Annotated in this window: 33 protein-coding genes (1 of these 33 only partly in view); 20 read left to right on the top strand and 13 right to left on the bottom strand. The window is 73.9% G+C overall.

What is annotated here, in order from left to right:
* Positions 1-361: 361 nt before the first annotated feature.
* Positions 362-868: a C40 family peptidase gene (locus tag ACWFQ8_RS21835; protein ID WP_453787919.1), complete on the bottom strand. Its 507-nt coding sequence runs from the start codon at positions 866-868 to the stop codon at positions 362-364.
* Positions 869-1434: 566 nt separating this feature from the next.
* Between ACWFQ8_RS21835 and ACWFQ8_RS21830 the strand changes: the two genes are divergently transcribed.
* The 3 genes from ACWFQ8_RS21830 (at position 1435) to ACWFQ8_RS21820 (ending at position 4667) form a co-directional block, all read left to right on the top strand.
* Entirely contained in the window at positions 1435-2130 is a 696-nt protein-coding gene (locus tag ACWFQ8_RS21830; RefSeq protein WP_453787918.1) for a DUF4142 domain-containing protein, read from the top strand.
* Between the two features lie 68 nt (positions 2131-2198).
* A complete protein-coding gene (locus ACWFQ8_RS21825) occupies positions 2199-3635 on the top strand; it encodes a DUF1996 domain-containing protein (protein ID WP_453787917.1) in 1437 nt (478 codons plus the stop codon).
* 150 nt (positions 3636-3785) lie between these two features.
* Complete coding sequence (locus ACWFQ8_RS21820; protein ID WP_453787916.1) at positions 3786-4667, top strand: RNA polymerase sigma factor; 882 nt, start codon at positions 3786-3788, stop codon at positions 4665-4667.
* A gap of 88 nt (positions 4668-4755) precedes the next feature.
* On the opposite strand, the gene ACWFQ8_RS21815 is transcribed toward ACWFQ8_RS21820, so the two are convergent.
* Positions 4756-6177, bottom strand: coding sequence for a PucR family transcriptional regulator (locus tag ACWFQ8_RS21815; RefSeq protein ID WP_453787915.1), 1422 nt, complete (start codon positions 6175-6177; stop codon positions 4756-4758).
* Positions 6178-6629: 452 nt separating this feature from the next.
* Between ACWFQ8_RS21815 and ACWFQ8_RS21810 the strand changes: the two genes are divergently transcribed.
* The 4 genes from ACWFQ8_RS21810 (at position 6630) to ACWFQ8_RS21795 (ending at position 11112) form a co-directional block, all read left to right on the top strand.
* Entirely contained in the window at positions 6630-7754 is a 1125-nt protein-coding gene (locus ACWFQ8_RS21810) for a hypothetical protein (protein ID WP_453787914.1), read from the top strand.
* The gene (locus tag ACWFQ8_RS21805; RefSeq protein ID WP_453787913.1) at positions 7751-9199 is read left to right on the top strand and encodes an NADH-ubiquinone oxidoreductase-F iron-sulfur binding region domain-containing protein; all 1449 of its coding nucleotides are present in this window, start codon (positions 7751-7753) and stop codon (positions 9197-9199) included. Before ACWFQ8_RS21810 ends, ACWFQ8_RS21805 begins: the two co-directional genes overlap by 4 nt.
* 163 nt (positions 9200-9362) lie before the next feature.
* Complete coding sequence (locus tag ACWFQ8_RS21800; protein ID WP_453787912.1) at positions 9363-10415, top strand: SCO0930 family lipoprotein; 1053 nt, start codon at positions 9363-9365, stop codon at positions 10413-10415.
* Positions 10416-10662: 247 nt separating this feature from the next.
* Positions 10663-11112 carry a hypothetical protein gene (locus ACWFQ8_RS21795; protein WP_453787911.1) on the top strand — a complete coding sequence of 150 codons (450 nt, stop codon included), beginning with the start codon at positions 10663-10665 and terminating at the stop codon, positions 11110-11112.
* 95 nt (positions 11113-11207) lie between these two features.
* Here ACWFQ8_RS21795 and ACWFQ8_RS21790 read toward each other — a convergent pair whose 3' ends face one another.
* Positions 11208-12062, bottom strand: coding sequence for a polysaccharide deacetylase family protein (locus ACWFQ8_RS21790; RefSeq protein ID WP_453787910.1), 855 nt, complete (start codon positions 12060-12062; stop codon positions 11208-11210).
* 547 nt (positions 12063-12609) lie between these two features.
* On the opposite strand from ACWFQ8_RS21790, the gene ACWFQ8_RS21785 reads away from it, so the two are divergent.
* Together ACWFQ8_RS21785 and ACWFQ8_RS21780 are read left to right on the top strand one after the other, a co-directional pair.
* Complete coding sequence (locus ACWFQ8_RS21785; protein ID WP_453787909.1) at positions 12610-12876, top strand: hypothetical protein; 267 nt, start codon at positions 12610-12612, stop codon at positions 12874-12876.
* Between the two features lie 120 nt (positions 12877-12996).
* Complete coding sequence (locus ACWFQ8_RS21780; RefSeq protein ID WP_453787908.1) at positions 12997-13203, top strand: hypothetical protein; 207 nt, start codon at positions 12997-12999, stop codon at positions 13201-13203.
* Between the two features lie 7 nt (positions 13204-13210).
* On the opposite strand, the gene ACWFQ8_RS21775 is transcribed toward ACWFQ8_RS21780, so the two are convergent.
* Positions 13211-14026, bottom strand: a complete 816-nt coding sequence (locus tag ACWFQ8_RS21775; protein WP_453787907.1) for a peptidoglycan recognition protein family protein — start codon at positions 14024-14026, stop codon at positions 13211-13213.
* A gap of 262 nt (positions 14027-14288) precedes the next feature.
* Here ACWFQ8_RS21775 and ACWFQ8_RS21770 point away from each other — a divergent pair, with 262 nt between their 5' ends.
* A complete protein-coding gene (locus tag ACWFQ8_RS21770; RefSeq protein WP_453787906.1) occupies positions 14289-14576 on the top strand; it encodes a hypothetical protein in 288 nt (95 codons plus the stop codon).
* Between the two features lie 327 nt (positions 14577-14903).
* Here ACWFQ8_RS21770 and ACWFQ8_RS21765 read toward each other — a convergent pair whose 3' ends face one another.
* Positions 14904-15173, bottom strand: coding sequence for a hypothetical protein (locus ACWFQ8_RS21765; protein WP_453787905.1), 270 nt, complete (start codon positions 15171-15173; stop codon positions 14904-14906).
* Positions 15174-15507: 334 nt separating this feature from the next.
* The gene (locus tag ACWFQ8_RS21760; RefSeq protein WP_453787904.1) at positions 15508-17244 is read right to left on the bottom strand and encodes an acyl-CoA dehydrogenase family protein; all 1737 of its coding nucleotides are present in this window, start codon (positions 17242-17244) and stop codon (positions 15508-15510) included.
* A gap of 461 nt (positions 17245-17705) precedes the next feature.
* On the opposite strand from ACWFQ8_RS21760, the gene ACWFQ8_RS21755 reads away from it, so the two are divergent.
* The 3 genes from ACWFQ8_RS21755 (at position 17706) to ACWFQ8_RS21745 (ending at position 20774) form a co-directional block, all read left to right on the top strand.
* Positions 17706-18389, top strand: a complete 684-nt coding sequence (locus ACWFQ8_RS21755) for a ScbR family autoregulator-binding transcription factor (protein WP_453787903.1) — start codon at positions 17706-17708, stop codon at positions 18387-18389.
* 180 nt (positions 18390-18569) lie between these two features.
* Positions 18570-19799 (top strand): cytochrome P450 family protein, encoded by a 1230-nt coding sequence (locus tag ACWFQ8_RS21750; protein ID WP_453787902.1) that lies wholly within the window; start codon positions 18570-18572, stop codon positions 19797-19799.
* 360 nt (positions 19800-20159) lie between these two features.
* Entirely contained in the window at positions 20160-20774 is a 615-nt protein-coding gene (locus tag ACWFQ8_RS21745) for a ScbR family autoregulator-binding transcription factor (RefSeq protein WP_453787901.1), read from the top strand.
* Positions 20775-20896: 122 nt separating this feature from the next.
* On the opposite strand, the gene ACWFQ8_RS21740 is transcribed toward ACWFQ8_RS21745, so the two are convergent.
* Both ACWFQ8_RS21740 and ACWFQ8_RS21735 read right to left on the bottom strand, forming a co-directional pair.
* Positions 20897-22621: an AfsR/SARP family transcriptional regulator gene (locus tag ACWFQ8_RS21740; protein WP_453787900.1), complete on the bottom strand. Its 1725-nt coding sequence runs from the start codon at positions 22619-22621 to the stop codon at positions 20897-20899.
* Between the two features lie 514 nt (positions 22622-23135).
* Positions 23136-24731 (bottom strand): MFS transporter, encoded by a 1596-nt coding sequence (locus tag ACWFQ8_RS21735; RefSeq protein ID WP_453787899.1) that lies wholly within the window; start codon positions 24729-24731, stop codon positions 23136-23138.
* A gap of 301 nt (positions 24732-25032) precedes the next feature.
* On the opposite strand from ACWFQ8_RS21735, the gene ACWFQ8_RS21730 reads away from it, so the two are divergent.
* Together ACWFQ8_RS21730 and ACWFQ8_RS21725 are read left to right on the top strand one after the other, a co-directional pair.
* Positions 25033-38823 carry a type I polyketide synthase gene (locus ACWFQ8_RS21730; protein WP_453787898.1) on the top strand — a complete coding sequence of 4597 codons (13791 nt, stop codon included), beginning with the start codon at positions 25033-25035 and terminating at the stop codon, positions 38821-38823.
* A gap of 158 nt (positions 38824-38981) precedes the next feature.
* Entirely contained in the window at positions 38982-39764 is a 783-nt protein-coding gene (locus ACWFQ8_RS21725) for a thioesterase II family protein (RefSeq protein WP_453787897.1), read from the top strand.
* 71 nt (positions 39765-39835) lie between these two features.
* Here ACWFQ8_RS21725 and ACWFQ8_RS21720 read toward each other — a convergent pair whose 3' ends face one another.
* Positions 39836-40456 carry an L-threonylcarbamoyladenylate synthase gene (locus ACWFQ8_RS21720; protein ID WP_453787896.1) on the bottom strand — a complete coding sequence of 207 codons (621 nt, stop codon included), beginning with the start codon at positions 40454-40456 and terminating at the stop codon, positions 39836-39838.
* 259 nt (positions 40457-40715) lie between these two features.
* Here ACWFQ8_RS21720 and ACWFQ8_RS21715 point away from each other — a divergent pair, with 259 nt between their 5' ends.
* On the top strand, positions 40716-42122 hold the full coding sequence (locus ACWFQ8_RS21715) for an Ig-like domain-containing protein (protein WP_453787895.1): 1407 nt from the start codon (positions 40716-40718) through the stop codon (positions 42120-42122).
* Between the two features lie 542 nt (positions 42123-42664).
* Complete coding sequence (gene fusA, locus ACWFQ8_RS21710; RefSeq protein ID WP_453787926.1) at positions 42665-44719, top strand: elongation factor G; 2055 nt, start codon at positions 42665-42667, stop codon at positions 44717-44719.
* 65 nt (positions 44720-44784) lie between these two features.
* On the opposite strand, the gene ACWFQ8_RS21705 is transcribed toward fusA, so the two are convergent.
* From ACWFQ8_RS21705 to ACWFQ8_RS21695, 3 genes are read right to left on the bottom strand one after another with little or no spacing between them, the layout of a single operon-like run.
* The gene (locus ACWFQ8_RS21705; RefSeq protein WP_453787894.1) at positions 44785-45531 is read right to left on the bottom strand and encodes a metallophosphoesterase family protein; all 747 of its coding nucleotides are present in this window, start codon (positions 45529-45531) and stop codon (positions 44785-44787) included.
* Positions 45528-45782 (bottom strand): hypothetical protein, encoded by a 255-nt coding sequence (locus ACWFQ8_RS21700; protein WP_453787893.1) that lies wholly within the window; start codon positions 45780-45782, stop codon positions 45528-45530. The genes ACWFQ8_RS21705 and ACWFQ8_RS21700 overlap by 4 nt, the downstream gene beginning before the upstream one ends.
* Positions 45779-46441 carry a nucleotidyltransferase family protein gene (locus ACWFQ8_RS21695; protein WP_453787892.1) on the bottom strand — a complete coding sequence of 221 codons (663 nt, stop codon included), beginning with the start codon at positions 46439-46441 and terminating at the stop codon, positions 45779-45781. Before ACWFQ8_RS21695 ends, ACWFQ8_RS21700 begins: the two co-directional genes overlap by 4 nt.
* Before the next feature lie 457 nt (positions 46442-46898).
* On the opposite strand from ACWFQ8_RS21695, the gene ACWFQ8_RS21690 reads away from it, so the two are divergent.
* Together ACWFQ8_RS21690 and ACWFQ8_RS21685 are read left to right on the top strand one after the other, a co-directional pair.
* Positions 46899-49343: a SpoIIE family protein phosphatase gene (locus ACWFQ8_RS21690; RefSeq protein ID WP_453787891.1), complete on the top strand. Its 2445-nt coding sequence runs from the start codon at positions 46899-46901 to the stop codon at positions 49341-49343.
* 133 nt (positions 49344-49476) lie between these two features.
* The gene (locus tag ACWFQ8_RS21685) at positions 49477-49824 is read left to right on the top strand and encodes an SH3 domain-containing protein (protein ID WP_453787890.1); all 348 of its coding nucleotides are present in this window, start codon (positions 49477-49479) and stop codon (positions 49822-49824) included.
* Positions 49825-49897: 73 nt separating this feature from the next.
* Here the strand turns inward: ACWFQ8_RS21685 and ACWFQ8_RS21680 are convergent, their stop codons facing one another.
* Entirely contained in the window at positions 49898-50473 is a 576-nt protein-coding gene (locus tag ACWFQ8_RS21680) for a hypothetical protein (protein WP_453787889.1), read from the bottom strand.
* Between the two features lie 194 nt (positions 50474-50667).
* On the opposite strand from ACWFQ8_RS21680, the gene ACWFQ8_RS21675 reads away from it, so the two are divergent.
* Positions 50668-51335, top strand: partial view of a SpoIIE family protein phosphatase gene (locus ACWFQ8_RS21675; protein ID WP_453787888.1) — the beginning only. 1396 nt of this gene lie beyond the right edge of the window; the window shows 668 of its 2064 coding nt (coding positions 1-668); it begins with the start codon at positions 50668-50670; the stop codon falls past the right edge of the window.

Raw genomic sequence — 51335 nt, 5'->3', positions numbered from 1 at the left:
GAGCCGACGTCCTCTTCGCCATGCTCCGAGACGGCACCTTCTACGAACCCCAACCCGCCCCATCAGCTTGACCAAACCCATAGGGGCACCCCCCCGCCTCCCAGCTACCGGCCGCCGCCGGTCCGCGCCGGCATCACGGCGCAGGACGCGCGCCCGGGTCCGTACGGTCCCCGGCGATCCACCTACGGATGCGCACGCGGACTCCGGCCGCCGTGACCCCGCCGGCCGGCCGGCCGGCGGGGTTCACATCGTGGACCCGGCTGAGACGCACCCCTGTTCGCCCCGCCGGCGCCCGACCCCGGGCCCCGGGGGGCCGGGACGGGGCGTCGGGCCGCGCCCGCGCCGCGGGCGCGGCGGGTGGTCAGCCGGCGCGGCCGTAGCGGACGTCACCGCTCCAAATGCGTTCCAGTCGGACGCGGGTGCCCGGCCGAGGGGCATGCCAGATCTTGTCGTGGCCGGCGTAGATCCCCACATGTCCCATCGTCGAGCCCTTGGGGAAGAACACCAGATCGCCCAATGCGCGTTCCTTCCTGGAAACGTGAGAGGTGTGCTCGTATTGCTGCTCCGCGGTACGCGGCAGCTTTCTTCCGGCCTTCCGGAAGGAATAGAGGGTCAGGCCGGAGCAGTCGAAACGTCTGGGTCCCGTCGCGCCCGGGGCGTAGGGCGCGCCTTCCTTGGACGCGGCCACGGCCACTGCCTTGATGCCGTACGGCGTGGCCGCGTAGGCGGGGGAGGCCGGGCCGGTCAGGGCGCCGGCGGCCAGGAGACAGAGGAACAGGCAGGCGCGCGGGGGGCGGTGCCCGGTGGCGCGGTGAGCAAGTCGGTCGGTCTGGTGCGCGAGACCGGCGTCGGTCCTGGAGACGGACATCTTGGTACCTCCGCGTGGGGATGGAATTGCGGTCGATCGGATACCTGAAGCTCTTGCTTTCGATGACGTGCTTCCCGAGGGGTGACGGCCGTCCAGTTTTCTCCGAAGGCGCCTGCAATTCCCGCCCGGACATGGGTCGATATGTATCGGTTCTGCAACAAATTCGCGAACATATGGATATTTGCCTGGTGTCGGGCTCATCTGAGCAGCCCGAGACGCGTGGCCGGCGGCCGGGTCGGCGTGCGGTGGGTGCGAGGCGCTCCGACGCGGGCGCGCGTGTCGAACTCACCGCGCGGCACGCATCCGTGGGGCCCGCGGGCGGGCACCGGTCGCGTCGAACGCGGCAAGGTACCAGCCTTTCGGGAGCCCACCCGAATGTTTATCCAATGGTGATGGTCCCCGGTCGCTGGCGGCACGGCGGGCACTAGCGTCCCGTCACACCCCGGGAATGCGGGTGTGCACCGCACGGCTCGTGCGGATCTTCCGAACTCCGCCACCCCTCCCGGCCCACTGAGCGAGGAGGCACTGTGCTGTCATTCCGGCGACGATCGGGCACCGGCTTGTCGGTGGCCACGAGACACACGCTCGCAAGCGGCGCCGTCATCGCCGCCCTTGCCCTCACCCTGATCGCGCTGCTGATCCCCGTGGACGGATTCGGCGACCGCGCCACCGCGGTGGGAGCCAAGGCGACGGGCGAGGACGACGGCGGCGGGACCATGAGCACCGCGTACGGGCCCCTGACCCCGGCCGACCGGGACTTCGTACGGAAGGTGCGGCTCGCCGGGCTGTGGGAACTGCCCGCCGGGCGCCAGGCCATGCAGCGCGGGACGCGGCCCTCGGTGCGCACCGCCGGCGAGCACCTGGTGGAGGGCCACGCCGAACTGGACCGGCAGGTCATCCAGGTCGGGCAGGCCCTCGGCGTCGACCTGCCCAACCAGCCCTCCGAGCAGCAGCGCATCTGGCTCGACCAGATGACCCGGGCCCAGGGGGACGAGTACGAGCGGCTGTTCGTCCAGCTGCTGCGCAGAGCGCACGGAAAGGTGTTCGCGCTGCTGGCCGGGATCCGGGCGCAGACCCGGAACTCGATGGTGCGGGCCCTGGCCACGTCCGCCAACGCCACCGTGCTGGATCACATCACGGTCCTGGAGGACAGCGGGCTGGTCGACTTCGACGCGCTCGCCGACCCGGTCGCGCCGACCGCGCCGGCCGCCCCCTCCGCACCCGCGGGCGGGTCTCCCATCCCGGCCGTGAGCCTGTCCTGATCCTGATCCGCCTGATCCTGATCTTGATGTCCTGATGTCCGCTCGACGAAGTGAAGTGAAGTGATCGCATGAGTCAACAGGGCCATAAACGCAACAGGTCGTCGACGAAGCTCCTGGCCGTGGTCGCCGCCCTGGTACTGGGCGGCGGCGGCGTCGCCGTCGTCGCGGGCAACGCGTCCGCGGGCGAGGAGGACGACCGTACGGGCCGCCTGACCGCCACCATCGACTGCCCGGACGTCGGAGAGCGCCTTACGGAAGTCCCCGAACAGGCCAAGGCAGAGGTCGACGAGGGCCTCGCGCAACTCGACGACCAAGTGGCCGAGGCCTACCGGCGCCTCGCCGCCGGCGAGGCCGAGGGCGACGCGAAGAACACCGGAAACGAGGGAGGGAAAGACGGCGGGGGGCAAGGTGACGCCCTGCTCGGAGAGCTCCGGGAACAACGGACGCAGACCCTGGCGAAGATGACCGAGGCCATCGGCCGCGCCGCGCAACCCCCGCAGGAAATCCAGAAGTTGGACAGTTGCGAGCTGAAGGAAGCCCCCGCGGCGGCGGCGGCCGACGTCGCCTCGGACGCCGGATCCGTCTCCGCGCAAGGCGGCGCCCAGCGCGGCGTCGGGGGCAAGGGCGGCCCGGCGCGCAGCGACTTCGTCTCCATCACCAAGGTCCGGCCCAACGTCCGCACCCCCAAACCCGCGGCCAACGCCTCCAAGGGGTCCTTCAGCTCCCAGTGCGGCCGCAACGAGAACGGCCACTTCAACCCCGACAACGTCATCGTCGCCCCCGGCGTCTCCAACGGCGCCCACCACATGCACGACTACGTCGGCAACGAGTCGACCGACGCCTTCTCCACCAACGACAGCCTCGCCGCTGCGGGAACCACCTGCGGCAACGGCGACCAGTCCAGCTACTACTGGCCCGTGCTCCGGCTGCGCGACGGCAAGGCCGAACGGGACGCGCAGGCGCCCGGCGGAGGCCAGGACGGGAACGTAGGCACCATCCTGCGGCCCAAGCAGGTCACCATCACCTTCAAGGGGAGCCCCGTCGGCCGGGTCACGGCCATGCCCCGCTTCCTGCGCATCATCACCGGTGACGCCAAGGCCTTCACCAACGGCACGGCCAACGCCAACGCCTCGTGGAGCTGCACCGGCTTCGAGGACCGCCAGCTGAAGGACAAGTACCCGATCTGCCCGAAGGGCAGCGACGTGGTCCGCACCTTCACGTTCCAGAGCTGCTGGGACGGCCGCAACACCGACAGCGCCAACCACCGTACCCACGTGGCCTTCCCGGACCGCAACGGCCGCTGCGCCAAGGGCTTCACCGCCATCCCGCAGCTGGTCCAGCGGATCACCTACGGCATCGCACCGGGTGCCAGGTTCGCCGTGGACAGCTTCCCCGAGCAACTGCACAAACCGGGGACCGACCACGACGACTTCATCAACGTCATGTCGAACGGCCTGATGTCCAAGGCCGTGGGCTGCATCAACGACGGGCGCACCTGCCGCTGACCCCGCCGGGACGTACCCCTCGGCCCCCGGGTCGGGCGCACCCCTCCCCCCCCGCCGCGCCCGCCCCGGGCCAGGTGTTGGCCCGGAGCCGACTTCGGGCCAACACCGCACAGGTGCGTCCGGCCGGATTCCGACCGAGCGAGGAGTGCCATGACCCACTCTCGTGATACCGGCTCCCGTGATACCGGCTCCCGTGCGGCCGACTCCCGTGCCACCGGCGCCCGCGGACCCGAACCCGGACGTGACACGGGCTCCGGTGGCGGAGCCCCGGCCTCCGACGGGGAACTCACCCGTCGGCTGAGGAGCGGATACGGCGCCGGTTCCGTGGACCCCGCCCTGTACGACGTCCTCTACCGGCGGCACCGGCGGGCCGCGCTCGCGTACGCGCGCACCTGCTGCCGTACCCCGCAGGACGCCGAGGACCTCGTGTCGGAGGCCTTCGTCCGCACCTTCCAGGCCGTGCGCTCCGGCGCCGGGCCGCGCGGCCCCTGGCGCGCGTACCTGCTGGCCGTCGTCCGGCACACCGCGATGCAGTGGCGGGACGGCGACCGCAGGACCCTGCTGACGGCCGACTTCGCGTCCTGGTGCCGGCAGGCGCCCGCCGGCAGCGACCCGCAGCGCCAGTTGGTGGCGTGCGAGGACCGCCGGCTGGTCGCCCGGTCCTTCCACACCCTGCCCGCACGCTGGCAGGCGGTCCTGTGGCACACGCTCGTCGAGGAGGGCTCGCCGCACCAGGTCGCCGCGCTGCTGGGCATCACCCCGAGTGCGGTGACCTCACTGGCCTTCCGGGCGCGGGAAGGACTGCGCGAGGCGTACCTCCGCGCCCACCTGGACGTCGTGTCCGGCGCCCGCTGCCGCCACTACACCGGCATGCTCGGCTCCGCCGTCCGCCGGGGCGGTACGCGGCTCTCCCGCGACCTCGCGCGCCATCTGGCGCAGTGCGCGTCCTGCGCGCGGGCCTACGCGGAGCTGCTGGACCTCAACGCGACCCTGCTGGGAGCCGCTCCCACCGCACGCGCGGTGCCCGCCTGAGCCGGCCGGCGACACGGCCCCCGGCCCGGCGACGCGCCCCCGACCCGGCCCCCGTACGTACCGGGGGCCGGGCCGGGGGCGTGTGGTGTCACAGGCCGTTGACCCGAGCGATCCTGCCGACGACGACCGGAGTGAAGTCCGGCGTGACGACGCGTGCCGCCCGGCGCCCCAGCCGCGAGTGCTGGCGGCGTACCTGCGCCATCAGGCGCCGGCTGCGCAGGGCCATCTCCAGCTCGAAACGGGTACGGGGATCCCGCAGCCCGGGCCCGAAGAGCTTCTCCAGCTGCCGCATGCGGTACCGCACGGTCTGCGGATGCACGCTCAGGGCCTTCGCCGCCTCCGGGGCGCCGCCGCCTTCCAGCCAGGCCAGCAGGGTGACCTCCAGCCGCTCGCTCTGGCGCGGGGTCAGGTCCGCCAGCGGGCGCAGCCACCGGGCGGCGAGCGCGTGGGCCAGGGGTTCGTCCTGGAGCAGCAGCAGGGTCGAGAGGTGGTCGTCCACGAACACGGGCCGGGCGTCCGGCCCGCCGCGGGCCGGCGTGAGGCCGAGCAACCGCAGGGCCCAGCGCAGTGAGGAGGCGGTGTCCGGGAGGGGGACGGCGTGGCCGACGGCGGCGAACCGCCCGCGCAGCGGCAGGTCCAGCGGGGCCCGGGTGTCCGGATCGGGACTCGGGACCAGCAGGCACGGGCGGCCGGCGAACGTGCCGATCAGTGCGTCGTCCAGGACGGCCGCCAACTGCTGCGCGTCCCCCGGCGCGGCCGGCGCGATGGCCCGGATCGCCGGGGGGAGGGGCCAGCCGGCCGCCTCTGCGAGCTCGGAGAGGGAGTCGCGGCATGCGGCGCGGTCGTCGGTGAGGGCGGTGAAGAGCTGCTGACGCGCACGGTCGGCCTCCCGCCGTACGGCGGGCACGTCGCTCTGCCGCAGCGAGTGCCGGGCGGGGTGGACGGCCGGGTGAAGGGCGGCGTGCCCGGCCGGGGGAACCTCCGAGTGTCGGGACGGGTGAACGGCGGGGTGCCCGCCCGGATGGACCGCGGCGTGCCCACCCGGCCGCCCGCCCGTTTCTCCCGCCGTGCCCGCGGCCGTGTGCCCGCCCGTGTGCTGAGGCGCTTGCCCGGCCCCGCGCCCGGCCGCTGCCGGGCCGACCTCGTGCAGGACCGCCGGCGGGCGGACCTCGTACCCGATGCCCCGCCCGAGACCGGTGCCGATCCCGTGCCCCGCGCCGCCGCCGTCGTCCCTGCCGTCGTGCCGGTCCTCCTCCGATCCGGGCCTTTCGCCCGTATCGCATTCGTCCGGATCGCGATATCCGAGAGCGGTGAGCAGAGCATCCTCCACCCGCTGTCTGAGTGTTTCGTCGTCGAAGGCATCGTTGTCATCGACAAGTGCGGAAAATTCCGGAATTCCATGCAGAAGCTCCTCCACTATCTCGGCGGCCAGCGCGGGAAGTTCTCTGCGCAGGACGCGGGTCCACTCGCCTCGGGGGCGGGACCAGATGCGGTTCAGAAGTTCGCACATCGTTTCCTCGTTCGTGCCGGGGTGAGGCCTGTCCGGTGGAAGAGCGACAAGCCCGCCGAGGTTGCCTCTCTTGTCAACAACCTTGTTGCTCAAGAGAGTTGCGGCCCTCGTACTCCCTCCTGGAGAGATCCGGCCACGTACGGTCCCGGGGTTTTGCCTTGATTTTGCCGCCGGGGACGCGTAGGTGGCGGGCGACGCGGTGGCCTGTCGCAACCCCCGCTGGAGGGGAATCTTCCGGGGTCGTTCGATGTGCCGTAGACGCGGTGCGAGAAATTATCACGTTTCGATAAATCCTGCGGAGGTGCCTGGCGTCTCCACGATGCTTCTGCACTCCGGCCCCAAGTTCCCTCGGCCGGCGCGGAGTTCCACAGCGCTGCCGGGCTGACGAAATCGACCCCCGGGTGCCGAGCACCAGGTGGAGTGCTCGGAACCCAGGCGCACAGGAGAACTGGATGCCCCTGCCCCAGCCGCACATGCCCCGCTCGCACAGAGCGCGCCGCAAGAGCCGTCACGCCGCGGCGGCAACCGCCGCCGGACGCCGGGCCGTCCGCCGGCCTTCGCTCCTGCCCGTTGCCGGAAGGCTGCGGCCCGGCGTGCTCTGCGCCGCGGCCGCGGTCCTCCTCTCGGCCCTCGTCGCGGCACGCGCGGGAGCCCTGAACCACGTATGGGACTTCCTCGACCACGGGTCGGGAGTCCTCTCGCTCGTCTCGCTCACCGCCACCGTCCTGTGGGGGCTGGTGGCCACCGACCGCGCGCTGCTCGGCTCCGGACACCGGCTGCTCGCCCAGGGCGCGCACCGGGGCCTCGCGGTGGCGGGGCTCGGATTCCTGGCCCTGCACATCTGGGTCAAGATCGCCCGGCAGCGGACCACCGCGAGCGCCGCGGTGCTGCCGTTCACGGACGTCGACCAACCGCTGCTCATCGGACTCGGCACGCTCGCCGGCTATCTGTTCGTGGCCGTCGCGGTGTCCGGGGCGGTGCGCAGCGTGTTCGCGACCAAGAGCCGCTCGCTGTGGTGGCGGGCCCTGCACTTCGGGGCCTACCCGGCCTGGGGTGCCTCGCTGGTGCACGGCCTGAAGGCCGGGCGTCCGGCGGGCACGGCGGTGACGGCGGCCTACGCGCTCTGCCTGGCCGGCGTCGCCGTCGTGCTGGCGCTCCGGCTCAGGGCCCTGCGCAGCGGTGCGGCGCCGAGGCCCGCCGCCCGCTGGCCCTTCGTACCCGGGCCCGCGGCGCGGGAGCCCGTCGTACCGAAGGTGCCGCGGCCGCGCACGGACCCGGACCCGGCGCCGGGCCCGCGTCCGGACACGCGGCCGGGCCTCGACCCGGGCTCGGGCCTCGACCCGGGCTCGGGCCTCGACCCGGGCTTGAGCCCCGGCCCGGAACCCGATCCGTACCCGGCCTCGTTCCGGGATCCGTACCCGGGTGCGCGCACGGTCGTGCCCGTCCCGCTCCCACCGCCCCGACCGGGGTACCCCCCGTACGCCGCCGCGTACCTGCCGGGCCCGGCCGGTGCCGGTGCGGCACGTACGGCCGAACGCTCCGAGGAGCGCTTCGTCACCCCGGAGCGGTGGACGTGACCGGCGCGCCGAGCCCCGGTCTCGGCTGCGTGGGCGCTCCCCGGCTGCTGGCCGGCCTCGACCGGATGCCGCGGCTCGACCGCTCCGCGCACCTGGGCGTCCACGGCCAGCTGCCCCGGCCCGGCCCCGACGACCTGGTCGCCCTGGCCGAGGACATCGAGCTACGGGGCCGGGGCGGAGCGGGCTTCCCCTTCGCCCGCAAACTGCGCGCCGTCGGCCGGTCGGCCCGCGGGCGCGACGGCTCGACGGCCGTCGTGGTCAACGGCAGCGAAGGGGAACCGAGCTGCCTCAAGGACACCGCGCTGCTTCTGCACGCCCCGCACCTGGTACTCGACGGAGCCCTGCTGTCCGCCGCCGCACTCGGGGCCGAGGACGTCGTGGTCGCCGTGACCCGGACCGATGTGGAGCAGTCGGTACGGGAGGCCGTCGCCGAACGAGGCCCGGCCGGCCGCAGGGTCCGCGTCGTACGGCTCCCCGAGCGCTTCGTGACCGGTGAGGGAACGGCCCTCGTCAGCGGTCTCAACGGCGGCGCGGCCCTGCCGTCCGGGCAGAAGGTGCGGACCAGTGAGCGGGGGCTGGGCGGCGTCCCCACCCTGCTGTCCAACACCGAGACCTTCGCCCAACTCGCCGTCGCCGCGCGGATGGGCGCCGCCGAATACCGTACGGCCGGGCTGGCGTCCGAGCCCGGCACCGTGCTGCTGACCGTGGCCGGCTCCACGGTGGTCGAGACGCCGACCGGGACTTCACTGGCGTACGTCCTCGACCTGTGCGGTACCGAACCGGGCCAGGGCGTACTGGTCGGCGGATACCACGGCAGATGGCTGGATCCGGCGTCGGCCCGCGCGTCGGAAATCTCCCGGAAGTCCCTCGCCGCGTTCGACGCGGTGCTGGGCGCGGGCGCCGTCCTGCCCCTGCCGCACGACACCTGCCCGGCCGGCGAGGTGGCACGGGTGACCCGCTGGATGGCGAAGGAGTCGGCGGGCCAGTGCGGGCCGTGCGTACGGGGGCTGCCTGCCCTCGCCGACGTACTGGAGGACGCCGTACGGGGCGGGGGCGCCGCGGCGCTGGACGCGGTGCGGACACGGCTCGCGGTCGTCCGGGGTCGGGGCGCGTGCAGCCACCCCGACGGCACCTCGTCCTTCGTGGCCTCGGCCCTCGCCGCGTTCCCCGAGGAGTTCCGCGACCACGCCCTGGGCAGCGGGTGCGGGCGCCGAATCCTGGGGGCGCTGCCGCTGCCCGAGGACGAGAACCCGGAACGGCTGGTCGTGGACTGGACCCTGTGCAAGGGGCACGGGCTGTGCGTGGACATCCTCCCCGACGTCGTACGGCTCGACGCGGACGGCTATCCGGCCGAGGCGTCCATGCCCGTGCCCGGACGGCTGCGACCGAAGGCGCTCCGCGCGGTACGGCGCTGCCCCGCCCTGGCGCTGCGCATCCGGGACTGATCGGACGGTGCGCCCGGTGAACGTCCGCGGACTGCCCCCGAGTTCAATCTTGGCGCGATATGACAAATTCCCGTTGAAATCAGCTCGACAGCCCCGGTGCCCCGTATGAATTACCCGGGGAACGAAATTCCGGACCGAACCTGAAGGAGACATCATGCGGAGAATGCGTCGCACCATATTCGCCGGGTCGGCGGTTGCGGCACTGCTGCTGACGGCCGGATGCGGCAGTGCGGACAACGCATCGGGAAAGGGTGGCGCGGTACAGCCGGTCAGCGACAGCAAGAAACTCGGGACGGGAGCCGACAGCGGGGCCTACGGCGCCGACGGGTACGGCTCCGGGGCGGGTGCGGGTGCGGGTTACGGGACCGGCGCCGTCCCGGCGGGCGGGGCGGGCAAGGACGGTCCGGCCGGGCAGCTCAAGGTGCAGGAGGTGCCGGCCCTCGGCGCCGCGGTCACCGACGGCGAGGGGTTCACCCTCTACCGCTTCGACAAGGACACCCCCGAGCCCCCCAAGTCCAATTGCGAGGGGGACTGCGCCACGGCGTGGCCCCCCGTACCGGCCGACGCGGCCACGGCGGGCGCCGGCCTCGACGCGGGACTCCTCGGCTCGGTGGCGCGGACCGACGGCACCCGCCAGCTGACCCTCGCGGGATGGCCCGTGTACCGCTACGCCAAGGACGTCAAGCCGGGCGACACCCTCGGCGAAGGGGTAGGCGGCACCTGGCACGTACTGGGGCCCGACGGGAAGCCGGCCGCGCCGGCCAAGGCCGGCGGGGGACAGGGAGCGGGGCACGCGGGGGGCGGGCAGGCCGGGAAGGAGGCAGCGAAGGACGGTGCGAAGGAGGCCGGGCAGGGCATCGAGCTCTCGGCGGACCGGAACGCGAAGCTCGGCACCATCGTCGCCGACGCCGAGGGCCAGACGCTCTACCGGTTCGACAAGGACAGTGCCTGGCCGATGAAGACCGCCTGCCTCGGCGCCTGCCTGGACACCTGGAAGCCGGCCGAGCCCGTCGACAAGGAAAAGGTGTCCGGAATCTCCCCCGAATTGATCGGCACGATGAAGCGCCCGGACGGCACCGAGCAATTGACGATCGATTGCTGGCCGGTCTATTCCTTCACCGGCGACACGGAGCCCGGCGATATCACCGGGCACGGAAAGCAGGGCCTCTGGTTCGCCGTGACCGACAAGGGGAAGAAGGCGAAGGCGATCGGCTAGGCCCCGATCGGCCGGGCCGATCGTCGGCCATCTCCGAGCCGGGTGATTTCCGAGCCGGGTGATTTCCGAGCCCGGTGATTTCCGAGCCCGGTGATTTCCGGGCCGGGTGATCTTCCAGCCGGGCGATGTCCGAGCCGGCCCCTTTCGGGCCCGGCCGTTCCCGAGAAACGCGTGGTGCCCGGGATCCTCCCCTCCCGGGCACCACGGACCCGCTTCGCAACCGGTCCGATCAGCCAGTGAGGTCGCCATGCCGTCCACCCGCCGCCGGGTCCTCCGGCTCCGCCCCGCCCTCGCGCTCGTAGCCGGCCTCTGCGCGGGGCTGCTGTGCGGCGGATGCGCCGACCCGCAGCCGGCGCCCGGACCCGGCACCTCGATCGAGGAGATCGCCGCGGCCATCGGTTGCACCGCCGAAGTCAGCGTCGAAGCGGAGGAGTTGCGGCAAGGGGGCTGCGCCACGGCCGAAGGCCCGTACCGCATGGCCACCTTCGCCGCGGACCGGGGCCTGCGCTCCTGGCTGACCGAGGCCAAGGCGTACGGCGGCAGCTACCTCGTCGGGGACCGGTGGGTCGTCACCAACGGCTCCCCGGAGACCCTGGGCGCACTGCGCGACCGACTCGGCGGCACCCTCGACACCGGCTCCGTACACGGGGGCCCGCCCGGTCACTCCGGCGCGGGTCACTCCGGCGCCGGCCACTGACCGGAAGTCGTCGGTGGCCGCCGCGCGGTCCACCGAGACGCCGGAAGAGGTCGTCCCGGCGGCGGTCAGGCCGCCGGGCGCGGTCCGGGGAGGGGTCAGGTGGAGCCCGTCAACAGGTCCGGACCCGCACGCTCGGCGGAGAACTCCTCGGTGAAGAGCCGGCGGAGGTCGATGACTGCGTAGCCCGCGGCCAGTACGGCGTCGATGATCCGCGGGAGGGCCAGGGCGTCGAGGACGACGCCGTCGCCGGTGCTGCCGACGTGCATCTGCAGGATCGCTCCGGGAGTGAGGGCGTCGACGGCCCGCTCGACCACCGCGTCCACCGTCATTCCACCGTCCGGGCCGAGGTAGCCCTTGGTGTCGGCGGTGAACTCGACCGCCGCGTAGCCGAGGTCGTTGACATCGGCGATCGAGTCCTCGGTGGTCGAGCTGTAGGGGAAGCGGAAGAACGGCAGGGGTTCGGTCCCGGACGCCTTGCGGATCGCCGCGTCGGCGCGCAGGACCTCGTCGTACCGCTCCTCGGTGCTGAGGTCGTCGAAGTAGGGGTGGCTGTGGGAGTGGTTGCCCAGGCCGTGCGGTGCGGCGCCCATGGCGCGTACGGCCGCGGGATGCGCCGCGGCGAACAGGCCGGTCGGGAAGAAGGTGGCGGGCAGTTTCCGCCGCCGCAGTTCGGTCAGGACCGTGGCGATCCCGCCCTCGTCCCAGGCGGCGTTGAAGGTGAGCGCCACCACCTTCCGGGTGGTGGGCATCCTCCGGATCTCGTTGCCGAGCAGGAAGTCCGGCGGGAGGGGTCCGCCGGGAGCCGCGACCGCGGGTCGGCCCGGCCGGCCGGCGCGGGGAGGGGAGGCGGGGTGCGCCCCGGGCCCGGAGGCCGCCCGGGCGGCCGAGCAGGGCGGCGCGAGCCCCGCGGCCACCAGTCCCGCCAGTACGGCACGTCGTCGCGTATCCACCGGCCACGCTCCTTCCGTCACGGCACCGCGCGCACGGGCCCGCCCCTCACTCTCCGGGAGCCGGGCACGGTACGCCCGCCCGCGCGCGCCGTCGCAGCGGTGGGCGCGGGCGGACGGGAGACGTTTCGGGTGCCGCTACCAGCAGATGACGACGTAGCCGTCGCCGCCGTCCCGCCCGGGCCCGCCCGGCAGGGGTCGCGCCGCGGGCCCGCCGGCGGTACCGCCCCCGCCGCCGGCGCCGGCCGTCCCCGGCGGGCCGACGATGCCGTCGACCCCGCCCGTGCGCCCGCGGCCGCCGGGATCGCCGGTACGGTTCGCCCCGCCCGTGGTGCGGGAGCCGTTGCCGCCCGCGCCGGGCGCGGGCCGCGGCCGTGATCCACTCAGGTGACGCGTTCGTCCTATCGGCGTACGCGTGGAGGTGACGTCGGGTCGACCGGTCGGCGCCCGCCCGGCGGCGGCGCGGGAACCGGGCGCCGGCACTGGGCCGGGCGAGCGACGACCTGCCACCGCGCGGGCGCGCCGTCGTTGCCTCGGTATGACCGATCTCATGGTGAAGATCCCGGCCGATTGGCTCGCCCGGGTGTTCCTCTCGCTGCGCCGCAGCGCCTCGCACGACGCCCAGGCGGCGGCGGCCGAACTGCAGCCGTTCACGGAGAAGCCCGGCCAGCGGGTACCCGTACCCCGAGCCACGGTGATGCGGACCGAACGGGCGCTACGGGGCGAGCTGGAGCGGACCGAGGAACCGGACCGGCGCCTGCGGCTGGCCGAGGCCGCACACCTGATCCGAGCCCGTCTGGGAACGCGGGACGCCTGACGGGGCCCCCGCGCGAGCCCTTCCCGGAGGCCCGCCGGGCGGGAGCGCGGACGCGTGCCGTTGCGGCGGGTGGAGCAGGCTGGGGCTGCCGCGAACGCGGGGGAGTGGTCGGATCGGGGCATGAACGATCCGTACGCCATGGATGTACCGACGGTCTCCGGCCCGGCCGCCCTCGCCGAGCGGCAGGCCGCGCGCCGCACGGCCGCCGCCCGGGCCGCGAGCGCCGCGGAGCTGGTGGTCCTGCTCGACATGCTGGGCCTCAGCCCCGACGACGATGCCTCCGCCACGGGCGCGGCGGCCCGGCCTCTGCGCCCCCGGCTGCGGTAGCCCGGTCTCAGGGGAGATGACGGGAGAGTTCACGCTCCACCAGGTCCGAAGGGAGGTAATCGGAGGGCGCGGGACCGGTCCAGAGGTCTCTGTCGCCTTCCTCTCCCTCCTCGCCCTCCTCGTCCTCCTGCCCCAGGGGTACGCCCAACCGGGCGGCGACGTTCTGGCGCAGTTGGGGAAGGAGGGCGTAGAGGCGGTCACCGGGGCAGGCGGTGCTGTTGAAGTCCCGGTGGCCGTAGATCTCGGTAGGCGGTAGGTGGTACTGGCCGCAGATGTGCGTGCACAGCGCCACGAGCGCCTCGTACTGACGGGCCGGCGGCTCCACGCCCGTGTACGTGCCCTCGTTCTCGATGCCCACGGACACGTCGTTCTGCCCGACGCAGTGCGCGGAGCGGACCTGGCGCAGACCCGTGGACAGTTCGTCGAGGCTGCGGTGGCGGCCCTCGGTGACGTACGCGCCGCGGCTGACGGTGAAGTGCTGGCCGGTGTCGATCCAGCCCTGGGTGTCCATGTGGTAGTTCTGGATCGCCCGCGCGAGAGCGAAGGCGCGCTGCCGCGAGTAGTCCTCCACGTTCGCCGTCGCCGTGTGGTGCACGATGATCCGCCGCGGTGGTGCGGCCAGGACCACGATTGACTGGGCCGGCGGCCGTGCGCCCCAGGCGTCGCAGCCGTAGATCTCCGGTCCGGCGGCGGCCGAGGCGTACGCCCGCGGGGCCGAGGGCCACCAGGGCGCCGCACCGACCCCGAGCGCACCGGCGAGGACCATGCGGCGGGTGGGGCGGAGGGGCCCGCCGGAAGGGGCGGAGGGTCGGGGATGCAGCAAGGGGGCTCCTACTCACGGTCCTGTGCGGGAGCGCGACGGACGTCGCGCCCGTCGCCCAACGACGCGGGTACCAGGAGGCAACGTCGGTGCCGCCGGAAGGGTCGCGGCCGGACGGGTGGCCGCCGGACGGCCTTCCGCCGGAAGGGTGGTGGCCAAAAGTCCCGGGCTCGGAAGCGGGCAATCCGGCCGACACCGCCCGCCGACCGGGTCCCGGGACCTAAAATCGGCCCCCTTCGCACCGACTTTCTGGTGGGGGTTCCGCGTGACCGATATGGACCGGCTCAGGGTGCTGTTCGACGAGATCGGCAGCTATCAGCAGGCGCTCGACGGCGGAATGGAGTTCAGCACGGGCGGACCCGCGATCTACAACCGGGTACGGGAGGCACAGATCCTGATGCCCCCGGGGAACGAACACATCTGGAACGACTTCCGGATGTGGATCATGCAGGGCTGGGCCGGCGCGTATCAGCGCGGCGGCGACGAGGCGGCCGAGCCGTGGCGGGTGTTCCTGACGGAGATCCGCGAACTGCTGGGCCCGCCCCCCGAGTAGCCGCCGGTCGTGGGGCCCGCCCCCTGGAGCGGGCCCCACCCGGCCGACGCCCGTGGGCGGCCTTCCCGTTGTCGCGAGCGGGATGTCGCGGGAGTCCCGCACCGGGCCAGGACGGCGCAGCCGGAACCGTCCGGGGCGCTCGGCGAGCCGCCCGGGTCACCGAGCCCGTCACCGCGGGTCGGCCGCTGAACATGCTTCGTACGGTCACCTCTTGACGTACCGCCGGCGGCCCGCCCCGCTCGTGGCGTCGGCCGAGACGCCGTGAGGACTCCGTCGATCGCCCCATTCCGCGGTCGCGCCGCGGCCGCGGGTCCGTGAGCCGTTCGGCTACCGGGCCACCCGGCAGGCGGTCACCGCGGTGCCGTTGGTCACGCTGCTCGCGGTCAGGCCGGTCACACAGCGGCCGTGGTCGCCGGTCTGCCCGACGTAGCAGGCCGTCCGGACGGCTTCGGGGGCCTCGCCGCCCTGGAGCTCCCGCTCCACCTGGTTGATGCAGGCCGTGACGTCCGCGTGGGCGGCGGGAGCCGTGAGGGCCGCGCCGCCGAGTGCGAGGGTCAGGCCGGTGAGGACACCCGCGATACGGGTCGACATGCGCATGGCACGCACCTGCTCTCCGGAATGGTCGTGCGGTCCGGGACCTGGACGGGCGCCGGATCCGCGTGGGAACGGCGCCGAGCGCGCACGGCCGACGTACGGCCCGCGGCCCACCGGGCCCGGGCTCCCCGCGCCGCACCGGCTCGGCAGGGCCCCCTCCCTCCTCCGACGCTAGAGCAGGGCCCTGCCGCACGCACCCGCTGGGACGCGTGCGCGGCGGCGTCGAGGCGGCGTTCAGCCGCGCCCGGTCGTCGTGGAGCCGGCGAGGGGCGCTCCCGGGTCGACGCCCCCGCGCCTCCCCGTCCGGGGCCCGCTCCGGACGGGGAAGACCGCGGTGTCAGGGCGAGGAGGACTCCCGGTAGTGGTCGAGGTAGTCCTCGTTGGCGATGGGGACGCCGGCGAGGAACTCCTCCGGCAGGTCGAACGCGTCCGCCAGTTCCGCGAGGTGCGGGGCGAGCTCGGCGGTCACCGTCTCGATCGCCTGGTGCATCCCCAGAACGTGCGCCGGAGTCATGCGCTGCTCCGCGAGCAGGTCTCCCGTGTGCGGCCGCAAGAGGCGCAGCAGGAACAGGGAGCACAGCCGGCGCAGCAGCCGCCGGGTCGCCGGGTCCGTCGCGCGCTCGGCCGCCGCGAGGAAGGCGTCGGCCGCCTGGCGGCGGGCATGCGCGGAGACCATCTCCAGGGCGGCGCCGGAGGTCTCGTTCCAGCGGCCCACCGGGTTGCCCGGGGCCCCCCGGCGCAGTGCCTGGCGGGCGCGTGCCTGCCAGGTCCCCTCGACCGACAGGAGGAGGTCGCGCAGGAAGTCCGGGTCCGTCAGCCGCCGTTCGCCGGCCGGGACGACGATGGAGCCGGCCGGGTCCACCTCGTGCCCGAACACCATTTCGGCCGCGGCCTTGACCCAGATGACGAGGTTGTCGCCCTCCGCGGTGATTCCGCCCTCGATGTTGCCGGGCAGTTCCGACAGGCCGTTCGCGGGGAACAGCCCCTGGGCTCCGCAGCGTTCGCGCGCCTCCGTCGTGATCTCCCGGGCCTGCCAGGTGATCCAGCCCTTGGCCACGGCCACCAGGCGTTCCACTTCCTCCCGGTCCGCCTCGTCGTGCGCGACCCACCGGTCGAGCACTGCCCGGTGCAGGAACGTCATGGCGTAGGTGTCGGCGAGGGCCCCCAGCAGCCTGCCGTGATGGCTGCGGTGCGCGGTCAGCGGGATGCGCTCGCCGGCCTTCGGGCCGGCGATGTGCCGGTGCTGGGCGTAGCGCACCGCTATGGCCAGTGCGGACCGGGCCATCCCCAGGGTGCCCGCGCTCATGCAGAGCTTGCCCATCGTGACGCGGCCGACGGAACGAAGGAAACGTTTGCGCCGGTTGCCCAGATTGCTGACGAGGGTGCCGTCCTCGGTCAGCCGGCCGTGATCGGCCTCCAGCATGGCGTCCCGGGGGAGCCACACGTGGTCGAAGGCGGTGAGGCAGTGGTCGACGGGGGTACCCGTACGCTGCGGCAACTGCCGGACCCGGACCCCCGGCAGATGTCCGGCGCGATCGCTCAGCGGGGTCAGGAACAGGAAGATGCCCTGGTCCTGCCCGTCGACGAGGAGCCGCGCGGCCACCACGGCGCTCTTCGGACCGCCGACGAGGCTCGTGTTGGGCATGAACTTCTGCGCGCCGGGACGGGGCGTGTTCAGTACGAACCCGTTGGTCGCGCGGTCGAAGACGGCCACGGTCTGCAGCGAGGCCACGTCGTTGCCGTGCTCCAGCTCGGTGCACAGGAACGTACCGACGCGGCGCATGGCGTCGTAGTCCGACAGGTCCCGGCGGTGGCCGTCGTGGTCGATCAGACTGCCCAGGAAGAGGTTGTAGTGGATGCTGGCGAGGGTGCACAGGCCGCCGTCGACGAAGCCGGTCCACTCGTGGAGAGCCGCCAACCGGCGTGCGTCGCGCGTCAGTTCACCGGAGTCGACGACCGAGCGGTTGACCATGCGGAGCCGCTCGTAGGAGAGTTCCGTTCGCTCGGCGGTGGAGAGGCCCGGCCGGTGGGCGAAGGCGGCGCCGCCCGCGAGCGCCCGCCAGCCCCCGTGCACCCGGTCGCGGTCCGCTCCGTCGAACAGGAGGCGGGTCAGCTCACGGGTGGCAGGGCTCGTGGCGACGGAGGCGGGGGTGGCGCAGGACCCGCGGGCGGCGGCCCGCGGGAGTGAAGTGCGAGGCTGTGGAATGAGGTCGGGAGCCCCCCCGGGCTCGCCGGCTGCGCATACTTCCGACTGTTGGAGCGTTGGTGCGGGCATCGGACCTTCCCCGTTAGGAACCGAAGTGCAGGCAGGGCCAAAGATACGTACCAGCCGGTTTAGTTCACAAGAGTGAGAGTGTGAAAACCAGTGCCCTGGTTTGATTCTCTCAAAGTGGACCTGGAGTGGCCGTAGGATGTGGCTACGCTTGCGCCGGTCAGCACATGTGCCGGCCGCCGCGCCGGGGCGATCGCGCCGCGTGAGCGAAGTCAGATGGCGAACCCGTCGGTTTGTTCCGGCCCAGTACATGGAGGACGTGGATGGCGCGGCAAGAGCGAGCCATTCGCACGCGGCAGAAGATGTTGCTTGCAGCGGCGGAACTGTTCGACGAGGTCGGGTACGAGGCCGCGACGATCTCCGAGGTGCTCAAGAAGTCCGGTGTGACCAAGGGCGCCCTCTACTTCCACTTCGCCTCGAAGGAGGAGCTCGCGCAGGAGGTCCTCATCGGGCAGGTCGACGCCCTCCCGCCGGTACCGGAGCAGGAGTTGTTCCTCCAGCAGAGCGTGGACGAGGCCCTCGTCCTCGCCTATCTGCTGCACAAGGGCGACCCGATGGTGCGCGGGAGCGTGCGGCTCGCCGTGGACCAGGGCTCCCCGCACGACGGCCTGGACCGCAAGGTCCCCATGCAGGCGTGGAACAGCCACAACGCCTCGGTGCTCACCCGGGCCAGGCAGGCCGGGGAGCTCCTTCCGCACGTCGACATCCAGGACATGGCCAAGCTGTTCACCGGCAGCTTCACCGGCGTTCAGGTGCTCTCCAAGATCATGACCGGCCACGCGGACATGGTGGAGCGGGTGACCGACCTGATGCGGACCCTGCTGGCCTCCATCGCCATGCCGGGAGTCCTCGTGCGCCTGGACTTCGCCGCCGACCGCGCGGAGCGGGTGTACGAGGCGGCCGTCAAGCTGCGCGACGAGAAGGCGGCGGCCGCAGTGATGCAGTGAGTGCGACCCCGTGGGTGCGATCCCGTGAGTACGGCTCCGTGCACGGCTTGTGCCGTCCGCGGTGCCGCGCGCACGGTCCGTACGCGGACGTCGGAAGGGGGGAGAGGGCGCTTTGTTTCTCCTCGGTGCGTGTGTGTGGTGGGGCACGGAACGCGATGACCAACCGAACGGAGTGCACAGATGGACGTGACTGCTTGCCCGTACGCACTGGACGTGGCGGGGAGGGACATCGCGGGCGAGGTCGCGATGCTGCGGGAGCGGGGTCCGGCGGTCGCAGTGGAACTGCCGGGCGGGGTCCGCGCCTGGGCGGTGGTGCGCCAGGAACTCGTCGAACAACTCCTGCTCGACCCGCGGGTGTCGAAGGACGCACGCCGGCACTGGCCCGATTTCGTCGAGGGGCGGATCACGCCCGAATGGCCGCTCTACCCCTGGGTCGCCAACGAGAACATGCTGTTCTCCTACGGTGAGGAGCACGCGCGGCTGCGCAGACTGGTCGCCGGCAGCTTCACCGCGCGGCGGACCGCCGCCCTGCGGCCCCGGATCGAGGCGATAGCCGCCGAGCTGCTCGACGCCCTGGATTCCGTACCGGCCGGCCAACAGGTCGACCTGCGCGCCGCGTTCGCCGAGCTGCTGCCGCTCCAGGTGATCTGCGAGCTCTTCGGAGTCGAACGGGGCGCCGAGCGCGACGCCCTGTCCGGCGCGCTGCGCACCGTGTTCAACAGCACGGTGGAAGCGCAGGAGATGGAAGCCGCGCGCATGACGGCCTTCGGGCTGCTCGCCGCGCACGTGGCCGCCAAGCGGGCCGAGCCCGGTGACGACCTGACCTCCGCCCTCATCGAGGCCCGGGACGGCGGCGAGCGGCTCACCGAACAGGAACTGCTCGGCACCCTCTTCCTGTTGATCGCGGCGGGCCAGGACACCACCACCGCGCTCATCACCAACGCCTCGGTCGCCCTGCTCGCCCGGCCCGCCCAACTGGCGCACGTGCGCGAGGGCAAGGCCGACTGGGAGGACGTGGTCGCCGAGACGATGCGGGTGCACAGCCCCGCGAACTACTCGCCGATGCGCTTCGCGGTGGAGGACATCGAGCTGGAGGGGGTGCGGCTCGCGCAGGGCGACCCGATCCTCGTGTCCTTCGCGGCCGGCGGCCGCGACCCGGAGCGGTACGGGCCGGACGCGGCGGAGTTCGACCTGCTCCGCGGCGGGCGGGACACGTTGGGCTTCGGGCACGGCGTGCACCGCTGCCTGGGAGCACCGCTGGCCGTCCTTGAGGCCACCGTCGCGCTCGGCGTGCTCTTCGAGCGCTACCCGCGGCTGGCGCTCGCCCGACCGGTGGAGGACATCGAACCGCTGCCGACCTTCCTGCTGAACGGTTACTCCTCCCTCCCCGCGGTGCTGCGACCGGAGTGACCCGGACGCAGGGAACGGCGGACCAGTGGTGTGCGAAGGGCCCTGCGGCGACTCGGCCGCGGGGCCCTTCGGCGTGTCCGGGCGGGGCGGCGCCTGACGACTCCCGGGATCGGCCCCGCCCGGGCGCGCGGCCCGGGTGGGGATACGGGGCGGTCGGGTGGTCGCCGCGGTGGCGACAGGAGGGTGATCCGGCGTCACTTCCTGAGCGACGGGGGCGCGTTGGATCCGCGCAAGACGTTCGGCGCTCGCATAGAAACCGCGATGGCGGTTTGTTAGGATCGCCGTGAGGGACTAACGATGCGAGCCGAGCGGGGGGCCGTCTCTCGCGGACCCCGATCCCTGCTGACGACGGAGCCTCCTTTGGCCACACAGGAACGCGCGGTACGTACGCGCAACGCTTTGATCGCGTCGGCGGCCGTGCTCTTCGACCGCGACGGCTTCGAGTCGGCCTCGCTCGCCACCATCAGCTCCCAGGCCGGCGTGAGCAGCGGGGCGCTGCACTTCCACTTCCCGAGCAAGGTGGCCCTCGCGGACGCGGTGATCCGCCTGGCGCGCAGGCGCCTCGACGAGATCACCGGGCGCCGGGCCGGCCGTACCCTCCAGGGGCTGATCGACGCGACACACAGCCTGGCCCGGGCGTTGCGGGACGACGTCGTCCTGCGTGCGGGTTTCGACCTGAGCGCCAACGTCTCCCGGATCGGCGCCACATGCGACCTCCGCCACATCTGGCGGGAGTGGGTGGAAGGGGCCCTCGCGAAGGCCGAGGCCGAGGGAGCCCTCGCGCACGGGCTGACGGCACAGGACGTGGCGACGGCCGTCGTCGCCGTCGCCGCCGGCTTCGAGACACTGGGCGGCAAAGACCCGCAGTGGCTCTCGCGCACGACCGTCACCACCTTCTGGGAGCTCCTGCTCCCGAGGCTGGTGGAGAGCCCCAATCTGGGCGGGCTGGTCGCCTCGGGCATCGTCGAGCGCTGAAGGACGGGCTTCCCGACCCCGCGGAACCATCCGACCGGTCCGTTTGCTTCGGTACGCGTCGTGCCACTGCCGGCTCCCCGAGGTCGCTGGGGAGCCGGCAGCGCGGTGTCCGTGCCGGGCCGTCAGGCCGAGTGGGCGGAGTACGCGGCCAGGACGACGTCGTGCATGACGTACGGATCGCGACCGGAGGCCCGGCTGCCCTTGAAGGCCAGTACGGGCGAGGCGTCCTGGGTCCGCGCCGCCGCGCTCTGCGGCCCCGCGAGGCTCCGCTGGCGCGCGGGGTCCGGGGCCGGGTGCGCGGAGGAGCGGCCGAGGCGGGCCGCGAGCTCGCGGTGCGGGTCGTTGCCGCCCTCGCGCGGGCCGGGCCGGGTGGCGGCCGGGGTGCCTGCGGCCCGGGGCGTGAGCCGGTGCAGCAGCCGCCAGCGCGCCGGGGACGCGGGTGAGCCCGCCTGCTCGCCGTAGGGGAAGAGGCCCGCCGTGGCCTGGCGGGTACGGGCGCACACCTGGACGCCGGAGTCACCGACGAGCGAGAGCATGGTCTCGCAGGTGTGGAGCAGTGCGCCGTTGACCAACGGGTGCCCGCCCGCGTGCGACGAGTGGCGGATGAGGACTTCGCCCGTGGTGACGGCGGCCCGCAGCCGGCCGTGCCCCGAGGGCGCGACGGCCGGATCGAACGCCTCGCGCAGCGCCGCCGCCGCGCGCACACCCCGTACCGCGTGGTTCTCGCCCTCCGGAGCGGCCAGGAACAGACCCAGGCTGACCGAGCCCATCGATGCCGCGACGACGCCGCCGAAGGCCTCGATCTCGCGCTGGATCACGGCGCTCATTCCGCTGAGGGCCGTGTTGATGTCCTCGCCGCGGGGCTCCGCGCGTACGAGGAGCAGCGTCGCCGTGCGGCGCACGGTGTTCGACGCGGACGCGGGCGAGGGTGCGGGTGCGCTCGCCCGATCCGATGCCGGAGCGGGGACGCGCTCGGACGGTGCGGCGGGGGACCGCCGGGCGGCGGGTGCGGACGGGGGCGCCGCCGCGGGGGCGGGCTGCTCCCGCCGCGTCAGGGTCACCGGGCCGGCCGCGGGCCCGTGGAACTGGAGCTCGCGGTCGTGGTTGAGGATCGCCTGCTGAACGAGCTGGAGTTCGCGGCTGGGCTCCAGACCGAGGTCCTCGACCAGGGCGGCACGCAGCCGCCCGTACACGCCCAGGGCGTCCGCCTGGCGACCGCTGCGGTAGAAGGCGCGCATCAGCTGGCCGCAGGCGCGCTCGCGCAGCGGCTCGTTCTCCACCATCGACTCCAGCTCCCCGAGCACCGCGTAATGGTGACCGCAGGCCAACTGGGCCTCGAAGAGGTCCTCCAGAACGTCGAGCCGCATGTTCTGGACCGTGGTCAGCTCGGGCCACATCAGGCCGACCTCGACCAGGTCCGAGAGCGCCGGCCCGCGCCACAGGTCGAGCGCGTCGCGCAGCAGCAGGGCCGCCGCGTCGGGGGCACCGGCCTCCAGTCGGTCCCGGCCCTCTTCCGCCCAGCGGTAGAACAGGTGGAGGTCGACACGGTCGGGCGAGACATCGAGGGAGTATCCGGGGGCCTGGGTGCGCAGGGCGACCGGCGGCTCCGACGCGGCGTCGGTGGCGAGCGCGCGGCGCAGCCCCCAGATGGCGTTCTGCAGGATCTTGCGCGAAGTCGCCGGCGCCGCCTCGGAGTTCCACAGGGCCTTGAGCAACCGACTGGTGGGTACTGCCTGATTGGGCTGCATCAGCAGGTAGCCCAAGGCCGCCCGCTGTTTGCTTCCCCCGAGAGCGATCGGCCTGCCTTCGGAGACGGCCTCAAGCGGGCCCAGCATCTTGAACCACATATCTCCCCCAAGACTGGTAAGTCGGTGGTTCGGGACGATCCTGTCGTCCTCCCCCCTCAGCACATTACAAACCGGCAGTCCGGTTTTCAAGTGGAAAACGTTGCTGGCATGCGAACGTCAGTTGGCCGAAGAGGTGCGGGCCGGTGGCGGCCGGAGCCGGGGCGGGGGTTGCGTGGCGCCGGCCTCGCTGCTCTTCTTGCCGAGGTGTCAAACTCCCAGGTCATAGCGGGTGTTGGGCGTGATTCCCGGCGATTCGATCTCCTCGCGAAGCCTCTGGGGGCTACCGTACGCCGTCCCGCGCCCGGGCGGGGGTGATGGGTGGCCGGAGAGGCTGCGAGGTGGGGCGTGGCGATTTCTCACCCCAGTAATACACCGACCACGCGGTATGTTTCACGCGGATTATCGATGCAGGTCACGGGCGGTGGCCCGGCGCGAGCCCAGCGGACCGAGACCGCACGACCATGGCAAAGGGCCGGGCCGCGCGTCAGGCGCGGCCCGGCCCCCTCCCGGTCGGTCAGACGGGCGTCGCCGCCGCTTCGGCCGGTCCTCCGGCGGCGTCCGCATCGCCCCGCGCCTCTTCCTGTCCGCTGCCGGTCGGTGGCACCTCGCGGAGCGAGACCACCGCGACCACCACCAGCAGGGCGACGATCAACCCCCCGGTCAAGCCGACCAGGTTGAGGGCTCCGGTGAAGGCCTCGCGGGCGGGAGCCAGCAGGGCGGCCGCCTCGGGAAGCGGACCGGCCGCGGACGCACCGGCGGCCAGCGAGTCGTGCGCCGCCCGCGCCGCGGCCTCGGAAGCGCCCGCGAACTCCTCGCCGGCCACCCGGGCTTGGTAGACGGCCGTGCCGAGGCTGCCGAGCACGGCGATGCCGAGCGCCATGCCGATCTCCATGGCGGTCTCCCCGACGGCGGAGGCGGAACCCGCCTTGTCCGGCGGGGCGGAGCCGACGATGAGCTCGTTGCCGAGGGTCACCATCGGCCCGATCCCGAGATAGAACAAGGTGAAGCCGACGACGAGCAGCGGCAGGCCGTCCACCGACACGGCGGTGAGCAGCAGGCAGCCCGCGGCGGACAGGAGCAGTCCCGCGCCCACGACCATGCCCGGCCGCAACCGCTGGGCGAGCGCGGGGGCGACCATGGAGGACACCACCATGCTCAGCGCGGCGGGCAGCAGCCACATCCCCGCCACCAAGGGCGAGAGCTCACGCACCAGTTGCAGGTACTGGGTCACGAAGAGGTAGACCCCGCCCAGGGCCAGCAGGCCGACCAGCACGATGACCAGGGCCGCCGTGAAGCGGCGGCTGGCGAACAGTCGAAGATCGAGCAGTGGGCTCGTCAGCCGGAACTGGCGGCGCACGAACACCACGGCGATGGCCACGCCGACGAGCACCGAGGCCAGCGCGAGGACCGAGACACCGCTCTTCGCCAGGTCCTTGATCCCGTAGATCGCGGGGATCATGGCCGCGAGCGAGAGGGCCACGCTCGGAAGGTCGAGACGGCCCGCCTCCTCACCGCGCGCCTCGGGCAGCAGTACCGGGCCCAGTGCCAGCATCAGCACCATCACGGGCACCGCGAGCAGGAACACGGAGCCCCACCAGAAGTACTCCAGCATCAGCCCGCCGAGGACGGGGCCGATGGCGATCCCCAGGGAGAAGCAGCTGACCCAGATGCCGATGGCCGTGCCGCGCTGCCGGGCGTCCGGGAACATGGTCATGATCAGTGCCATCGTGGACGGCATCAGAGTGGCCCCGGCGACGCCCAGCAGGGCCCGGGTGGCGATAAGCATTTCCGGAGTCGCCGAGTACGCGGCGAGTACGGAGGCGACACCAAAGGCCGCCCCACCGATCAACAGCAGCCGACGGCGTCCTATACGGTCGCCGAGCGTGCCCATGGTGATGAGCGACCCCGCGATCAGGAATCCGTAGATGTCCATGATCCAGAGGGATTCGGTGCTGGTGACGTCGAGCGCCGCACTCAAATGGGGCAGGGCGAGAAAGAGCACGGTCGAGTCGAGCGAGAGCAGCAGCGCCGGCAGGGTCAGTATGGCCAGGCCGGCCCATTGGCGCGGGCCTGCGCGCAGCGGCGCGGGGGAGGGGCGGGGCGCGGGCATCCGGGTTCCTTCCACGGATCGATGATGCGGGAGCAGCCTCAAGGCATACCCCGGATCTCGAATCCGCCGGTAATCGCGCGGTCTCCTGGAGAACGCGTTTTCCGCGACGGTGGAATGAGTGGCCGAATTACCGTCCTTCTGACGGCCGGGCGCGGTGGTTACCTCGCAATTACCTTTCGGTGGCGCGGGCGGAAGGACCTCCGTATAGCTTCGCCCTGGCAAGGATGGGCGGGGTCTGCAAGACGCGGAGAGGCAGTCTTGGACCGGTGCGATACGCGGTAGGAAAGGGCATCCGGAAGTGATGAAGAGCGAGCACGACAGCGACGCAGGGACCACCGGCACCTCCGGGAACGGGATCGAACCCATCGCCGTCGTGGGTATGTCGTGCCGGCTGCCGGGCGGAGCCGGCCTCGACCGGTTCTGGGACCTGCTGGCCCGCGGCGAGAGCGCCATCACCCCCGTACCCGAGGGACGTTGGGGCGAGAACGGCGCCGAGCTCGGAGCGGGACGGGGCGGCTTCCTCGACGGCGTCGACACGTTCGACGCCCCGTTCTTCGGGATCTCGCCCCGGGAAGCCGCCGCGATGGACCCGCAGCAGCGCCTCGTCCTCGAACTCGCCTGGGAGGCCCTGGAGGACGCCGGGATCGTCCCCGCCACCCTGCGCGGCAGCAGGACCTCGGTCTTCGTCGGCACCCTGCGCGACGACTACACCAACCTGCTGTACCTGCACGGCGCGGAAGCCGTCACCCAGCACACCATGACGGGCGTCAACCGGGGTGTCATAGCCAACCGCGTCTCCTACTACCTGGGTCTCCACGGTCCGAGCATGACCGTGGACGCAGCCCAGTCCTCCTCCCTCGTAGCGGTCCATCTGGCCTGCGAGAGCCTGCGCGGCGACGAGGCCGGTACGGCCATCGCCGCAGGTGTGAACCTCAACCTGCTCGCCGAGAACGTGGTGACCGAGTCACGCTTCGGCGCGCTCTCGCCCGACGGCACCACCTACACCTTCGACGCCCGCGCCAACGGCTTCGTGCCCGGCGAGGGCAGCGGCGTGGTCGTGCTCAAGCCGCTGCGCGCCGCCCTGGCGGACGGCGACCGCGTCTACGGTGTCATCCGGGGCAGCGCGGTCAACAACGACGGCGCCACCGACGGCCTCACCGTGCCCAGCGCGACGGCCCAGGAGGCCGTACTGCGCGAGGCGTACGAGCGGGCCGGCGTGGCCCTCGGCGACGTCCAGTACGTCGAACTGCACGGCACCGGAACCCCCGTGGGCGATCCCATCGAGGCCGCCGCGCTCGGTGCGGCCCTCGGCACCCGCCGCGCGGGTACCGAGCCGCTGCGCGTCGGCTCCGTCAAGACCAACATCGGGCACCTGGAAGGCGCGGCGGGCATCGCGGGGCTCATCAAGACCCTGCTGAGCATCCACCGGCGCCGGCTGCCCGCCACGCTCAACCACGAGACCCCCAACCCCCGCATCCCGCTGGCCGACCTGGGGCTGCGGGTGCAGACGGAACTGACCGGCTGGCCGGACGAGAGCCGTCCGCTGGTGGCGGGCGTCAGCTCGTTCGGCATGGGCGGCACCAACTGCCACGTCGTCCTCTCCGAGGCACCGGCCCGCGAGCCTGCCGACGCGCCCACGCCCCCCGCGACGGCGCCCGGTGCGACCGCTCCTGCTACACCCGGGTCCGCCGCGCCCGCCGCGCCCGCTGCGACCGCGTCCGCCGCGCAGGACGCGGCGGCGTTGATCCCGTGGATCGTCTCCGGACGCGACGAGGCCGCGCTGCGCGCACAGGCCGCCCGGCTGCGCGACTTCGCCGCCGCCCGCCCCGGGCAGGCGCCCGAGGACACCGGCCGCGCCCTGATCGCCGCGCGCACCCTGTTCGCCGAGCGGGGAGTGGTCCTGGCCGCCGACGGGCAGGGCCTCCTCGACGGGCTGGCCGCCCTCGCCGCCGGCGCCTCCGCGCCGGGCGTCGTCAGCGGCGCCGCGCAGCCGGGCGGCACCGCCTTCCTGTTCACCGGGCAGGGCGCGCAGCGCACCGGCATGGGCCGTGAACTGTACGAGGCGTTCCCGGTGTACGCCGCGGCCTTCGACGAGGTCGCCGCCCACCTCGATCCGCTGCTCGACCGCCCGCTCGCCGACGTCATCGCCGACGGGGCCGGACTCGACGACACCGGCTTCACCCAGCCCGCGCTGTTCGCGGTGGAGGTGGCCGCCTTCCGCCTCGTCGAGTCCTGGGGAGTGCGCCCCGACGCACTCGCCGGACACTCGATCGGCGAGCTCGCCGCCGCGTACGTCGCCGGGGTGTTCTCCCTCGCCGACGCCGCGAAGCTGGTGGCCGCCCGGGCCCGGCTGATGCAGTCCCTGCCCGCGGGCGGCGCGATGATCGCCGTACAGGCCGCGGAGGAGGAGGTGCTGCCGCTGCTGGCCGGCCGCGAGGGCGCCCTGGCCCTGGCCGCCGTCAACGGCCCGCGCTCCCTCGTGCTCTCCGGTGACGAGACCGCCGCCGTCGGGGTCGCCGACGAGCTCGCCGAACGGGGTCGCAAGACCAAGCGCCTCACGGTCAGCCACGCCTTCCACTCCCCGCACATGGACGCGATGCTGGAGGAGTTCCACGCCGTCGCGGCCACGCTCACCTACGCGGAACCGCACCTCCCCCTCGTCTCGACCGTCACCGGCGAGGCCGTCGGAGCCGGGCAGCTCACCTCGCCGCAGTACTGGGCCGACCAGGTCCGCCGCCCGGTGCGCTTCCTCGACGCCGTGCGCGCCCTGGAGGCCGCCGGCATCGCCACCTTCCTGGAACTCGGCCCCGACGGCGTGCTGTCGTCGCTGGCCGCCGAATGCGTCCTGGACTCCGGATCGACCGCCGCCGTACCCCTGCTGCGCGCCGACCGGCCCGAGGCGCGGTCCGCGCTGACCGCGCTGGCCACGGTGTTCACGCGCGGCGCCGCGGCCGACTGGGCCGCGGTGTACGGAGACCGGGGCGCCGCGCGCCGTGCCGAGCTGCCGACGTACGCCTTCCAGCGCGAGCGGTACTGGTTCGACGGTGTCCGCAAGGCCGCCGCCCCGCTGCCGCCGCCCACCGCCGGGGCGCCGGCGGCGGGAGCGGCCGCCGAAACGGCCGCGCCGCGGGGCGAACTCGGACAGCGTCTGGCCGCCCTGCCCGACGCGGAGCGCTCGCGCGCCGTCGAGGAACTGCTGCACGGGCACATCGCCACCGTCCTGGAGTACGAGCCCGGCCGCCGGATCCCCGCGCGGACCCCGTTCAAGGACCTCGGCTTCAGCTCGCTGATGGTCACCGAACTGCGGAGCGCCCTCGCCCGCGCCACCGGCCTGCACCTGCCCAGCGGTCTGCTCTTCGACCACCCGACGCCGCACGCGCTCGCCGCCTTCCTGGAGGGCGAGCTGCTCGGCGCCGCCGCCCTGGCGCAGGAGGCCCCCGTACGGGCCGACACGGACGGCGAACCGATCGCGATCGTCGCCATGGCCTGCCGCTACCCGGGCGGCGTCAATTCCCCCGAGGACCTGTGGCGACTCGTCGCGGCGGGCGGCGACGCCATCGGCGAGTTCCCCGACAACCGCGGCTGGCCCGAGGACCTGTACGACACCGACCCCGACCGGCCCGGCCACAGCGCCGTGCGGCACGGCGGATTCCTCCACGAGGCCGGCGAGTTCGACGCCGCGTTCTTCGGGATATCCCCGCGCGAGGCCCTCGCCATGGACCCGCAGCAGCGCCTGCTGCTGGAGACGGCGTGGGAGGCCGTGGAGCGGGCGGGCATCGACGCCCGGACCCTGCGCGGCAGCCGCACCGGTGTCTTCGTCGGCGGCACGGCCCTGGAGTACGGGCCGCGCATGGACGAGGCCCCCGAGTCCGTCCAGGGCGGCGTGCTGACCGGCACCACCACCAGCGTGCTCTCCGGCCGCATCGCCTACCAGCTCGGACTGGTCGGACCGGCCGTCACCGCCGACACGGCCTGCTCCTCCTCGCTCGTCGCGCTGCACCTGGCGATCCGCTCGCTGCGCTCGGGCGAGACCAACCTCGCCCTGGCGGGCGGTGCGACCGTGATGTCCTCGCCCGGCATGTTCGTCGAGTTCTCCCGCCAGCGCGGCCTGGCCCCCGACGGCCGGTGCAAGCCGTTCGCGGAGGGCGCCGACGGCACCGGCTGGGCCGAGGGGGTCGGCCTGCTCATGATCGAGCGGCTGTCCGACGCCCTGCGGAGCGGCCACCCCGTCCTCGGCGTGATCCGCGGCTCCGCCATCAACCAGGACGGCGCGAGCAACGGTCTCACCGCCCCGAACGGCGGGTCCCAGCGGCGTGTGATCGCCGAGGCCCTCGCCGACGCCGGTCTGAGCCCCGCCGAGGTCGACGCCGTCGAGGCGCACGGCACCGGCACCCGGCTCGGCGACCCGATCGAGGCCGAGGCCCTGATGGCCACCTACGGCGCGGGCCGCGCCGAAGGCGACCCGCTGTTCCTCGGATCGCTCAAGTCCAACATCGGCCACACCCAGGCCGCCGCGGGCGTGGGCGGCATCATCAAGATGGTCGAGGCCATGCGCCACGGCGTCCTGCCCAGGACCCTGCACGTGGACGAGCCGACCCGGCACGTCGACTGGTCGCGGGGCTCGGTCGCGCTGCTGACGGAGGAACGGGCCTGGCCCGCGGGCGAGCGGCCGCGCCGCGCCGGCGTCTCCTCCTTCGGCATCAGCGGCACCAACGCGCACGTCGTCATCGAAGAGGCCCCGGCGCCCGAGCCGGCCCCGGCACAGGCCGCCGGTCCCGCCCCGGTGGCGGCCTCCGTACCCGCACCGTTCGTCCTCAGCGCCCGGGACGAGAAGGCGCTGCGCGCCCGCGCCGCCGACCTGGCCGGGTACGTACGGGAGCCGGCCGCCGACCTCGCGGCCATCGGGTTCTCCCTGGCCACCACCCGGACCGCCTTCGAACACCGCGCGGTGGTCCTCGGGACGGAGCCGGACGGCGTCCTGGCCGGGCTCACGGCGCTCGCCGAAGGCTCCGACGCCCCGCAGGTGCACCTCGGGTCGGCCGCCTCGGCGGGCCGCACCGCTTTCCTGTTCACCGGCCAGGGCGCACAGCGCCCCGGCATGGGCCGCGAACTGTACGCGGCGCACCCGGTGTTCGCCGCGGCGCTCGACGAGGTCTTCGCGGCCTTCGACGGGCTGCTGGAAGTACCGCTGCGCGAGGTCGTGTTCGCCACGACGGCGGACGGCTCCGCGAACGGGGACGACGACGGCGCCGACACCGCCGCCGACGCGGGCCGCGCGGGCCTGCTCGACCTCACCTCGTACACCCAGCCCGCCCTCTTCGCCGTCGAGGTCGCGCTCTTCCGGCTGCTGGAGCACCACGGGGTCACCCCAGACGTCCTCGCCGGGCACTCCATCGGCGAGCTGGCCGCCGCGCACGTCGCGGACGTACTGTCCCTGGCGGACGCCGCCCGCCTGGTCGCGGCCCGGGGCCGGCTCATGCAGTCCGCCCCCGCCGGCGGCGCGATGATCGCCGTCGAGGGCTCCGAGGCCGAGATCGCGGCCTCCCTCGCCGGCCACGAGTCCGAGGTGTCCATCGCCGCCGTCAACTCCACGTCCTCCGTGGTGATCTCCGGGGACGAGGCCGCCGTGACCCGGATCGCCCGGCAGTGGAGCGACGCGGGCCGCCGCACCCGCAGGCTCACCGTCAGCCACGCCTTCCACTCCCCGCACATGGACGGCATCCTCGACGAGTTCCGCGCGATCGCGGACGCCCTGGAACTGCGGGCCCCGCGCATCCCGATCCTGTCCACGGTGACCGGCGAGCCCGCCACCACCGAGCAGCTCACCTCCCCCGACTACTGGACCCGCCAGATCCGCGAGGCCGTCCGCTTCGCCGACGCCACCCGGCAGCTCGCCGCCCAGGGCGTCACCGTCTTCGTCGAGGTCGGCCCCGACGCCGTACTGACCGCCCTGACCCGCCGCACCCTGGAAGAGCACACCGGGGTCACGGCTGTGGCGCTGCTGCGCTCCGGCCGCTCCGAGACGGACACCTTCAGCGCCGCGCTCGCCCAGGCGTACGCCCACGGCGCGCCGCTGGACGCCGCCTCCTTCCACCCGGGAGCCACGCGTACCGCACTGCCCGTCTACCCCTTCCAGCACCGGCACTTCTGGCTGAACCCGGCGCAGCGCACCGACGCCCGCAGCCTCGGCCTCGACGCCGCCGAACACCCGCTGCTGACCGCCGCCGTCGAGTTCGCCGAGCGCGAGGACGCGCTGTTCACCAGCCGCATCTCGCGCTCCGCGCAGCCCTGGCTGGGCGACCACACCATCCTGGGGACCGTGCTGGCACCGGCCACCGCCTTCCTGGAGCTCGCCGCCGCGGCCGGCGGCCACGTCGGAGCCCCGCACGTGGAGGACCTGACGCTGGAGGCGCCACTGCCGCTCCCGCACCGCGACCCCGTACGGGTCCAGGTCGCGCTCGGCGCCCCGGACGCCGCCGGAACGCGCCCGTTCACGATCCACGCGCGCCCCGACGGCGACGACCGCTCGCTGCCCTGGACCCGGCACGCCACCGGAGTCCTCACCCCGGCGCCGTCGGAGCCGGCCTCCGACGCCGACCTCGCCCAGTGGCCGCCGGCCGACGCCGAGCCCGAAGCACTCGACGAGGTCTACACGCGCCTGGCCGCCCTGGGCTACGAGTACGGGCCCGCCTTCCAGGGGCTGCGCGGCGTGTGGCGGCGCGGCGCCGACCTCTTCGCCGAGGTGCGCCTGCCCGAGGCGCTGACCGAGAGCGCCGGGCGGTACGGGCTCCACCCGGCGCTCCTGGACGCCGTACTGCACCCGCTGGTGCTGGACGCGGCGGACGACGCCGACAGCATCCGGCTGCCGTTCAGCTGGAGCGGCGTGAGCGTGTACGCCACCGGCGCCTCCGAACTCCGCGTCCGGATCTCGCCGGTCGGCGCCGGATCCGCGGCCCTCACCCTCGCCGACGGCACCGGCGCCCCCGTGGCCTCGGTGGAGGCCCTCGCGCTGCGCGCCGTGCCCAAGGAGCGCCTCACCGCGCCGACCGGTGGCGCCGAGGGGCTGTTCACCGTGGAATGGCCGGTCCTGCCCGCGCCCGCCCCCGACGCCTCGCTCACCTGGACCGAGGTCGAGGGCTCCCTCGCCGACACCGGGACGGCGGACGTCGTGGTCGTACGCGTCGGCCCGGCGCCGGCGGGCGACGGAGACCCGCACCCGGCCGCCCGCCAGGTCCTGGAGCTCGTACAGGAGTGGCTGGCCGACGAGCGGTTCGCCGCGTCGCGGCTCGCCCTGGTCACCCGGGGCGCCATCGGCGTCCGGCCCGCTGACCCCGTGGACCTGGCCACGGCCGCCGTCTGGGGGCTGATCCGCTCCACCCAGTCCGAACACCCCGGACGCGTGGTGCTCGTCGACACCGACACCGACATCCGCACCGCCCTCGGTGCTGACACCGAATCCCCGCTGGCCGCCGCCCTCGCCACGGACGAGCCGCAGCTCGCCGTACGCGACGGCAAGGTCCACGCGCCCCGGCTCACCCGCACCGCGCGGACGGGACAGCCCCGCGCTCCCCGCTTCGACGCCGACGGCACGGTCCTGATCACGGGCGGCACCGGCGGCCTCGGCGCCCTCTTCGCCCGCCACCTGGTCGCCGACCACGGAGTGCGGCACCTGCTGCTCGCCTCCCGGCGCGGCGCGCAGGCCCCCGGCGCAGCCGAGCTGACGGCCGAACTGGCCGCGCTCGGCGCCGAGGTCACGGTCGCCGCCGCCGACGTGGGCGACCGGGAGCAGGTCGCCGCGCTGCTGGCGGCCGTACCCGCGGCGCACCCGCTGACCGCCGTCGTGCACACCGCCGGCGTGCTCCAGGACGCGACCGTCCGGTCGCTGACCGGGGACGGGCTCGACGCGGTGCTCCGCCCCAAGGCGGACGCCGCCCGACACCTGCACGACCTGACCCGGGACCTGGACCTGTCGGCCTTCGTGCTGTTCTCCTCGGTGTCCGGCATCACCGGCACCGCCGGACAGGCCAACTACGCCGCCGCCAATACCTACCTGGACGCGCTGGCACACCACCGGGCGGCCCTCGGACTCCCCGCCACCTCCCTGGCCTGGGGCCTGTGGGACGCCACGCAGGGCATGGGCGCCGGCCTCACGGAGGCCCACCTGGCGCACTGGGCGCGGGGCGGAGTGTCACCGCTCACCCCCGAGCACGGACTCGCCCTGTTCGACGCGGCCCTCGCCGGCGACGAGCCGCTGCTGGTCCCCGTGGCCCTGGACCCGTCCCGCCTCGCGGCCGGCGACGCCCCCGTCCCGGCCCTCTACCGAGGACTGGTGCGCGCCCGCCCGCGCCGCGCGGCCCAGGCGGGCACCGGCGCCGCCGGATCGGAGTCGGCCTGGGCCCGGCAGATCGCCGAACTGCCCGAGGCTCGGCGCAAGGACACCGCCTTGACGCTGGTCCGCGCCACCGTCGCCGCCGTCCTCGGACACTCCGGCGCCGAGGCCGTCGACCCGTCCCGCGCCTTCAACGACATCGGCTTCGACTCCATGGCCGGCGTGGACCTGCGCAACCGCCTCGGCACGGCCACCGGCCTGCGGTTGCCCGCCACCGTCGTCTTCGACCACCCGACCCCGGCCGCGCTCGCGGCGTACCTGCTCACCAAAGCCGCCCCGGGCGAGGCACCCCGGGCCCGTACGAACCGGAGCGGGAGCCGGGCCGACGAACCGATCGCGATCGTCGGCATGGCCTGCCGCTTCCCCGGTGGCGTCTCCTCGCCCGCGGACCTGTGGCGGCTGGTCGCCGACGGCGTGGACGCGGTCAGCGAGTTCCCCACCAACCGGGGCTGGGACCTGGAGAAGCTGTACGACCCCGACCCGTCCCGGATCGGCACCTCCTACACCCGCCACGGCGGCTTCCTGCACGACGCGGACCTCTTCGACCGCGAGCTCTTCGGCATGTCGCCGCGCGAGGCGACCGCCACCGACCCGCAGCAGCGCCTGCTGCTGGAGACGGCGTGGGAGACATTCGAGAGCGCGGGCATCGACCCGACGACGCTGCGCGGCAGCGACACCGGCGTGTTCACGGGCGCCATGTACGACGACTACGCGTCCCGACTCCACACCACCCCGGCCGAGTTCGAGGGCTTCCTGCTCGCGGGGAACCTGTCCAGCGTGCTGTCCGGACGGCTCTCCTACACCTACGGGCTCGAAGGCCCCGCCGTCACCGTCGACACGGCCTGCTCCTCCTCCCTCGTCGCGATGCACCTGGCCGCGAACGCGCTGCGGTCGGGGGAGTGCGAACTGGCCCTCGCGGGCGGCGTCACCGTCATGAACAGCCCACACACCTTCGTGGAGTTCTCCCGCCAGCGGGGACTTTCGGAGGACGGCCGCTGCCGGTCCTTCTCGGCGGACGCCGGCGGCACCGGCTGGGCCGAAGGCGTCGGCCTGCTCCTCGTCGAGCGGCTCTCCGACGCCCGGCGCAACGGGCACAAGGTGCTCGCGGTGATCCGCGGCTCGGCCGTGAACCAGGACGGCGCGAGCAACGGCCTGACCGCCCCCAACGGCCCCTCCCAGGAGCGGGTGATCCGCCAGGCGCTCGCCAACGCCGGTCTGGGCACCGCGGACGTGGACGCGGTCGAGGCGCACGGCACGGGCACGACGCTCGGCGACCCGATCGAGGCCCAGGCACTGCTCGCCACCTACGGCCAGGACCGGCCCGAGGGACGGCCGCTGTACCTGGGATCGCTGAAATCCAACATCGGCCACTCCCAGGCCGCCGCGGGAGTCGGCGGCGTCATCAAGATGGTCGAGGCGCTGCGCCGAGGCACGCTGCCCAAGACCCTGCACGCCGAGGAGCCGTCCTCGCACATCGACTGGGACTCCGGCGCGCTGTCCCTCCTGACCGAGACCCGCGACTGGCCCGACACGGACCGCCCGCGCCGGGCCGGAGTCTCCTCCTTCGGCATCAGCGGCACCAACGCCCACGTGATCATCGAGCAGGCACCCCCGGCCCCCGCCCCCGCCCCTGCCGCGGCCGTCGACGCCGCCGGTTCCGACGACGGCGCCACCCTGCCCTGGATCATCACGGGCAAGGACGAGAAGGCCGTACGGGCCCAGGCCGCGGCCCTGCTCACGTTCGTCGAGGCCGACCCCCGGCTGTCCGCCGCCGACATCGGCCACACACTGGCCACCGGCCGCGCCCGGCTCGACCAGGGCGCCGCGGTCCTCGGCCGGGACCGCGAGTCCCTGCTGCGCGGACTGACGGCCCTCGCCGGCTCGGCGGTCGGCGAGAACGTCCCCGGCGTGGTCACCAGCCGCACCACCCGGCCCGGCAAGACGGCGTTCCTGTTCACCGGACAGGGCAGCCAGCGCCTCGGCATGGGGCGCGAGCTCTACGCCACGCACCCCGTCTTCGCCACCGCGCTCGACGAGGTCTGCGCCCACCTCGACGCCGAACTGGCCCGCCCCCTCAAGGACGTCCTGTTCGCCCCGGAGGCCTCCGCCGACGCCGCGCTCATCGACCAGACGGCCTTCACCCAGGCCGCGCTGTTCTCCGTCGAAGTCGCACTCTTCCGCCTCTTCGAGCACTACGGCTACCGCCCCGACTACCTCCTCGGCCACTCCATCGGCGAGGTCACGGCGGCCTACGTCGCCGGGGTCCTCGACCTCGCCGACGCGTGCGTGCTCGTCGCCGGGCGCGGCCGCCTGATGCAGTCCGCCCCCGAGGGCGGCTCCATGGCCGCGATCGGGGCCACCGAGGAGGAGGTCCGCGCCTCCCTGGCCCCGTACGGGGAGCACCGCGTCGCCGTCGCCGGGGTCAACGGCCCCCGCGCCGTGGTGATCTCCGGCGACGAGGACGTCGTCGACGAGATCACCGGGACCTGGCGCGCCCAGGGCGTCCGCACCAAGCGCCTCCCGGTCTCGCACGCCTTCCACTCCCCGCACATGGACGAGGTGCTCGACGAGTTCCGCGCCCTGGCCTCGGAGCTGACCTTCCGCGCGCCGCGCATCCCGGTCGTCTCCAACGTGACCGGCACGCTCGCCACCGACGAGCAGCTCACCTCGCCCGACTACTGGGTCCGCCACATCCGCGAGGCCGTCCGCTTCCACGACGGCGTCCGCCACCTGGAGGCGGAGGGCGTCACCGAGTACGTGGAGCTCGGTCCGGACGGCGTCCTGACCGCCCTGGCCCAGAACTGCCTGGCCCAGGAGGCAGGCCTGCTCACCCCGGCGCTGCGGCGCGGCCGGTCCGAGTCCGAGACCGTCGCGGGAGCGCTGGCCCTGCTCGCGCTGCGCGGCGGCACCCCCGACTGGAACGCGATGTTCCGCGGAGCCCGGCGGATCGACCTGCCCACGTACTCCTTCCAGCACGAGCGCTACTGGCTGGACGCCGTCGAGGCGCCGCTGGACGCGGAGGGCCTCGGCCTGACCGCGGCCGGGCACCCGCTGCTCGGCGCGGCCGTGGGCCTCGCCGACCGCGACACGCACGTCTTCACCGGCCTGCTCTCGCTGCGCACGCACCCCTGGCTGGCGGAACACGCCGTGCACGGGACCGTGCTGCTGCCCGGCACGGGCCTGGTGGAACTCGCCGGCAGGGCCGGTGAACAGCTCGGCGCCCCCACCGTGGCGGAACTGCTGCTCTCCGCGCCGCTCGTGCTGCCCGAGCGCGGTGGCGTACGGGTCCAGGTGGTCGTCGGCGAGGCCGACGCCGGCGGCGGCCGGCCGGTGGAGGTGTACTCGCGGCCCGACGGCGAGGACACCGACCTGCCCTGGGTGCTGAACGCGGGCGGCCTGCTCGCCCCGGTCCCGGCGGAACCGGCCGAGCCGCTCACGGTCTGGCCCCCCGCGGGAGTCACCGAGGTGTCGCTGGACGGAGCGTACGACCGGCTGGAGGAGCTGGGCTTCGCCTACGGGCCCGCCTTCCGCGGCCTGCGACGGGCCTGGCGGGGCGACGGGGAGGTGTTCGCCGAGGTCGTACTGCCCGAGGAGCAGCGGATCGAGGCGGGCCGGTTCCTGCTCCACCCGGCGCTGCTCGACGCGGCCCTGCACACCCTGCTCCCCGGCGTGGTCGAGGAGACCGGTCGAGCCCGGCTGCCGTTCGCCTGGTCGGGCGTGAGCGTCCACGCGGTGGGCGCGAGCACGCTGCGGGTCCGCCTCGCGGTGACCGAGCAGGGCGCCGACACCCTGGAGGCGTCCCTCACGGTCGCGGACGGTACCGGCGCCCCGGTGGCCACCGTCGCGGCGCTGTCGCTGCGGCCCCTGTCGAAGGAGGCGCTGCGCGCCGCCGCCGCACCGGCCGGCCCGGACGGGCTGTTCGCGCTCAGGTGGACCCCGCTCCCCGAGACCGACGCGACGGCGACGGACACCCCGGCCACGGTGCTGGAGGTACGCTCCGCCGGCCCCGGCACGGACGGGACCGCGGGCGCGGACGCGCGCGACCTCGTCCGGCAGACACTGCGTTCGGTGCAGGAGTGGCTGGCGGACGAGGCGCACGAGGACGGCGTACTGGTCGTCCTGACGCGCGGCGCCCTCGCGGTGGCCGGGGAGCCGGTGGCGGATCTGGCCGCCTCGGGCGTATGGGGTCTGCTGCGCACGGCGCAGACGGAGAACCCGGGTCGGATCGTCCTCGCGGACGTCGACGCCGAGGTCACCACGGACCGGGTCCTCGCCCAGGGCGAGCCGCAACTGGCGCTGCGCGACGGCCGGTTCCTCGTACCGCGGTTCACCCGGTCCGCTCCGCCGGAGCAGCCGGGAGGGGTGGACTGGAGCGCGGGCACGGTGCTGATCACCGGAGCCTCCGGCACCCTGGGCGGCGTGCTGGCCCGTCATCTGGCCGTGGAGCACGGCGCCCGGGACCTCCTGCTGGTGTCGCGCCGCGGTGCCGGGGCGCCGGGCGCGGACGAACTGGCCGCGGAGCTGGAGTCCCTCGGGGCACGGGTCGCCTTCGCCGCGTGCGACGTGACCGACCGGCAGGCGCTGGCGGACGTGGTGGCGGCGGTGCCCTCCGACCGGCCGCTGACGGCCGTGGTGCACACGGCCGGCGTGCTGGACGACACGGTGCTGACGGACCTGACGCCGGAGCGGCTGGACGCGGTACTCAAGCCGAAGGTCGACGCCGCGTGGAACCTGCACGAGCTGACCCGCGACCTCGATCTGACGGCCTTCGTCCTCTACTCGTCGGTCGCCGGCCTCATCGGCAACGCGGGTCAGGCCAACTACGCCGCGGGCAACACCTACCTGGACGCGCTGGCGCAGCACCGAGCGGCCCTGGGGCTGCCCGCCACCTCGCTGGCCTGGGGCCTGTGGAACCAGACCAGCGCCATCAGCGGCGAACTCGACGCCACCGACCTGCGCCGACTGGCCCGCATCGGACTGCTCCCGCTCGAATCGGGCGAGGCGATGCGGCTGTTCGACACGGCGACGTCCGGCAGCGAGCCCGTACTCGCCGTCACCCGGCTGGATGTCGCGGCCCTGCGCGCCAACGCCGAGGCCCTGCCCCCGGTCCTGCGCGGCCTGGCCCCGGCCGTGCGTCGCCGTACCGCGGCGGCCTCCGCCGGCGCCCAGGACGCGGCCGGTCCCTCGCTGGCGCAGCGGCTCGGCGCCCTGACGGCCGCGGAGAGGGAGCGGGCGCTGGTCGACCTCGTACGGGGTCAGGTGGCCGGGGTGCTGGGCCACTCGGACCCCGGCGCGGTCAAGGCAGACCGGGCCTTCCAGGAACTCGGCTTCGACTCGCTGACCGCGGTCGAGCTGCGCAACCAGCTGGGCAAGGCGACCGGCCTGCGCCTGCCGACCACCCTCGTCTTCGACCACCCGAGCCCGGCCGCCCTCGCGGCGCACCTCGGCCGGCAGATCAAGGTCGAGGAGGTCTCGCCCGCGGACCCGGTCGTCGCCGAGTTGAACCGCCTCAGGGCGGCGGTCCGGGAGGCCGCCGGCGACCCGGCCGGCTACGACCGCATCGCCGACGAGCTGCGGGAGCTGCTCGGCATCGCCGACACGGCGGGCGGCAGGACCACCTCCGCGGCCGAGGCCGACGAGGACGCCGACCTGGACTCCGCGAGCGACGAGGAGCTGTTCGCCCTCATCAACGAACTGGACTGACCGACCCGGGAAGGGCCTCGGCCGCCGTCCCCGGCCGAGGCCTCCCGGCTCCGGCAGCGGCGGCCGGCCTCCGACACCGACATCCGACCGATCCACGCAGTGAAGCGGCCGTCGCGCGCCCGAACCGGGCGCGCGTCGGCCGCCGGAAGGGAACCCACATGGCATGGCTGAGGCGGTTCGACCGCACCGAAGGCGGCGGACCCCGGCTGATCTGCTTCCCGCACGCCGGAGGCGCGGCCAGCGCGTACCTCCAGATGTCCCGCGCCCTGACCCCCGCCGTCGAGGTCCACGCGGTGCAGTACCCCGGGCGGCAGGACCGCCGTCTGGAGCCGCCGCTCACCTCGATCCCCGCGCTCGCGACCGCGCTCGCGGACACCCTGGTGGACGAACTCGCCCTCGCGCCGGCCGGCGGCCCCGACGGCGGCCCGGCCGACGAGCGCCCGTACGCCTTCTTCGGCCACAGCATGGGCGCGGCCGTCGCGTACGAGACGACCCGGTTGCTGGCCGCCCGCGGCGCCCGGCCGCCGGAGCGGCTGTTCCTGTCCGCGCGCGGGGCGCCCACTCCCGAGCCCCGGCCCGGCGACCGGCTCCGCGGCGACGCGGAACTGATCGCGGGGATCCGCCGGCTCGGCGGCACGGGAAGCGGCGTACTGGACGATCCTGAGGTGCTGGAGATCGTGCTGCCCGCGCTGCGCGGGGACTACGAGGCCCTCGGGGCGTACTCCTGGCAGCAGGGCCCGCCCCTGGACGTTCCCTTCACGGTGCTCGTCGGCACCGCTGACCCGGTGGTCCCGGTGGACGACGCCCGCGGCTGGCTCGGCCATTCGACGCGGCCGGGCGAGTTCCTGACCTTCGAGGGCGGGCACTTCTATCTGGACGGACACCTGCCGGCCGTGACCGGGGCGATCCGCTCCGCCCTGCGGGTGCCCTCGGACGCCTGAGCGCGGGGAGCACGGGCCGCCGCCGAAAGGAGCCCGGGCCGCCACCGCGGGGCGGCGGCCCGGTGCGCGGACTACTCGAACCGCGAGGTGTCGCCCGCCCCCCGGCGTACGATCTCGGCCTCACCGCCGGAGAAGTCGATGACGGTCGTCGGGCTCGTCCCGCAGTCGCCCGAGTCGACGACGGCGTCCACCTGGTGGTCGAGCCGTTCCTTGATCTCCCAGCCCTGGGTCATCGGCTCCTCCTCGTCGGGCAGGAGCAGGGTGCTGGAGAGCAGCGGCTCTCCGAGCTCGGCGAGCAGTGCCTGGGTGACGACGTGGTCGGGGATGCGCACGCCGACCGTCTTCTTCTTCGGGTGCAGCAGCTGGCGCGGCACCTCCGACGTCGCGGGCAGGATGAAGGTGTACGCACCGGGCGTCGCCGCCTTGATCGCGCGGAACACGTTGTTGTCGAGCTGTACGAACTGACCCAGCTGCGCGAAGTTCTGGCACACCAGGGTGAAGTGGTGCCGGTCGTCCAAGTTGCGGATGGACCGGATCCGGTTGAGGCCGTCGCGGTTGCCGAGCTGGCATCCCAGCGCGAAACACGAGTCCGTCGGGTACGCGATGAGCGCACCGGAGCGGACACTGTCCGCAACATTGCTGATCGTGCGCTGTTGAGGATTCTCAGGGTGCACGTCGAAGTACTTCGCCATCCGCCGAGACTACGTGATCCGCTTCCTCGTCTCAGCCGAACCGGACGGCGGGGATCCGGGCGGGAGGCGGCGCGGGGCGTGCTCCGTCAGGGTTCTCTTGCGAGGTCCATTCGGCCCCAACGCCGAGTTCATGATCATAATTTTGGCTCCCGATCGTTTTGATGCTGCCATCCGGCGGTGCGAGATCTGGGAGGGCTGCGTGACTGAGTCACGGACGCGAAGGACGCGACGGACGCGAACGGGCAGGACGTGGGGGGTGGTGGCCGCGGCGACGGGCGCCCTGCTCGTCGTCGCGGCGGCGCCGGGACGCACCCCCGAAGCACAGGTCTCCCAACGGGCCTTCGCGAAGGCGGCCCGGCAGGCGCCCGTCACCCTGCTGGTCGGCCGGGTCCTGGAAGAGGGCCGGGGTACGACCGGGGAGCGCTGCGCCGCGCACACCCTGCGGCCCGGCCTGTGCGAGGGCTGGCGCGAGCAACGGGTCCTGGCCACCGTCCGGGGCACGGGCTCCCTCCTGCGCGAACCGCGGCCCGCCACCTCGGCGCGCGCCGCCCGCACCGACACCCTGCCCACCGACGCCGGCGGCCCGCTGGAGATCGCCCTCGCGGACGCGGGCCGCCTCACGGACGTGACCGCCCTCGACGGGCACGGCCGCCACCTGGCCGGCGAACTGGACGCGCGCAACGGGCGCTGGCTCAACTCCGAGCCGCTGCGGGCGGGGGAGAGCTACACCGTGCAGGTCGGCGCCCTGAACGCGGCCGGTACGCCCGTGGGCGCCACCATGGCCTTCCGGACCGCCCCGCCGGCACCGGGAGAGAAGCTGACGGTCGCGTTCGGCCCCCGACCCGGAACGTACGGCGCCGGACAGATCGTCACCGCCGCCCTCAGCCACCCCGTCCCCGCCGCCGACCGGGCGGCGCGCGCCCGGCTGGAACAGGCCCTCCAGGTGACCTCCGAGCCCCGCGTCGAGGGCGCCTGGCACTGGGTGGACGACTCGACCCTGCACTTCCGCCCGCGCACCTACTGGCCCGCCCGCACGCAGGTCCGCGTACGCAGCGGACTCGACGGCATCGAATTCGCCGACCGGGAGTACGGGGGCCCCTCCGAGGAACTCCGGTTCACCATCGGGGAGCGCATCGAGGCCGTCACCGACTCCGCCACCCACCGGATGACCGTGCGGCGCAACGGACGGGTCATCAGGACGATCCCCGTCACCACCGGCAAGGCCGGCTTCCGGACCCGCTCCGGCATCAAGGTCGTCCTGCGCAAGGAGACCGAGGTCCGGATGCGCGGGGACAGCGTCGGCATCGAGCGCGGCACCAAGGAGTTCTACGACCTGGCCGTCCGCTACGCCACCCGGGTGACCTGGAGCGGCGAGTACATCCACGCCGCACCCTGGTCGGTCGCGGCGCAGGGCGAGGAGAACGTCAGCCACGGCTGTACGGGCATGAGCACCGAGGACGCGGCCTGGTTCTTCGGGACGGTGAGGGAGGGCGACATCGTCGAGGTGGTCAACAGCGGCGGGGAACCGATGGATCCGTTCGGCAACGGCATCGGCGACTGGAACGTCGACTGGCGGACGTGGCTGGCCGGCAGCGCCCTGACCGAGACCGGCGACCGGCCGCAGGAGGCGCCGCTGCCGGCGTCCCGGCTGCACCCGATCGCCTGAGGCCGTACGGGACCGGCCCCGTCGAGGAACCCGGCCCGTACGGGACCGGCCCCGGCGGGCCCGGTTCCGGCCCCGGCCCCGGAGAAACAAATCCCGTGCCGTGCCCCGCCCCGCTCCCTACACTCGTGATCACGCGCCGCCACGAAGGCCGCGCACCGTCCGACGAGTCGAGGGGAGTCCGGCCATGCGTGTCCACACCGCCGCCGTCGCTCCCCGCTCCCGGTACGACGTGATCCTGGTGTCCTCGGGCGCCCGGTGCCGGCTGCGCGGCCGCCGCCGGACCCCGTGACGAACACCTGACCCGAGGACCCGACCCGGACCCTCCCCGCGCCGCCGAGCGCCGGCGAACGCCGTCGCCCTCCGGTATCTGACGCCGGACCAGGGACAGCCCTGTCTCCCGGCAGGCCGCTTCGCCACGCCATCGCGCCGCCCCCTTCCTGTCCCGAGCATCTGAAAGGCCCCGGGCCGTGCGTACTCACCACACCCCCTCGACACACCAGGCACCTCACTCCGCCCCCGGCGCCCCCGGCGCCACCGCGCCGCTGGGCGCCGTCCGCAACCTCGGCATCCTCGCCCACGTCGACGCGGGCAAGACCACCGTCACCGAACGGATCCTGTACGCCACCGGCACCACCCACAAGCGCGGCGAGGTCCACGACGGCACCACCGTCACCGACTTCGACCCCCAGGAGCGCGACCGCGGGATCACCATCTTCGCGGCAGCCGTGAGCTGCACGTGGGACGGCCACCGGATCAACCTCATCGACACCCCCGGCCACGTCGACTTCGCCGACGAGGTCGAGCGCTCGCTCCGGGTCCTCGACGGCGCGATCGCCGTCTTCGACGCCGTCGCCGGAGTGGAGCCGCAGAGCGAGTCGGTCTGGCGCCAGGCCGACCGGCACGGCGTACCCAGGATCGCGTTCGTCAACAAGCTGGACCGGGCCGGCGCCGACCTCGACACGGCCGTCGCCTCCCTCCGCGAGCGGCTGCACACCACCCCGCTCGTCGTCCAGCTGCCGATCGGCCGGGAGGACGGCTTCACGGGCGTGGTGGACCTGCTGCGCATGCGCGCCCTCGTGTGGGGCCCGGGCCCCGATCCGTACGAGGAGGGCCCGGTCCCCGACGCCCTGCGCCCCGAGGCGGAGCGCCGTCGCCGGCTCCTTGAGGAGGCGGTGGCGGAGCTGCACCCGGTCGCGCTGGAGGAGTTCTGCGCCACCTCGGCGCTCTCCTGCGAGACCCTGGCGGCGGCCCTGCGCGAGCTGACCGCGCGGGGCGAGGGCGTCGTGGTGCTGTGCGGATCGGCCTACCGCAACCGGGGCATCGAGCCGCTGTTGGAGGCCGCCGTCGCCTACCTGCCCTCGCCCCTGGACGTGCCGCCCGTACGGGGCACCCACGGCGGCGGCACGCAGGAGCGGGCCGCCGACCCGAAGGCGCCGTTCGCGGGCCTGGTGTTCAAGGTGAGCTCCACGGCCACGGGCCGCCTCGGCTACGTACGCGTGTACTCGGGAACGATCAGGAAGGGGGACACCGTGCTCGACGCGGGAGCGCGCCGCACCGAACGGATCGGCCGCATCCTGCGGGTGCAGGCCGACCGGCACGAGGACGTGGACCTGGCACGGGCCGGGGACATCGTGGCCGTGATCGGGCTGAAGTCGGCCCGCCCGGGCGCCACGCTGTGCACCCCCGGGGCGCCGCTCGTCCTCGAACCGCCCACCGCGGCCGAACCGGTCGTCTCGGTCGCGGTCGAGGCCGGGCGCGGCCTGGACACCGACCGGCTCGCGACGGCCCTGGCGCGGCTCGTGGAGGAGGACCCCTCGCTGGCGGTGCGGACCGACCGGGAGACCGGCCAGACCCTGCTCTCGGGCATGGGGGAACTGCACCTGGAGGTGGCGGTGGAGAAGGTCCGCCGCGCCCAGGGAATGGAGATCGCGGTGGGACGCCCCCAGGTGTCGTACCGCGAGACCGTCGCCCGCGGCGTACGGGGACTGCTGTACCGGCACGTCAAACAGGACGGCGGCGCCGGCCAGTTCGCCCATGTCGTCCTCGACGTGCAGCCGCTGGAGCCGGCTCCGGCCGGCGGGCCCGCCGACGGCGGGGAACGGGAGGAGTTCGTGTTCCGCTCGGCCGTCACCGGCGGCCGGGTGCCGCAGGAGTACGTCCGGGCGGTCGAGGCCGGCTGCCGGGACGCCCTGGCGGAGGGCCCGCTCGGGGGGTACCCGGTGACCGGGGTGAGCGTCACGCTCACCGACGGCGCCACCCATCCGAAGGACTCCTCCGAGATGGCGTTCCGCACCGCCGGCCGCCTCGCCCTGCGCGAGGCCCTGCGCGGCAGCGCGATGACACTGCTGGAACCGGTGGCCGAGGTCACGGCCACCGTGCCCGGCGACGCCGTCGGCGCGGTCATCGGCGATCTCGCGGCGCGGCGCGGCCGGATCTCCGGGCAGTCCGCCCGGGCCGGTACCGCGGTGATCACCGCGACCGTGCCGCTGGCCGAGCTGTTCGGCTACGCGTCGCGGCTGCGCGGCCGCACGCAGGGCCGGGGCACGTTCACGACCCGGCCCACCGGCTACGCCCCCGCCCCGGGGGCCGACCGGTAGGAGCGGTACGGGGTGCGGTCCCGCCGGCGCGGCGGGGCCGCACCCCGCCGCGCCGCCACGGCCGGTCAGCCGGCCCGGGGGCGTTCGCCGGCCGGCGTGAGGTGGTAGACGGCGAAGGCCCGGTCGATGACCGGCATCGCCACGTTGCGCACGCGCACCCCGCCCGCGGTCATCCCGTGCTCCGTGCCGAGGTGCGCGTGCCCGTGCACGGCGAGGTCCGCCCCCTCCTCGTCCATCGCCTCGGCGAGGAGGTAGCTGCCGAGGAACGGGTAGATCTCCGGAGGCTCCCCGGCCAGGGTGTCCGGTACCGGCGAGAAGTGCGTCAGCGCGACGCGCACGTCGCTGCCCCGGTCGGCCAGCTCCCGCAGGGCCCGGCCCAGGCCCTGGGCACAGGTGCGGGTGTAGCGGATGAACGCCTTCATCTCCGGCTCGCCGAACTCGCTGCCGCTGCGCCCGACGAAGCCCCCGCAGAACCCCTTCGTCCCCGCGACGCCCACGCGCGTGCCCCGTACGTCGAGGACCACCGAGGTCCCCTCCAGGACGTGGACGCCGTGCGCCGTGAGCTCCCGGGCCACGGCGTCCTGCTGGTCGCTCTGGTAGTCGTGGTTGCCGAGGACCGCGACGACGGGGACGGGCAGTCCGGCGACCTCGCCGGCCACCACGCGCGCCTCCTCGGCGGTGCCGTGGCGGGTCAGGTCGCCCGCCAGCAGGAGAAGGTCAGCGCTGTCGGCGAGGGTGTCGAAGGCGGGCCGCAGGGTGCCGTGTCCGTCCGGTCCGAGGTGGATGTCCCCGACCGCGGCGACGCGGATCACGGCAGCTCCTCCGACCGGTCGGGCGGACTGGACTGGCTCACCGTCAGATCCTCCTGCCACTCGATGCCCTCCAGTTCCTCCGCCGCGATGCGCAGGACGGCGGCCCGGCACGAAGCGCTGGTGACGCTGCCCCGCAGCACGGCGTGCGAGCCGTGGGTGTCGATCTGTACCCCGAGTTCGGAGATGTCCTCCCGGGCGAGGCGGTCGAGCAGGTGCGCGATGCGGTACTCGATGAGCTCGGCCGAGGTCATGGCGACTCCTGCGTACGGCCCGTGCGGTCGATGACCCTGAGGCGATCGAGAAGGTAGAGGAAGGCGTCCGACAGCGGACTCGCACGGTGGTCCCGTTCGAGTCGCTCCCAGTCGATCTGCTCGCGCAGCATGCGCGCCATCGGCAGCAGGTCGCCGTAGTCGCAGTAGTGCTCGCAGAGCGCGGCGAGGCGGCTGTCCATGAGGTCGGTGGGGGACAGGACGGGCATCCACACCGAGTCCACGGCCTTGACCCCGGCCCGCGCCAGCAGCTCCGTACTGACGGGGCGGCGGGCGAGTTCGAAGATCAGGTCGATCTCCTCGCCGCCCGCGCGTCCCTTCACCAGCCAGTCCTCGGGGGCGCGCCGCATCTCGATGCCCCCGGCCTCCAGCGCTTCCACCACCGCGTCGGCGTCCTCGGGGCGGACGCAGAAGTCGGTGTCGTGCTGGAAGCGGGCCGGCAGCCCGTGGGCGAAGGCCGCGACGCTGCCGGCGAGGGCGAACGGCCTCCCCGTCGCCTTGAGCAGTGCGGCCACCCGCTTGGTGGTCTCCAGGATGGCCTGGGTGTGGTCGATCGGCAGCGGCCCGTGCCCGTCGCGGACCGGGTTGCCCACTGCCTCGGACGGCATGAGACCCGTGGGCAGAACGGTGTCGGTGTTCACCGGGTGCCTCCCTCCCTTCGGCGAGGGCTCGTAGGACGCCTCAGTCGGGGGGCTCCGCGATCACGGGCTCCTCGCTCGGCGGGGGCCGGTCGGGGCTCGCGGCGGCGGGTCCGCTCCGCGTCGGGCCGGTGCGCGCCGGTCCGCTCCGCACGGGCTGGTCCGGCGCCGGTTCGCCCATCGGATCGCGGGGCGTCGGACGGGGACCCGCAGGGGTGACCCCTGGACCCTCGGATCGCGGTTCGGTGGAAGTGGAAGTGGTGCTGGAAGTGGTACTGGACGTGGTCTTGGACGAGGTCCTGGTCATGGCGCGTCACCTGCGGATTCCTTCCCGTACGCGTCCTCGGGGAGCACGGCTGAGGCTCGCTCGCACGCTGTGCGCATGCCCCCTCGCACCCGTCTCAAGCGGTACCTGTCCCATCTGGGCGCGCGCGGGGAACCGGCGTGCCATGCTCAAGGGATGAAGAGCGATCCGGTGCCTGCGGGTGAGAGCTCCGCACCCGAGGTGCTGGCGCTCGCCAAAGTGGTGGCCAGGCTGCGGTCCGAAGTCGCGGATCTTGAGGCCGTCGCCGGGACAACGGCCGTCGTCGAGCGGGCCAAGGGCGTGCTGATGGCCGTCGCGGGAGTCTGCGCCGACGCGGCGTACGACATCCTCCTCGCCCGGGCCGGCGAGCGGGGCCGCACCCTTCTGGAGGAGTGCTGGACCACCTTGGGGCAGGTGCCCACCAGCCCGCCGTCCGGGACCGGCCCGGTGTCCCCGCCGACCGCCCCGGGGGGCGCCGACGCGGACACGGGACCGGCCGCCGCGGCCTTCAGCGCCGGACGCTACCTGGTCGGCACCGAGGGTGACCCAGGGCTGCGCCCGCTCCTCGCCCGGCTCGCCGACGGCCTGGCCGCGGCCCGCGGCGGCGACGACGTCGCGGAACTGCTGCGGACCGCACTCGGCGGAGCGGCCGCCGTGGACGCGGTGATGATCTACTCGTTGGCCCCGGCCGGGAGCCTGGAGCTGGCCGGCCGCGCCGGCATCGACGACGCGCTGGCCGAGCAGTGGCGCCACATCCCCCCGCTCACCGGCGTCGCCGCCCTGGAGGCGATCGCCGCGGGCCGGGCCCTGTGGTTGGAGGACCCGGCCCAGGACGCGCGCCGCTACCTGCTCATCGGAGACCCGCCGGAGCGGTGGCCCTCGCGCGCCTGGATCCCCGTGACCGGCGAGGGACCGCCGCAGGCCGCCATCGGCTTCCTCCGGGCCCGGCCGGGCCCGTTCCCCGCCGACACGCGGGCGTTGCTGCGGCGGGCGGCCCGGCTGTGCGCGGGCCGGCTGGGGACCCCGGAGCGGCGCCGCGACCCCGAGGGAGAGGCGGCTCGGAGCGGGGCCGACGTGACCTCCGTCCAGCGGGTCCTGGACGCGCTGGCGGGGCCGGCGATCCTGCTCACCCCGCTGCGCTCGGCGGCGGGCGAGGTGGAGGACTACCGCATCGACGCGGCGGCGCCGGAGTCGGTGGACGTGGCCGGGCGGCGCGGCAAGGAGCTCGTGGGCCGCCGGGTCCTGGAGACGTACCCGACCGTGGCGGGCACCGCGCTGTGGGACGGGTACCTGGAGACCCTCGGCACGGGAACGGCCTACGAGGGCGAGCCCTTCGTCTACGAGGAGGTGGTCGCCGGAGTCCCGCGCGAGTCCGTCTACTCGGTCCGGGCGGCCAGGCTGGACGACCACCTGGTGGTGTCCTGGATCCGCCACGACACCAGCGAGCGGGAGGCCCGCCGGCTCGCGGACATGCAGCGCCTGGGCAACCTCGGCTGGGCCGGCTGGAACCTGGCGACGGACACCATCATCTGGTCCGAGCAGGTCTACGCCATCTTCGACCGCGACCCGCGCGAGGGCCCGATGACCCTGGAGGAACTCCCGCGGCACCTCGTGCCCGACGACCTCCCGCAACTGGGCGCGGCGGTCGAACGGCTGCTGGGCGAGGGGGAGGCCGTCGACCAGCCGTTCCGGATCATGACCGCACACGGTGTGCGGCACCTGCGGATCGTCGCCGAGGCCCAGACGGACGTCGACGGCACCCCCGTCGAGGTGCACGGCTTCTTCCAGGACCTCACCGCGCAGCGCGGCGCCGAGCTCGCCCTGCGCGAGAGCGAGCGCGCCGTCCTCCTCCAGCGCGGCATGCTCCAGGCCGAGCGCACGCTCGCCACCCGCCTCCAGGAAACCCTGCTGCCGAGCCCGGAGCAGTTCCTGGAGCTGGCCGGGCTGTCCATCGACGTCGCCTACGTCGCCGCCGACACCGGCATCAATGTAGGAGGCGACTGGTACAGCGCCGTCGAACTCCCGGATCGAGGCGCCCTGTTCGTCGTCGGTGACGTCGCCGGCCACGGCCTGGCGGCGGTCGGCACCATGGCGCAGCTCCGGTTCACCACCAAGGGCATGACCATCACCGGCTCGGCCCTGCCCGAGGTCCTGAGGCGGCTCAACAACCTCCTGCTGCACACCGCTTCGGACCCGTCGGCCACCGCCACCGCCACCATGGTCATGGGCCGATACCAGCCCTGGGACCGGCGTCTGGCCTGGGTACGGGCAGGACACCTGCCTCCCCTGCTGATCCGCGGCGACCGGGCGGAGTTCCTCGCACAGCCGCACGGCAGCATCCTCGGCGCCACCTACGACGCCTCCTACGCCCAGGCCGAGGTCGACCTGCTGCCCGGCGACCACCTGCTGCTCTACACCGACGGGCTCGTGGAAGAACCGGGCGAGGACATCGGCATCGGACTCGACCGGCTCGCCGTGACCGCCCTGCGGCTCGTCCGGGAGGGCCGCGGCGACACCCTCGCCCGGACGCTGGCCGCGCTGTGCCCGGGCAACCGCGACGACATCTGCGTCCTGGCCATCCACGTCCCGTACGAGTCCTGACGGGCGCAGGGCCGTCCGGGGGAACCGGGGCGTGTTCTCTGCGTTCCGCCGTCCGGGCGGTGGATAGTCGTTCGGTGGCCGGCGCCGCGGCGCGGCGCCGGCCGAGGGCCGAGCGATACGAGGAGTGGGATCCATGGTGAAGAAGGCGTTGCTGACGTACGCACTGGCGGCCGGCGTGGTCATCGGGCCGCTGGGCACGGCCGGCTGGGCCGCCGAAGGCCTCGGCCCGGCGGGAAGCGCGCCGGCGGTGATCCGTCCCGTCGGTGTGGTGGAGACCCGCGCGCCCCTGAACGTCCGCGAGAAGCCGACGGTGCACTCCGACGTCGTGAAGAAGCTGCACCCGAACGCCCGGGTGCTCCTCTCCTGCCAGCGGCGCGGGGGCTGGGTCGACGGCAATCCCGTGTGGTACCGGCTGCACGGGTCCAAGGGCTGGGTGTCCGCCCGCTACGTCCACGCCCTCCAGCCGGTCCGCCCCTGCTGAGGCCGCGGTTTGACCGCGTAGGCCGCCCCCCGGTCCGGGACCGGGGAGGCGACCGCGGCGGGGGTGTCCGGGCTCAGCGGAACAGCATGGACGCGTCCCCGGCCGGGGTGGCGACCGAGCCGGGACACAGGAAGCTGCCCGAGGTCTTGGCCGCGGTGAAGGCCCGGTTGACGTACTTGCGGCTCGTCGCGTCGCGGTCCCACACGACGCCCGTCGCCCGGTAGCGGCAGGAGATGAAACTCTGCCTGCCGGTGATGTCGATCAGATCGGTGCGCGCCGTGCCGGCGGCGTCGTCGAAGGTGAAGACCGGATTGTTGTTGAGGGTGGCGGCGATACCTCCGCCGCAGGCCAGATTGCCTCCCGGCGCGTTGATGGTGGTGCGGTCGACGGTGAGGGCGTTCGGCGGAAGGGCGCTGGTGCTCGCGCCGGTCCAGCTGCAGCTGTTGCCGGCGACCACGATCACGCCGTCGACCTTCTGGTCGGCGGCCGGGGCCCCGGAGCCGAGGGCCAGCGCGCTGCCGGTACCGGCGAGGGCCGCCGCGAGGGCGAGCGTCGCGATCCCGGCGAAGCGTGCGACGCGGGCCGCGGCGGCACTGTGGATGCGGGGGGAGTCGGGGGTGCCGTGCGTGCGGGGGGTGCTGTGCCTCATGATGCGCTCCTCCATGCCACGTACTGGTGGGGGTGGGCGAGGCGCTGGGCCTCACAGGGGGTGCGGAGTGCGTGCGGGGAGAGTCCCACAGCGGCCTTCAACTGTCAGGAGCCTGTCAGGCGCATGCCAAGAAATGGCTGGAAATACCGGTCGGTACGACAATGAGGGGAGACCTCGACCGAAGGGGGCCCCTGATGCCGACGGACCGCCCCGGGGGCGCGGACGCCGCTGGTCCGATCCGCTCCGAGCCGGGGTCCCTGCTGGAGCACGTGGCCGTGGCCGTCTTCGGCATGGACGGTGAGGAACGGATCTGCTACTGGGGGCCGGGCGCGCGGGGCCTGTTCGGCCACGAGGCCCGGGAGGTGCTGTCCCGGCCTGCCTCCGCCCTCTTCCCCGCCCCGGCCCCCGGCGCCCCCGGGGGCGCCGCGCTGCTGGTCGAACGCGGCCGCAGGCTCGGGTACTGGCGGGCCCGGCTGCCCGCGCTGCACCGGGACGCCGGGGTCTTCGACTGCGGCTTCCGGGTGTTCCCGGTGACCGGGGCCGCGGGGGATTCCGTGATCATGGGCCTGGCCAGCAGGGGCGACGAGCTCGACCGGGTCAAGACGAACCTCGTCTTCCTCGACGCCCTTTTCGAGACCTGCCCGATCGGCCTGGTCATGCTCGACGAAGAGCTGCGGTACGTCCACCTCAATCAGGTACTGGCCGACATGGACGGACTCCCCGTGGGCGACCACATCGGGCGCCGTATGACCGACATCATGATCACGTCCGACGGGGGCGAGTACCAGCGCATGCTCCGGGCCGTCGCCGAGGAGGGACGCCCCCTGGTCGGCGCGCTGGTGGGCCTGCGCACCCCGGGCCG

The organism is Streptomyces sp. NPDC055254, assembly GCF_053606025.1.
This window is presented reverse-complemented; position numbering and strand designations above follow the sequence as displayed.

Bases quoted from the DNA above. Each gene is read 5' to 3' on its own strand.
- ACWFQ8_RS21835 (WP_453787919.1), bottom strand. From the start codon at position 868: ATGTCCGTCTCCAGGACCGACGCCGGTCTCGCGCACCAGACCGACCGA.
- ACWFQ8_RS21825 (WP_453787917.1), top strand. From the start codon at position 2,199: ATGAGTCAACAGGGCCATAAACGCAACAGGTCGTCGACGAAGCTCCTG.
- ACWFQ8_RS21820 (WP_453787916.1), top strand. From the start codon at position 3,786: ATGACCCACTCTCGTGATACCGGCTCCCGTGATACCGGCTCCCGTGCG.
- ACWFQ8_RS21815 (WP_453787915.1), bottom strand. From the start codon at position 6,177: ATGTGCGAACTTCTGAACCGCATCTGGTCCCGCCCCCGAGGCGAGTGG.
- ACWFQ8_RS21810 (WP_453787914.1), top strand. From the start codon at position 6,630: ATGCCCCTGCCCCAGCCGCACATGCCCCGCTCGCACAGAGCGCGCCGC.
- ACWFQ8_RS21800 (WP_453787912.1), top strand. From the start codon at position 9,363: ATGCGTCGCACCATATTCGCCGGGTCGGCGGTTGCGGCACTGCTGCTG.
- ACWFQ8_RS21795 (WP_453787911.1), top strand. From the start codon at position 10,663: ATGCCGTCCACCCGCCGCCGGGTCCTCCGGCTCCGCCCCGCCCTCGCG.
- ACWFQ8_RS21785 (WP_453787909.1), top strand. From the start codon at position 12,610: ATGGTGAAGATCCCGGCCGATTGGCTCGCCCGGGTGTTCCTCTCGCTG.
- ACWFQ8_RS21780 (WP_453787908.1), top strand. From the start codon at position 12,997: ATGAACGATCCGTACGCCATGGATGTACCGACGGTCTCCGGCCCGGCC.
- ACWFQ8_RS21765 (WP_453787905.1), bottom strand. From the start codon at position 15,173: ATGCGCATGTCGACCCGTATCGCGGGTGTCCTCACCGGCCTGACCCTC.
- ACWFQ8_RS21755 (WP_453787903.1), top strand. From the start codon at position 17,706: ATGGCGCGGCAAGAGCGAGCCATTCGCACGCGGCAGAAGATGTTGCTT.
- ACWFQ8_RS21750 (WP_453787902.1), top strand. From the start codon at position 18,570: ATGGACGTGACTGCTTGCCCGTACGCACTGGACGTGGCGGGGAGGGAC.
- ACWFQ8_RS21740 (WP_453787900.1), bottom strand. From the start codon at position 22,621: ATGTGGTTCAAGATGCTGGGCCCGCTTGAGGCCGTCTCCGAAGGCAGG.
- ACWFQ8_RS21735 (WP_453787899.1), bottom strand. From the start codon at position 24,731: ATGCCCGCGCCCCGCCCCTCCCCCGCGCCGCTGCGCGCAGGCCCGCGC.
- ACWFQ8_RS21730 (WP_453787898.1), top strand. From the start codon at position 25,033: ATGAAGAGCGAGCACGACAGCGACGCAGGGACCACCGGCACCTCCGGG.
- ACWFQ8_RS21725 (WP_453787897.1), top strand. From the start codon at position 38,982: ATGGCATGGCTGAGGCGGTTCGACCGCACCGAAGGCGGCGGACCCCGG.
- ACWFQ8_RS21720 (WP_453787896.1), bottom strand. From the start codon at position 40,456: ATGGCGAAGTACTTCGACGTGCACCCTGAGAATCCTCAACAGCGCACG.
- ACWFQ8_RS21700 (WP_453787893.1), bottom strand. From the start codon at position 45,782: ATGACCTCGGCCGAGCTCATCGAGTACCGCATCGCGCACCTGCTCGAC.
- ACWFQ8_RS21690 (WP_453787891.1), top strand. From the start codon at position 46,899: ATGAAGAGCGATCCGGTGCCTGCGGGTGAGAGCTCCGCACCCGAGGTG.
- ACWFQ8_RS21685 (WP_453787890.1), top strand. From the start codon at position 49,477: ATGGTGAAGAAGGCGTTGCTGACGTACGCACTGGCGGCCGGCGTGGTC.
- ACWFQ8_RS21680 (WP_453787889.1), bottom strand. From the start codon at position 50,473: ATGAGGCACAGCACCCCCCGCACGCACGGCACCCCCGACTCCCCCCGC.